49 protein-coding genes, 2 tRNA genes, 1 other RNA gene and 4 pseudogenes (2 of these 56 running past the window's edge) are annotated in these 56914 nt (G+C 67.9%); 33 read left to right on the top strand and 23 right to left on the bottom strand.

Translation table 11 applies throughout. The features are described from left to right. Together yihA and argB are read left to right on the top strand one after the other, a co-directional pair. A protein-coding gene (yihA, locus tag PW843_22525; protein ID MDE1149339.1) for a ribosome biogenesis GTP-binding protein YihA/YsxC crosses the window boundary here: on the top strand, positions 1–485 show its 3' portion. Its footprint begins 181 nt before the window's first position; 485 of the gene's 666 nt are visible here — the last part of the coding sequence; its start codon lies beyond the left edge, outside the window; it ends in the stop codon at positions 483–485. A 143-nt stretch (positions 486–628) separates the two neighbouring features. Then, a pseudogene (gene argB / locus PW843_22520) lies at positions 629–1556 on the top strand (acetylglutamate kinase). An 84-nt stretch (positions 1557–1640) separates the two neighbouring features. Here argB and PW843_22515 read toward each other — a convergent pair. Next, positions 1641–2882, bottom strand: coding sequence for a DUF2336 domain-containing protein (locus PW843_22515; protein ID MDE1149338.1), 1242 nt, complete (start codon positions 2880–2882; stop codon positions 1641–1643). Beyond that, positions 2882–4630 carry a diguanylate cyclase gene (locus tag PW843_22510; protein MDE1149337.1) on the bottom strand — a complete coding sequence of 583 codons (1749 nt, stop codon included), beginning with the start codon at positions 4628–4630 and terminating at the stop codon, positions 2882–2884. The genes PW843_22515 and PW843_22510 overlap by 1 nt, the downstream gene beginning before the upstream one ends. A 196-nt stretch (positions 4631–4826) precedes the next feature. Between PW843_22510 and PW843_22505 the strand changes: the two genes are divergently transcribed. The 5 genes from PW843_22505 to PW843_22485 all read left to right on the top strand — a co-directional run bounded on the left by PW843_22505 (position 4827) and on the right by PW843_22485 (position 9398). Beyond that, complete coding sequence (locus PW843_22505) at positions 4827–5582, top strand: pyrimidine 5'-nucleotidase (GenBank protein MDE1149336.1); 756 nt, start codon at positions 4827–4829, stop codon at positions 5580–5582. 195 nt (positions 5583–5777) lie between these two features. Continuing rightward, positions 5778–6620 carry a 2,3,4,5-tetrahydropyridine-2,6-dicarboxylate N-succinyltransferase gene (dapD, locus tag PW843_22500; protein ID MDE1149335.1) on the top strand — a complete coding sequence of 281 codons (843 nt, stop codon included), beginning with the start codon at positions 5778–5780 and terminating at the stop codon, positions 6618–6620. 5 nt (positions 6621–6625) lie between these two features. Next, entirely contained in the window at positions 6626–7813 is a 1188-nt protein-coding gene (dapE, locus tag PW843_22495) for a succinyl-diaminopimelate desuccinylase (protein MDE1149334.1), read from the top strand. Beyond that, positions 7810–8412: a hypothetical protein gene (locus PW843_22490; protein MDE1149333.1), complete on the top strand. Its 603-nt coding sequence runs from the start codon at positions 7810–7812 to the stop codon at positions 8410–8412. Before dapE ends, PW843_22490 begins: the two co-directional genes overlap by 4 nt. A 149-nt stretch (positions 8413–8561) precedes the next feature. Beyond that, the gene (locus PW843_22485) at positions 8562–9398 is read left to right on the top strand and encodes a hypothetical protein (protein MDE1149332.1); all 837 of its coding nucleotides are present in this window, start codon (positions 8562–8564) and stop codon (positions 9396–9398) included. Positions 9399–9416: 18 nt separating this feature from the next. On the opposite strand, the gene truA is transcribed toward PW843_22485, so the two are convergent. From truA to def, 3 genes are all read right to left on the bottom strand, one after another. Beyond that, a complete protein-coding gene (gene truA, locus PW843_22480; GenBank protein ID MDE1149331.1) occupies positions 9417–10157 on the bottom strand; it encodes a tRNA pseudouridine(38-40) synthase TruA in 741 nt (246 codons plus the stop codon). 1 nt (position 10158) lies between these two features. Then, positions 10159–11085, bottom strand: coding sequence for a methionyl-tRNA formyltransferase (gene fmt / locus PW843_22475; GenBank protein ID MDE1149330.1), 927 nt, complete (start codon positions 11083–11085; stop codon positions 10159–10161). A gap of 127 nt (positions 11086–11212) precedes the next feature. Then, positions 11213–11722, bottom strand: a complete 510-nt coding sequence (def, locus tag PW843_22470; GenBank protein ID MDE1149329.1) for a peptide deformylase — start codon at positions 11720–11722, stop codon at positions 11213–11215. A gap of 253 nt (positions 11723–11975) precedes the next feature. On the opposite strand from def, the gene PW843_22465 reads away from it, so the two are divergent. From PW843_22465 to PW843_22445, 5 genes are all read left to right on the top strand, one after another. Next, the gene (locus tag PW843_22465; protein MDE1149328.1) at positions 11976–13667 is read left to right on the top strand and encodes a TonB family protein; all 1692 of its coding nucleotides are present in this window, start codon (positions 11976–11978) and stop codon (positions 13665–13667) included. Between the two features lie 164 nt (positions 13668–13831). Then, positions 13832–14545: a TonB family protein gene (locus PW843_22460; GenBank protein MDE1149327.1), complete on the top strand. Its 714-nt coding sequence runs from the start codon at positions 13832–13834 to the stop codon at positions 14543–14545. A gap of 23 nt (positions 14546–14568) precedes the next feature. Further along, positions 14569–15585: a TonB family protein gene (locus PW843_22455; GenBank protein MDE1149326.1), complete on the top strand. Its 1017-nt coding sequence runs from the start codon at positions 14569–14571 to the stop codon at positions 15583–15585. Positions 15586–15614: 29 nt separating this feature from the next. After that, positions 15615–15992 (top strand): energy transducer TonB, encoded by a 378-nt coding sequence (locus tag PW843_22450; GenBank protein ID MDE1149325.1) that lies wholly within the window; start codon positions 15615–15617, stop codon positions 15990–15992. A 101-nt stretch (positions 15993–16093) separates the two neighbouring features. Beyond that, entirely contained in the window at positions 16094–16621 is a 528-nt protein-coding gene (locus PW843_22445) for a TonB family protein (GenBank protein MDE1149324.1), read from the top strand. Here the strand turns inward: PW843_22445 and recR are convergent. From recR to ffs, 4 genes are all read right to left on the bottom strand, one after another. Continuing rightward, complete coding sequence (gene recR / locus PW843_22440; protein ID MDE1149323.1) at positions 16595–17203, bottom strand: recombination mediator RecR; 609 nt, start codon at positions 17201–17203, stop codon at positions 16595–16597. The genes PW843_22445 and recR overlap by 27 nt on opposite strands. A 93-nt stretch (positions 17204–17296) precedes the next feature. Further along, the gene (locus tag PW843_22435; protein MDE1149322.1) at positions 17297–17620 is read right to left on the bottom strand and encodes a YbaB/EbfC family nucleoid-associated protein; all 324 of its coding nucleotides are present in this window, start codon (positions 17618–17620) and stop codon (positions 17297–17299) included. 3 nt (positions 17621–17623) lie between these two features. Then, positions 17624–19558 (bottom strand): DNA polymerase III subunit gamma/tau, encoded by a 1935-nt coding sequence (locus PW843_22430; protein MDE1149321.1) that lies wholly within the window; start codon positions 19556–19558, stop codon positions 17624–17626. Positions 19559–19635: 77 nt separating this feature from the next. Continuing rightward, positions 19636–19733, bottom strand: an RNA gene (gene ffs, locus PW843_22425) — signal recognition particle sRNA small type. Between the two features lie 125 nt (positions 19734–19858). Here ffs and nudC point away from each other — a divergent pair. Continuing rightward, entirely contained in the window at positions 19859–20797 is a 939-nt protein-coding gene (gene nudC, locus PW843_22420) for an NAD(+) diphosphatase (protein ID MDE1149320.1), read from the top strand. Between the two features lie 127 nt (positions 20798–20924). Here the strand turns inward: nudC and hisN are convergent, their stop codons facing one another. Both hisN and PW843_22410 read right to left on the bottom strand, forming a co-directional pair. Next, positions 20925–21716 (bottom strand): histidinol-phosphatase, encoded by a 792-nt coding sequence (gene hisN / locus PW843_22415; protein MDE1149319.1) that lies wholly within the window; start codon positions 21714–21716, stop codon positions 20925–20927. An 85-nt stretch (positions 21717–21801) separates the two neighbouring features. After that, entirely contained in the window at positions 21802–22314 is a 513-nt protein-coding gene (locus PW843_22410) for a cytochrome c family protein (protein ID MDE1149318.1), read from the bottom strand. Between the two features lie 299 nt (positions 22315–22613). On the opposite strand from PW843_22410, the gene PW843_22405 reads away from it, so the two are divergent. The 3 genes and pseudogenes from PW843_22405 (at position 22614) to PW843_22395 (ending at position 25362) form a co-directional block, all read left to right on the top strand. Beyond that, positions 22614–23378, top strand: coding sequence for a 3-deoxy-manno-octulosonate cytidylyltransferase (locus PW843_22405; GenBank protein MDE1149317.1), 765 nt, complete (start codon positions 22614–22616; stop codon positions 23376–23378). Between the two features lie 104 nt (positions 23379–23482). After that, positions 23483–24367, top strand: a complete 885-nt coding sequence (locus PW843_22400; protein ID MDE1149316.1) for a prephenate dehydratase — start codon at positions 23483–23485, stop codon at positions 24365–24367. A 61-nt stretch (positions 24368–24428) separates the two neighbouring features. Continuing rightward, a pseudogene (locus PW843_22395) lies at positions 24429–25362 on the top strand (glyoxylate/hydroxypyruvate reductase A). A 138-nt stretch (positions 25363–25500) separates the two neighbouring features. Here PW843_22395 and PW843_22390 read toward each other — a convergent pair. The 5 genes and pseudogenes from PW843_22390 to PW843_22370 all read right to left on the bottom strand — a co-directional run bounded on the left by PW843_22390 (position 25501) and on the right by PW843_22370 (position 30200). Further along, positions 25501–26370 (bottom strand): NlpC/P60 family protein, encoded by an 870-nt coding sequence (locus tag PW843_22390; protein MDE1149315.1) that lies wholly within the window; start codon positions 26368–26370, stop codon positions 25501–25503. 165 nt (positions 26371–26535) lie between these two features. Then, positions 26536–26859 (bottom strand): annotated as a pseudogene (locus PW843_22385) (MarR family transcriptional regulator). A 187-nt stretch (positions 26860–27046) separates the two neighbouring features. Continuing rightward, complete coding sequence (locus PW843_22380) at positions 27047–27982, bottom strand: winged helix-turn-helix domain-containing protein (protein MDE1149314.1); 936 nt, start codon at positions 27980–27982, stop codon at positions 27047–27049. Between the two features lie 89 nt (positions 27983–28071). Further along, positions 28072–28686 carry a YceI family protein gene (locus PW843_22375; protein MDE1149313.1) on the bottom strand — a complete coding sequence of 205 codons (615 nt, stop codon included), beginning with the start codon at positions 28684–28686 and terminating at the stop codon, positions 28072–28074. Between the two features lie 116 nt (positions 28687–28802). Next, complete coding sequence (locus PW843_22370; protein ID MDE1149312.1) at positions 28803–30200, bottom strand: leucyl aminopeptidase family protein; 1398 nt, start codon at positions 30198–30200, stop codon at positions 28803–28805. 142 nt (positions 30201–30342) lie between these two features. Here PW843_22370 and PW843_22365 point away from each other — a divergent pair, with 142 nt between their 5' ends. Then, a complete protein-coding gene (locus PW843_22365; GenBank protein ID MDE1149311.1) occupies positions 30343–31005 on the top strand; it encodes a glutathione S-transferase family protein in 663 nt (220 codons plus the stop codon). 133 nt (positions 31006–31138) lie between these two features. Here PW843_22365 and PW843_22360 read toward each other — a convergent pair whose 3' ends face one another. Continuing rightward, positions 31139–32230 (bottom strand): TAXI family TRAP transporter solute-binding subunit, encoded by a 1092-nt coding sequence (locus PW843_22360; GenBank protein MDE1149310.1) that lies wholly within the window; start codon positions 32228–32230, stop codon positions 31139–31141. Positions 32231–32376: 146 nt separating this feature from the next. Continuing rightward, a complete protein-coding gene (locus tag PW843_22355) occupies positions 32377–32949 on the bottom strand; it encodes a hypothetical protein (protein MDE1149309.1) in 573 nt (190 codons plus the stop codon). Between the two features lie 81 nt (positions 32950–33030). Here PW843_22355 and PW843_22350 point away from each other — a divergent pair, with 81 nt between their 5' ends. Beyond that, positions 33031–33675 carry a glutathione S-transferase family protein gene (locus PW843_22350; protein ID MDE1149308.1) on the top strand — a complete coding sequence of 215 codons (645 nt, stop codon included), beginning with the start codon at positions 33031–33033 and terminating at the stop codon, positions 33673–33675. Here PW843_22350 and PW843_22345 read toward each other — a convergent pair. Continuing rightward, entirely contained in the window at positions 33672–34475 is an 804-nt protein-coding gene (locus PW843_22345) for a SprT family zinc-dependent metalloprotease (protein ID MDE1149307.1), read from the bottom strand. The two genes, PW843_22350 and PW843_22345, sit on opposite strands and share 4 nt — an antisense overlap. 113 nt (positions 34476–34588) lie before the next feature. Here PW843_22345 and PW843_22340 point away from each other — a divergent pair, with 113 nt between their 5' ends. The 7 genes from PW843_22340 to PW843_22310 all read left to right on the top strand — a co-directional run bounded on the left by PW843_22340 (position 34589) and on the right by PW843_22310 (position 42995). Then, complete coding sequence (locus PW843_22340) at positions 34589–35146, top strand: AAA family ATPase (protein ID MDE1149306.1); 558 nt, start codon at positions 34589–34591, stop codon at positions 35144–35146. A gap of 468 nt (positions 35147–35614) precedes the next feature. Then, complete coding sequence (gene glpK, locus PW843_22335) at positions 35615–37102, top strand: glycerol kinase GlpK (GenBank protein ID MDE1149305.1); 1488 nt, start codon at positions 35615–35617, stop codon at positions 37100–37102. 116 nt (positions 37103–37218) lie between these two features. Then, on the top strand, positions 37219–38280 hold the full coding sequence (locus PW843_22330) for an aspartyl protease family protein (GenBank protein MDE1149304.1): 1062 nt from the start codon (positions 37219–37221) through the stop codon (positions 38278–38280). A gap of 137 nt (positions 38281–38417) precedes the next feature. Next, positions 38418–39506: a retroviral-like aspartic protease family protein gene (locus PW843_22325; protein ID MDE1149303.1), complete on the top strand. Its 1089-nt coding sequence runs from the start codon at positions 38418–38420 to the stop codon at positions 39504–39506. Positions 39507–39684: 178 nt separating this feature from the next. After that, positions 39685–40713 (top strand): aspartyl protease family protein, encoded by a 1029-nt coding sequence (locus tag PW843_22320; protein ID MDE1149302.1) that lies wholly within the window; start codon positions 39685–39687, stop codon positions 40711–40713. A 147-nt stretch (positions 40714–40860) separates the two neighbouring features. After that, complete coding sequence (locus PW843_22315) at positions 40861–41931, top strand: retropepsin-like aspartic protease (protein MDE1149301.1); 1071 nt, start codon at positions 40861–40863, stop codon at positions 41929–41931. Positions 41932–41966: 35 nt separating this feature from the next. After that, positions 41967–42995 (top strand): retroviral-like aspartic protease family protein, encoded by a 1029-nt coding sequence (locus tag PW843_22310; GenBank protein MDE1149300.1) that lies wholly within the window; start codon positions 41967–41969, stop codon positions 42993–42995. Here PW843_22310 and PW843_22305 read toward each other — a convergent pair. After that, complete coding sequence (locus PW843_22305) at positions 42992–43201, bottom strand: hypothetical protein (GenBank protein ID MDE1149299.1); 210 nt, start codon at positions 43199–43201, stop codon at positions 42992–42994. The genes PW843_22310 and PW843_22305 overlap by 4 nt on opposite strands. On the opposite strand from PW843_22305, the gene PW843_22300 reads away from it, so the two are divergent. Further along, positions 43200–44204, top strand: coding sequence for a retroviral-like aspartic protease family protein (locus tag PW843_22300; protein ID MDE1149298.1), 1005 nt, complete (start codon positions 43200–43202; stop codon positions 44202–44204). The genes PW843_22305 and PW843_22300 overlap by 2 nt on opposite strands. Positions 44205–44364: 160 nt before the next feature. On the opposite strand, the gene gltB is transcribed toward PW843_22300, so the two are convergent. After that, positions 44365–48927: a glutamate synthase large subunit gene (gene gltB, locus PW843_22295; GenBank protein MDE1149297.1), complete on the bottom strand. Its 4563-nt coding sequence runs from the start codon at positions 48925–48927 to the stop codon at positions 44365–44367. Between the two features lie 15 nt (positions 48928–48942). Next, a pseudogene (locus PW843_22290) lies at positions 48943–50392 on the bottom strand (NAD(P)-dependent oxidoreductase). Between the two features lie 608 nt (positions 50393–51000). Here PW843_22290 and PW843_22285 point away from each other — a divergent pair. Next, positions 51001–51816: an undecaprenyl-diphosphate phosphatase gene (locus PW843_22285; GenBank protein ID MDE1149296.1), complete on the top strand. Its 816-nt coding sequence runs from the start codon at positions 51001–51003 to the stop codon at positions 51814–51816. Between the two features lie 306 nt (positions 51817–52122). Here the strand turns inward: PW843_22285 and PW843_22280 are convergent, their stop codons facing one another. Next, positions 52123–53130, bottom strand: coding sequence for a complex I NDUFA9 subunit family protein (locus tag PW843_22280; protein MDE1149295.1), 1008 nt, complete (start codon positions 53128–53130; stop codon positions 52123–52125). A gap of 320 nt (positions 53131–53450) precedes the next feature. Between PW843_22280 and PW843_22275 the strand changes: the two genes are divergently transcribed. The 6 genes from PW843_22275 to lptB form a co-directional block, all read left to right on the top strand. Beyond that, positions 53451–53537: transfer RNA gene (locus tag PW843_22275), tRNA-Leu, on the top strand. A gap of 274 nt (positions 53538–53811) precedes the next feature. Further along, positions 53812–53898 (top strand) — tRNA-Leu (locus tag PW843_22270). A 110-nt stretch (positions 53899–54008) separates the two neighbouring features. Next, positions 54009–54620 (top strand): ribonuclease D, encoded by a 612-nt coding sequence (locus PW843_22265; protein ID MDE1149294.1) that lies wholly within the window; start codon positions 54009–54011, stop codon positions 54618–54620. 225 nt (positions 54621–54845) lie between these two features. Further along, positions 54846–55715: an LPS export ABC transporter periplasmic protein LptC gene (gene lptC, locus PW843_22260; GenBank protein MDE1149293.1), complete on the top strand. Its 870-nt coding sequence runs from the start codon at positions 54846–54848 to the stop codon at positions 55713–55715. Positions 55716–55931: 216 nt separating this feature from the next. Then, on the top strand, positions 55932–56771 hold the full coding sequence (locus PW843_22255; GenBank protein ID MDE1149292.1) for an LptA/OstA family protein: 840 nt from the start codon (positions 55932–55934) through the stop codon (positions 56769–56771). Further along, positions 56768–56914 carry the start of an LPS export ABC transporter ATP-binding protein gene (gene lptB / locus PW843_22250; GenBank protein ID MDE1149291.1) on the top strand. The gene runs 690 nt beyond the window's last position, so 147 of the gene's 837 nt are visible here — the first part of the coding sequence; its start codon is at positions 56768–56770; its stop codon lies off the right edge, out of view. The genes PW843_22255 and lptB overlap by 4 nt, the downstream gene beginning before the upstream one ends.

The following is a 56914-nucleotide window of genomic DNA, read 5'->3' as shown; positions in this document are numbered from 1 at the left end:
CCAGCCTGGTGAACGCGCTGACGGGGCGCAAGACTTTGGCCCGCACCTCCCACACCCCCGGCCGGACACAGCAGCTGAACTTCTTCGACCTGGGCGACCGGCTGTCGCTGGTGGACATGCCGGGCTACGGCTACGCCAAGGAAAGCAAGGAGAAGGTGGCGGCCTGGAACGACTTCGTCCGATCCTACCTCAAGGGCCGGGTGACGCTCCGCCGCTGCTGCCTGCTGATCGACAGCCGCCATGGGTTCAAGCCCATCGACATGGAGGTCATGGACATGCTGGACAACGCCGCCGTGGTCTATCAGGTGGTGCTGACCAAGACCGACAAGCTGACCCGCCTGGCGCTGAACCACGTCCACGCCGCCACGGCCGGCGCCCTGAAAAAGCATCCTGCCGCCCATCCCGAAGTGCTGTTCACCAGCAGCGAGACGGGCGAGGGCGTGCCGGAACTGCGGGCCTCGCTGGCGGCCCTGGCCAACCCGTAACCTTGGGCCGCCCCGCCCCGTGATGGACGCGTGCCCCCTATCGCCGCACCGCCGGCCACTGGGGATTGCCCTGGGGCCGGGTCGGGTATAGATACGAACCGCCTATCGTTCCCCCCCCCCCCGTGATGACGGACCCGACGCCGATGACCGCTGTTACCGACGCCAAGACCGCCCTGGCCGTTTCCCGCGAAGAGTGGCTGGGCAAGGCCACCACCCTGTCGGAAGCGTTGCCCTACATGCGGCGCTATGCCGGCAAGACCTTCGTCGTGAAGTATGGCGGCCACGCCATGGGCAACGAGCGTCTGGGTGAGATGTTCGCCCGCGACATCGTCCTGCTGAAGCAGGTGGGCATCAACCCGGTGGTGGTGCATGGCGGCGGGCCGCAGATCGGCCAGATGCTGGACCGGCTGAAGATCAAGTGCCGAATTCATCGACGGCCTGCGCGTCACCGACAAGGAGACGGTGGAGATCGTCGAGATGGTGCTGTCCGGCTCCATCAACAAGCAGCTGGTCCAGCTGATCAACGACCAGGGTGGCCGCGCCATCGGCCTGTCCGGCAAGGACGGTGAACTGATCGAGGCCAAGAAGGTCCTGCGCACCAAGCGCGACCCCGACAGCAACATCGAAAAGGTGCTGGACCTGGGCTTCGTCGGCGACCCCTACAAGGTCAACCCCGACATGATCCGCCGCATGCAGGAGGCGGGGCTGATCCCCGTGATCGCCCCCATCGGCTTCGGCCCCAATGGCGAGACTTTCAACATCAACGCCGACACCGCCGCCGGTGCCGTGGCCGCCGCCATCGGCGCCAAGCGCCTGCTGCTGCTGACCGACGTGGCCGGCGTGCTGGACAAGGAAAAGACCCTGATCCCCGAGCTGACGGTGGACCAGGCGAAGGCCTGCATCGCCGACGGCACCGCCAGCGGCGGCATGATCCCCAAGATCGAGACCTGCATCCAGGCGGTGGAGAACGGCGTCGACGCCTCCGTCATCCTGGACGGCCGCGTGCCCCACGCCATCCTGATGGAAATCTTCACCGAGGGCGGCGCCGGCACCCTGATCGGGCATAAGTAAGCCGATCCGCCGACCAGGAAAAGCAAAGCGCCGGGCGGAGCGATCCACCCGGCGCTTTTGTTTTCTGAAGATCGTGGCGCCCGGTCACTCCACGCCAAAGAACTCCAGCTGCCACTTCATCTCATCATCCGTCATGGGGTACTTGGTGCCCTCGCGGGCGTTCAGCACGTTGGACGGCGGGATTTGGGCCAGGCGCATCTGCACCTGGCGGGCGGTGCGCATGCTCAGCGTCGCCTTCCAGCACAGGGCGGTGACGCCGCGCGGGCTTTGGCCGGCGATGATCTTTTCCACGATGGGCTGGGGCAAGCCGGACAGCAGCGCCAGGGCCGCCAGGACGAAGCCGCGATCCCCCTGGCCCAGGGCCGAGGTCACCACATCCTCCGTCAGCTTCTTTTCCTTGTGCAGGCGCCGGGCACGGTCGGCGGGTCGCTCCTTGGATTCCTCTTCCTCCACCAGGGCGTCGCCGTTGCCGTTGGCCTTGGCCGGCAGGCGCTGGTGCACCGCCTGGGTGATGGCCTTGCGGGTTTCCAGCGGCAGGTCGGTGCGGCTTTGCAGCACGGTCACCAGCGTGTCGGTGACGAAGCCGGCGATGCGGGCGGCTGCCGCCGGCGGCAAGTGGGGACGGCGCACCAGGGGGGCGTGCCAGGGCTCATGCTTGGGCGCCATGTCCAGGATGCGGTCCAGCGTCTCTTCCCGAATCTGGGCGCTGGCGTTGCCCAGCAGGCTGGCCACCGCCGATTCGCGTTCCGTCTGCACGATGGCGTCGGACACCGCGACACTGACGTCCGCGCGCTCCGCGATGGCGCACAGGCGGTCATCCTCCGGCGCGCCGGCGATGATCTCCAGCAAATCGTCGTCGGTCAGGATGGGGGAATGGCGCAGCACCGGGCCGGAGATGCTGCTGTCCAGGTCGCGGGCCAACTGCTGGATGACGGACGGGGGCGCGTTGGGCAGGTCCTTCAGCGCCGCCACCATGACGCCCCGCACCGCCACCGCGCGGTCGCGCGCCAGCGTTTCCAGGATCTGCAGGGTCATGCGTTCGATCTGCCCCACCCTGTCGGCCGACAGGGTGGGCACCAGGGCCGCGATCTTGCCGGCCAGGCCGGTGCGCACCCGTTCGTCCACGTCGGTGGACAGCATCATGTCGGCCTGGCGCGGCGTCGCGTCGTTGCGCGCGATCACCACCCGCACGTCGGCACTCTGGTCCGAGGCCAGCAGGTACAGGATTTCCGGCTGCACGTCCGCGCGCGCGGCGACGTAGCGCCGGTCGGACATGTCCGCGCTGGAGGCCAACTTCTTGGCGGTATCGTAATCCAGTCCGCCCATCACGTCTTACCCTCTTCCCCTTCACTTGTTTCCAGCCCGGCCTCATAGGCGGGCGACAGCGTGCGGTGCCCCTTGCCCAGGCGCTTGGCTGCATACATGCCCTGGTCGCCGCGATCCACCAGGCCTTGGACCGGTTCGCCCGCCCCGCCGCGATGCACGGCGACCCCCACCGACACGCCCAGCGGCTTGTCCGGCCCCGACGACAGCGGGCGCAGGAATTCCGCCGCCTCACGCAACAGCCGGTCGGCCACCGACAGGGCCTGGGCTTCGTCCACCCGGTCCACCCACAGCACGAATTCGTCGCCGCCCAGGCGGCCGGCCAGATCGCCGATGCGGGCCATGCGGCGCAGCAGGTCGCCCACGGCGCGCAGCACGTCGTCGCCCGCCGTGTGGCCGCGCAGGTCGTTCACGGCCTTGAAGTTGTCCAGGTCGAAATACAGCAGGGCGGAGGTGCCGCCCGTCTTGGTCGACAGGCGCTGGTCCAGCAAGTCCATGACGGTGCGACGGTTGTACAGGCCCGTCAGGCCGTCGCGTTCCGACAGGGTCTTCAGCCGTTCCTGATAGCGGGCCTGGGCGATGGCGGCACCGACATGGTCGGCGATGGTGCGCGCCATGGACAGGTCATCGTCCGACCAGCCGTGCCCGGAACCCCCTTCTTGCGTCGGGCGCCAGACCAGGACGGCGCCGTTGACCTCATGCCGGAACAGGGTGCGGGCGGCCATGACGTCGAAACCGACCGCGCGGTCGGTCACCGGCGTGGCGCTTTCCGCCGCCCGGCGGGGCAGTTCGGCCAGCGCCTCGGCCAACGCCGGCGGCATGGTCTCGATCAGGCCCAGGGGCACATAGTCGTCCGTACCCTCAACCCGCGCGCGCAGGGCGGAACCGTTGGCGCCGGTGGCGTTCACCGCCACGCCGGCCGCGATTTCCAGCGTGCGGGCGGGATCGACGTCATCGCGGGTGGAGGAGACGATATAGCCCAGATACTGTTCGCGCAGGCGCACCTGGGCCAGTTCCATGGCCCGCAGCCGCGCCTCGGTGATGTCGCGGCAGGCGCCGCGCGCACCCGTCCATTGCCCATCCGGCCCCGTCAGCGGCAAGGCGGAGGAAATCAGGCAGGCGGGCCGGCCATCGGCGGCGCGCAACCAGACCTCCACGCGCTCGATGGGCTGGCGCGTCTCGAACGGCGACAGGCCGTCGTCGAATTCCGGCAGCAGGAAGTCGGTCGGATGGCGGCCGACCAGGTCGTCCGGGCGATAGCCGATGGCACCGGCCGGCGAGACGAAGGCGAACCGCCCGTCGGCACCGGTTTCCCAGGCGAAGTCGCTGGAGATTTCCACCAGGTCCTTATAGCGCTGGCGCGATTCCGTCAGCGCCTGGCGCAGGCGGCGTTCCAGCGTGGCCATGCGGCCCAGCAGGAGATAGTCGCCGGATGGCAGGGCCATGGGGGCCCATTCCACCACCTCATGGTCGAGCAGGGGGCTGGAGTGGGTGCCCGGCAGCAGGGCATTGCCGTCGGCCACCCAGTCGGTCAACTGGCCCACCCAGCCATCGTCGCGCAGCAGCAGGGCGGCACCCGGACCGTTGGCGGCGGCGATCCGCCCCTGGGCATCGACCAGCAACCCGGGCCCCGCCCAGCCGTCCAGCAAGGACTGGACACCCGTGACGCCGGATGCATCCGCCGGCCCCGTCGGGACCGGCCGGGTATCGTCATGATCGAAATCCATGCCGCTGCCGTCCCTTTTCCGCATGCTTGGGCATCCGTGCTGCGGGGCGCTGCAACCCCTTAGCGCAAAAGATACCCGACAAAAGGAGTAGCCTAGTCCCCCGGTGGCGGCAACTGGCCCGGACGGGCAGGCGGCACCGCGTCGGGATAGGGTTGCACCACCGGCGCTGGCATGGCCAAGGGGCCGTCGGCGGCGCTTGCTCATCCGTGCAGACGGGCCCATGTTCAAACCCATGATGAGCGATCCGCAGAAAACCGCCACCGCCGCCGCCCAGGCCGCCGCCACGGACCACCCGTTCGGCCATGTCGATACCTGGATCTTCGACCTGGACAACACGCTGTACCCGGCCGCGTGCAACCTGTTCGCCCAGATCGACGTGCGCATCGGCGCCTACATCGCCCGCGCCCTGGGCCTGGACGCCGACGCCGCGCGGCGGTTGCAGAAGGATTATTTCCGCCAGTACGGCACCAGCCTGCGCGGCCTGATGCTGAACCACGGGGTGGAGCCGGGCGCCTTCCTGGATTACGTCCACGATATCGACGTCACCGCCATCCTGCCCCAGCCGGGCATGGCGGAAAGCCTGGCCGCCCTGCCGGGGCGCAAGATCATCTACACCAACGGGTCGGCCGGCCATGCCGACAACGTCATGCGCCGCCTGGGCGTGTCGGACCATTTCCATGCCGTCTACGACATCGTGGCCGCCGACTACACACCCAAGCCGGAGGCCGCCCCCTACCACACCCTGCTGTCGCTGCACGGCATCGACCCCACACGGGCGGTGATGGTGGAGGATATCGCCCGCAACCTGGAACCGGCGGCGGCCCTGGGCATGGCCACCGTGTTCGTGGACACTGGCAGCCCCTTCTCCCTGCCCAATCCGGCGGCCAAGGGCGAAGTGCCGGCCTATGTGCACCACCGCATCACCGACGTGTCCGCTTGGCTGGCGCAACTGGCGGCGGAACTGCGCGGGGCTTGAGCGCGGACAATCCGCGCGCCGAACAGTTGCCCACTGGACCAAAGTCGGGTCTGGCCTGACACCGCGGGGCGTTGACAGGGGGCGAATCGGCCCGCCATTGTCCCCCCGCCCGGGTGCGTCTGCGCCAGGACATCCAGCCCATCCGCAGCCCCGCCTGCCAAGCCGCTTTCAAGCGCCATCCGGACGACGCCCACGATGACCGCCACCGATCTGCAGTCCCAAATCGAACAGGCCTGGGAGGCCCGCGACACCCTGAACGCCAGCACCAAGGGTGCGGTGCGCGACGCGGTGGAGGCCGCCCTGTCCGCGCTGGACGCCGGTGAGTTGCGCGTGGCGGAGAAGGTGGACGGCGCCTGGGTGGTGAACCAGTGGCTGAAGAAGGCCGTGCTGCTGTCCTTCCGCCTGACCGACAGCGCGCCTGTGCCCGGCGCGCCGGGCGGCAGCACCTGGTTCGACAAGGTGCCCACCAAGTTCGAGGGCTGGGACGACACCCGCTTCAAGGCCGCCGGCTTCCGCGCCGTGCCCGGCGCCATCGTGCGCCGCAGCGCCTACATCGCCCCCGGCGTGGTGCTGATGCCCAGCTTCGTCAACATCGGCGCCCGCGTCGGTAAGGGCACCATGGTGGACACCTGGGCCACCGTCGGTTCCTGCGCCCAGATCGGCGCCAACGTCCACCTGTCCGGTGGCGTCGGTATCGGTGGCGTGCTGGAGCCTTTGCAGGCCGGCCCGGTGATCATCGAGGACAACTGCTTCATCGGCGCCCGGTCCGAGGTGGTCGAGGGCGTGGTGATCGAGGAAGGTGCCGTCCTGTCCATGGGCGTCTACATCGGCGCCAGCACCAAGATCGTCGACCGCGCCACGGGCGAGGTGTTCGTGGGCCGCGTGCCGGCATATTCCGTCGTCGTGCCCGGCAGCCTGCCCGGCAAGCCCTTCCCCGACGGCACCCCCGGCCCCAGCCTCTACTGCGCCGTCATCGTCAAGCGCGTGGATGAGCAGACCCGGGCCAAGACCTCGATCAACGACCTGCTGCGGGACTGATCCTGATGGGTGCCGCCTCTCCGGCCGTCGATGCCGCCGACCCCGTGGCCCTGGCGCAGGCGTTGATCCGCTGCGCCAGCGTCACGCCCGCCGACGCCGGCGCGCTGGGGATATTGCAGGGGGTGCTGGAGGATCTGGGCTTCACCTGCCACCGCCTGACCTTCACGGAGGAGGGTACCGCACCGGTGGAGAACCTGTACGCCCGCCTCGGCACCGACGGCCCCAACTTCTGCTTCGCCGGCCACACCGACGTGGTGCCGGCGGGGGATGAGGCGGCGTGGAGCGTGGGGCCCTTCGCCGGCGACATCATCGACGGCCGGCTGTTCGGCCGGGGCGCTTCGGACATGAAGGGCGCCATCGCCGCCTTTATCGCCGCTTTCGCCCGGCATCAGGCCGCAGGATTGCCCACGACCGGCAGCGTCAGCCTGCTGATCACCGGAGATGAGGAAGGACCGTCCATCAACGGTACCCGCAAGGTGCTGGGCTGGTTGCAGGAGAGGGGGGAGGCGTTGGACGCCTGCCTGGTGGGGGAGCCCACCAACCCGCAGACGCTGGGCCAGATGATGAAGATCGGCCGGCGCGGCAGCGTCACCTTCACCCTCACCAGCCTGGGCGCCCAGGGCCACGTGGCCTATCCCCACCTGGCTGACAACCCCCTGCCCCGCCTGGCCCAGGCGCTGGCCCGCCTGTCGGGCGAACCGCTGGACGAGGGCACGCCCCATTTCCAGCCCAGCAGCCTGCAAATCACCACCATCGACGTGGGCAACCCCACCACCAACATCATCCCGGCCAAGGGCACCGCCGTCCTCAACATCCGCTTCAACGACCTGCACACCCCCACCAGCCTGGAGGCCCGGGTGCGCGGCGTCCTGGCGGACGTGGGCGGTACCTGGGATGTGAAGGTGGCGGTCAGCGGCGATGCCTTCCTGACCCCGCCGGGGCAATTGAGCGGGATCGTTTCGCAGGCGGTTCAATCGGTGACGGGCCTGGCCCCGGAACTCAGCACCAGCGGCGGCACGTCGGACGCCCGCTTCATCAAGAACCATTGCCCGGTGGTGGAGTTCGGCGGCGTGGGCGCCAGCATGCACAAGGTGGACGAACACATCGTGGTCGATGACCTGGTGCGGCTGACCGACATCTACGGCCGCGTGCTGGCCGACTGGTTCGCGGCAACCGGGACGAAGGCCGCATGATGCGGGATTGGGGACGCGGCCTGGCCGGCGCCATCCGCCTGGCCTTCCTGGACCGGACGGCAGCCAGCCTGTTCCCGACGGATCGTGCCGGCGCGCTGCGCAGTTTCTGGACCATGGTCCTGCTGCTGCCGGGTGCCGTGGCGCTGGACACGGTTGAGCGATGGATGGGCCATCCCCTGCCGCCGCTGGACGGTTCCCCCGCCCTGCCCTCGGCCCCCCTGATCCAGGCGGTGCCGGCCGCCTTGCTGAATTTCGTCATCGCCACGCTGGCCTATCTGCTGATGGCGGACCGCATCCTGGCCGTGCGCGGCAGCCGCGCCCAGTTCCCACAATTCGTGGCCGCGTCCAACTGGGCCAGTGTCACCATCCTGGCGGTGATGCTGCCCGTCATGGCCTTCGCCCACAGCGGCGTGCTGTCCACGCCGGCCGCGGCGGCCGTGCAGGTCACGGCCTTCCTGTGGAGCCTGTTCTATGAGGCCTACGTGTTCCGGGCGGTGCTGGGCAGCGGCTGGCTGACGGCTACCGGCTTCGTCTTCCTGGACATCATCACCAGCGACCTGGTGAGCACCCTGGTGCGCGGGCCGCTGGTGGCGGGCTGAGTCCGATTTTCCCCCATTACGCGTAATTACGGATGGTATATCGTCCTTGGACCACGGACTGTGGACGAGGATGATCCATGCACGCTGATCGTCAGCATAGGGTGGAGGCACGCGCCGTGTCCCCCCGCCAGGATGGCGCGGCGGCGTCAATGGCGGGACATGCCCCGGCGTTGCAGCGGCTGGCCACCCAGCTCAACGATGGCGCCCACGTGCGTGATCTGCGCGACCTGTCCCAGCGGCTGAACGCGCGAACGGGCGATGGAATGGCGCTGCAACGGATGGCCGCGCCGGCGCGGCCCGTCGTGCAGCGGGCGGATCGGACGACCTCAATCTATGACCGGGACAACGCCAACAACATCTTCTTCAACAAAAGCATGGAGATCATCGACTCCACCGATCCCAGCACCTATGTCCACCTCTCCAGGGACGCGGCCAACAATGAGCCGCAGGGCCGGATCAACATCCAGGCACGTCCCGATTATTTCGGCGATGAGGATGGCGGGGGTCGCCCCTCACACGTCCATGTGGCCGATGAGGACCAGGAAGAGGAAGCCGATTTCCAGCGCTACACCCTGGACAACAACACCCACGTCACCCTGGAAGGGCGGTACGCCCAGGTGATGTCGGAATTGGCGAACGGGTACGCCGACCTGGATGGCATCAAGCGTGGACCGCCGGTGGCGGAGCACTTCACCAACCTGAATTTCGGTTCATACGCCCGCCACGACAACACGATGGCGTCCCACAAGGATATCTTCGGGTACATCAGCGATTATGCCGAGGACGCCGAGGACCTGGCCCGGACCCACGAGGAAACGCCCCCCGACGCCAAGGAGGAGCAGGCGGCCACCATTCGCGATGTCGAACAGAAGACCCACGACTTCGCCGAACGCCTGATCGAAAACAGCACGCTGCGCAATCTGCCGGACGCGGATTTCGTGCATTACGGAGGGGCGCCATGGCCCCCCCTCCGATCCGGGGAGTGAGGTGGCCGGATCCGGTGGCTACTCGTACCACGCCTCAGTGAAATAGAGCCCGTCGGGTGGCGCCGTCTGGCCGGCGGCGGCGCGGTTGCGCGCCTCCAGCGCCTGGGTGACATCATCCGGCGTCCACTTGCCCTCACCCACCTGGCGCAGGGTGCCGATCATGTTGCGGATCTGGTGGTGCAGGAAGGAGCGGGCGCGGGCCACCATGTGGATCTCCTCGCCCACGCGGGTGACGGTCAACAGGTTCAGCGTCTTCACCGGGCTTTTGGCCTGGCAGAGGCTGGCGCGGAAGCTGGTGAAATCGTGATGGCCTACCAGGCGCTGGGCACCTTCGTTCATGGCCTCGGCATCCAGCGGGACCAGCACATGCCAGGCGCGGCCGATATCCAGCGCCAGCGGTGCCCGACGGTTGACGATGCGGTAGAGATAGGCGCGGCCCTTGCAGGACAGGCGGGCGTGGAAGTCGTCGTCCACCGCCTCCACCCTCACCACGGCGATGGGTTCGGGCCGCAGGTGGAAGTTCAGGGCGTCGCGCACGGTGTCGGCCTTGGTGGGCTTCTCCAGGTCGAAATGGCAGACCTGGCCCAGGGCGTGGACACCGGCGTCGGTGCGGCCGGCGGCATGCACCCGCACCACCTCACCCGAGAAGCGGCGGATGGCTTCCTCCAGGCAGGCCTGGACGGAGGGGCCGTGCGGCTGCAACTGCCAGCCCTGGTAGGGCCGGCCGTCATATTCGACGGTAAGTTTCCAGCGGGCCATGTCAGTCGGCGATCCGGCCGCCCACGGCGTGCGGGAAGCCGCGCAGGAAGGCGGCCCCCTCAACGGGGCCCTTGCCCGGCCGCTGCACGGTGATGAGGCGCAGGGCGCCCTCGCCACAGGCCACGGTCAGGTCGGCATCCAGCAAGGTGCCGGGCGCACCGGTGCCGGCCACAGGCTCCGCCGCCAGCACCTTGATCTTCTCAGCACCCGCCTCGAACCAGGTGCCGGGCCAGGGGGTCAGCGCCCGCACCTGGCGGTCCAGCTCGGTGGCGGGCTTGGTGAAATCCAGGCGCCCTTCCTCCTTGGCCAGCTTGGCGGCGTAGGTCACGCCCGCCTCCGGCTGCACCGTGGCGGGCAGGTCACCGGCGTTCAGCCGGTCCAGCGCCGTGACGATCAGCCGGGCGCCCATGGGCGACAGGGTGTCGTGCAACTGGCTGGCGGTCATGTGCGGGGTGATGGCGACACGCTCCTCCAGCAGCATGGGGCCGGTGTCCAGCCCGGCCTCCATCTGCATGATGGTGACGCCGCTTTCCGCATCGCCGGCCAGGACGGCGCGCTGGATGGGGGCCGCCCCGCGCCAGCGCGGCAGCAGGGAGGCATGGATGTTCAGGCAGCCCAGGCGCGGCGCGTCCAGCACCGGCTGCGGCAGGATCAGGCCATAGGCCACCACCACGGCGGCATCCAGGCCCAGGTCGCGGAACTCACCCTGCGCCTGCTCATTACGCAGGGTGCGGGGCGTGCGCACCGGCAGGCCCAGGGCCTGGGCGCGGGCATGCACCGGCGTCAGCTGTTCCTTGTGCCCCCGGCCGGCGGGGCGCGGCGGCTGGCTATAGACGCAGGCGATCTCATGCCCGGCATCCACCAGGGCGTCTAGCACCGGAACGGAAAAGTCGGGCGTGCCCATGAAGGCAAGGCGCAGGCGGGTCATGGCGGCCTCAGAAGTGCAACCGAGTTTTCAGGCCAGCGACCGCGGGCCCCGGAGTGAGCACCGCAGGGCGGAGCGAGGACAAGCCCAAGCGGCCGGACGGCCGCGCCCGGCGCTTGAGGGAACGGGATTAACCCTTCGCCGCCTTGGTCATCTTGCGCATGATCATGTTGCGCTTCAGCGAGGACAGATGGTCGATGAACAGCACGCCGTTCAGGTGATCGACCTCATGCTGGATGCAGCGGGCCAGCAGGTCGTCGCAGTCGCGTTCCTGCACGCTGCCGGCGCGGTCGACGTAGCGCACGCGGATCTGCGTCGGCCGCACCACGTCGGCGTAGACCTCGGGAATGGACAGGCAGCCCTCATTATGGACGCAGGTTTCGTCCGACAGCCACAGCAGCTCCGGATTCGCCATGGCGATGGGCTCCTTCGCCCCTTCCTTATGCTCCGACACGTCCACGACGATGATGCGTTCCAGCAGACCGATCTGCGGGGCAGCCAGGCCGATGCCGGGGGCCTTGTACATGGTCTCCAGCATGTCATCCATCAGCTTCACGACGCGGCCGTCGACATTGGCGATGGGGGCGGCCTTCTTCTTCAGGCGGGCGTCGGGAACGGTCAGGATGGGCAATAAGGCCATGGGGTCGTGTCCAGATAGGGCGGCGAACAGATGCGGGCGCCAAGTATAAACGCTTGTCGCCTTGCGAGATAGGGGATGCCGACCGCTGGGGCAAGGGCCGGGTTGCGGCGGGGCGGTATGCGGTGGACCAGGGCCGGAACGTCAAACCAGTGATTGGTGCGCGACAGCGCAAGCAATTTTTGCAACCATCGCGAACACCTTCCCTTCCGCCGTTGGCTCCATGCGTCTCCCCAGTCGTCGTCGCCTTCCGACCTTGCCCACCCTGCTCCTGCTGGCCGGTTGTGCCCAGCATGCCGGACCGCCGACCACGGCACCGCCGTCGCATGTCGATCACAACGCCCCCCTGGCCGCCGACGGCCCCAAGCTGGACCCGGCGTCGCTGATGCGGGCGGTTCCGTCGTTTCCCTGGGTGGCGGCACACCAGGGGGAAACGGGCACGGTCACCGTGGCACTGCTGTGCATGCCGGATGGACGGGTCACGGATGCCGAGATGATGGACGGCAGCGGTTCGGACCGGCTGGACGCGGCCGCCTTGGCGGCGGCGGAAAGCGGAAAATGGCGCTGCATGCCCGGTGCCGTTCCCCAGACCAGACCCGCCTGGATCACGGTGCGTTACTCCTTCAAGCTGCGGGACCGGAAGGACGGGGCGGCGCCCCCGCCCGATGTCGCGCCCGGCGGCCCCCTGGGCGCCCCCTCCGCTGTGCCAGGGCCCACACCCCCGCCGCGACCGGCGCTGGGTGCCCGCATCGACGACGACACCGTCATCCCGCCCCCCTACCCCGCCGACGCCCTGCCGACGCGGGAGCGCGGCAACGTGCCCTTCAAGTTCCTGTGCGGTACCGACGGCCGCGTGCTGGACGCGCAACTGACCCAGCCGGCCGCCACCTCCGTGCACCCCCACCTTGACGCCGCGGTCCTGGCGGCGGCGCAGGCGGGCGCCTGGCGCTGCTCTCCCTCCAAGCGGCCCGACGACCACCAGCCTATGGAATCCTGGGGCTTCGACCGGCTTTCCTTCACCGCCCCTGACGCGGACGCTCCTGACGTGGATACCGCCGAAATCGACCCCAGCACCCTCCGCCGTGCCGACTACACCATCGATGCCGCCCAGGCCGGCGAAGAGGGCCGGGTGATCGTCAGTTTCCTCTGCGGCGTGAACGAGCGGCTGGGTGATTTCAAGATCACCCAATCCTCCGGCCACCCCCGCCTGGACGCGGCGGTGCTGGCCACCCTGCGGTCCGCCGAGGCGCGATGCGTGCCCGCGGCGTCACGCGCCACCAGCCGCATCCAGGTGGCGCCCGGTTTCCACGAGGTCAATTTCCAGCTGGGGCCGACGCCGCCGCAGCCGGGGGATGCACCCCTGATCGATTTCCGATCCGCGCTGGCCGCCCCACCGGCCTTCCCAACCAAGGGATGGCCGAAGGACACCACGGCCAGTCTGACCGTCGCCAGCCTGTGCGGCCCCGAGGGGACCTTGCTGGACAACGTGCTGTTGGAAGGCAGCGGCCATCCGGATCTGGACGCGGCGTTCCTGGCCGCCACCAACTCGGGCCTATGGCGCTGCTATCCGGCACGCCTGCGTTCCACGGGTGTGGCCGTCGCCACCTGGATCGCGGTGAAGCAACGCTTCGGCGGCCCGGAAACGGAGCCCCGGCTGGAGCCCGTGCCCATGGGGGCCGTCCTGGACCCGCAGTCCGTCCTGCCGCCGCCCGACGCGCCGGGCCCCCAGCGCAGCCGGCCCAAGGCCTGGCTGCGCTTCCGCTGCGGCGCCAGCGGCCGCATCCTGGACGCCGACCTATTCCGCAGTTCCGGCGACCCGCGCCTGGACGCCGATCTGATGGCCCAGGCACGCTCCGGCAAATGGCACTGCTTGCCCTACCACAACCCCGAGAGCGGGGCGCCCATGGAGTCCTGGGGCTTCTTCCCCTATGCCGGTCCAACGCCATGACGGTCGGGGGCGGTCGCCATCGCCCGCCGCCAACCGATCAAGGGGAACGCTATCGCCGCCTGGGGGAGTCCGCGCGGTGATTATCGCGGAGATGCCGCTTAGGGCGCGACAAGCCAATCTGCTTTTGCAACTATCAGCGCTTCCTTCGCTTTGCAGATGCCCCGATGCGGCCCAACCTTCTTCCCTTTCCTATCCTGTTGCTGACCGCCGCCTGCGCCGCCGGTGGCCCGCCACCGGCACCGGACCCCAAGACACCGCCGAAGCTGGACGCCGTCAGTTTTACCAAATGGCAGCCCATCTACCCGAGCGCCTCGGTCAGGCAGGGGGAACAGGGCGCGGTCGCCGTCGCCATGCTGTGTGATGAGGATGGCCATATCACGGACGGCCAAGTCATGGTGTCCAGCGGTTTTCCACGCCTGGATGCGTCGGTGGAACAGGGGGCCAAGGCGAACCGGTGGCGGTGCACGCCCGGACTGAACCTGGCGACCCAGAAGCCGTTCGCCGCCTGGGGGGCATTCCGTTATCACTTCAGATTGGGGCGGCCGGACACATCCACCCCATCCGCCCCGGAAGATGGATCCGCCCCCTACGCCCATATCGGCGCGGTACTGGACCCACAAAGCTTCACGCCCCCACCCTATCCCGGGCAGGCCGCGGCCCCCCATGAGCCGGGGCAGGCGGCCATCCGTTTCCTGTGCGGCGTGGACGGGAAGATCATACGGGCCGAACCCCTGTCCTCCCCCGGCACCGCGCCCGCGTTGACGGACGCCCTGGTGGCGGCCGCGCAAGGGGGAGGTTGGCGATGCCTTCCCGGGACGGACAGCACGACCAAGGCGCCGATGGAGGCCTGGGGCTTCTATCGCTACACCTTCAAATAATGACCGATTGACCGCCGGGATCCATGCGCACCGATCATTTCAGGGTCTGTATCGCCGCCCTCTGCCTCGTGGCCGTAATCGCCGCCCCCGCTTGGGCCGATGCCGGTGCGGCGAACGATCCCGCCAAGGGCCGGATCGATGCCGCCACCTTCACACCGCCGGACTATCCCGCCGCCTCCCGTGACCAGGGGGAGGAGGGGCGGGTCACCATCACCGTGCAGTGCCAAGCTGACGGACGGACAAGCGATCCCAAGGTGACCGAAAGCAGCGGCTTTGAGCACCTGGACAACGCGGTGCTGGCCTCCAGCGCCACCCTGCGCTGCATCCCCGGCCAGGATCCGGCCACGCACGCCCCGGTCGCCGGCGAGATCAGCTTCCGTTACCGGTTCAAGCTGGATGCCGGCAAGGTGCTGCCGGCGCTGGATTGGGCTTCCATATTGAAGTATTCGCCCCGCTATCCCGTTCACGAGTTTCACGGCGATCACAGCAACACCATTGTCGCCTCCGCCCTGCTGTGCGGGGAAAACGGCCAGATCACGGATGCGGAAATCATGCTGCCCAGCGGGGCACCGGCCTTCGACGAGGCGGTGGTGCAGGCCGCCAGGGCCGGCCAGTGGCATTGCACGCCGGGCCAGGATCGGGGCACCCAGGCCCCATTCGCCACCTGGGTGCCCATGCGCTGGCGCTTCGGCGTCTTTTCCCCGACGGAACACACCGCCAGCGCCCAGGCGGACGGACCGCCCACCTCAGCCTCATTAAAGCTGGGCGCGATACTGGATCCGGAAAGCTTCACCCCGCCGGCCTACCCCGAGGCGGCACTGGCGGCCAAGGAGGAGGGCCCCGTCACCGTCCGGTTCCTGTGCGGCCTGGACGGCAAGGTGACGGATGTCCAGCTGACGCGCCCATCCACCCGGCCCAACCTGGAGGCCGCGATGCTGGCCGCCGCCGGCAGTGGCACGTGGCGCTGCATGCTGACGCGGGAGTATCGGGGCGTCGTGCCCGCCTGGGGGCTCTACCGTTATGTTTTCACCCGCCCCTGAGCCACCACAGCGCGAAACCAGCCAGAACCATGAAAACCCGACCCGAAAAAGCCGCCACCCTCTGCCTGCTTCTGCTGGCGGCCGCGTGTGCGGCACCGGCCAAGCCCATCACGGCCCCCGCCGACAGGACCGTCGCCCAATTCGACCTGAAGTCGACATTCATCCGTGAATATCCCAACGAATCCATTCGGCTGGGAGAGGAAGGGGATGTAAAGGCAAGCGCGTTGTGCAACGCCGACGGCCATATCACGGACAGCAAGATCCTGGTAAGCACCGGCTACAAGCGCCTGGACAACGCCACCCTGGCCATGGTGGCGCCCTCCCGCTGTTTTCCCGCCCTTGATCCCGCGACAGGGCAGCCCATCGCGTCATGGATCCCCTTTGCGTATCACTACGCGCTCAAGTAGAGGCCGGCGCAGTAATCAGGCGCCCCGGCGTGCCAAACCATCCGCGACAAGCCGATAAAATTCTGCAACCATCGGATCGTCATGCATGGCGGGGGGACATCATGCGCACCAGCACCGGACACGCGGTCGTCAGTGGCCTGCTGATGGTGGCCATCTGCTGGCCGGCGACCAAGCCCAAACCCACGTGGGCGGGCGAAGCGGTGTTTGCGCCTGTCCGGCCAATCGAACGGCTCGTGATCAAGCCCAGTATATCCCCTGGCGTCTATCTTCCTCCTCCAGACGCTGACGCCGGCCCGCCACCGACGGCACGTATTGACGTTTCTTCCTTCGGGAAGGCGCCACCCCGCTATCCCCGGCGATCAATCGCGCTGAAGGAGGAAGGCCGCGTGGTTTTTTCCGCGCGCTGCGATGCGGATGGCTGGATATCGGAGGCGATGATCCGCAAAAGCAGCGGTCACGAGCGGTTGGAGGAGGCGATCCTGGTGGCCGCCCGATCCCACCATTGGCGATGCCTGCCGCTCAAGCCCGGAAGCGGCACCTTGGAGACCCGGGTAGAATTGGCCTATCGATTCAAGCTTGCCGACGTGGCCAAGACGAAGGCCTCACCCCAGCGTCCGGCGCGCCCGTAACGCGGCGGTGAGGGTGCCGTCGTCCAGGTAATCCAACTCCCCCCCCACCGGCACGCCGTGGGCCAGGCGGGTGATGGTCAGGTTCAGGCCGGACAGGCGGTCGGTCAGGTAGTGGGCGGTGGTCTGGCCGCCGGCGGTGGCGTTCAGCGCCAGGATGACCTCGCGCACGGGCGCGCCGTCCGCCCCTTGCGCGGCGCGGGCCAGCAATCCTGGGACCGCCAGGTCGTCGGGGCCGATGCCATCCAGGGCCGACAGGGTGCCGCCCAGCACGTGGTAGAGGCCACGATAGGCGCCCGTACGTTCCAGGGCCCAGAGGTCGCCCACCTCCTCCACCACGCACAGCGTCGTGCGGTCGCGCGCCAGGTCGCGGCAGACGCCGCAGGGGGCGGCCGTGTCCAGGTTGCCGCAGACGGGACAGGTGACGATGCGGGCGGCGGCGGCGGCCAACGCCTCCGCCAGCGGTTCCATCAGCTGGTCGCGCTTCTTGATCAGGTGCAGGGCGGCGCGGCGGGCCGAGCGCGGGCCCAGGCCCGGCAGGCGCGACAACAGCTGTATCAGGCGGTCGATTTCAGGGCCGATCATGGGCCCCAAGATAGGGACTATGGGCTCATAAAGAAAGGCCGGCCCCGATGACCGGGCCGGCCTTTCAAAACGTCAACAGGATGTCGCCGCCGATCAGAACGGCAGCTTCATGCCCGGGGGCAGCTTCAGGCCGCCCATCAGCTTGTTGGTCTCTTCGGCGATATGCGCCTCGACCTTGGCCTTGGCGTCGTTGAAGGCGGCGATCAGCAGATCCTCCAGCACCTCGATCTCCTCGGGGTCGACGACGGACTTGTCGAGCTTCACCTTCTTCAGCTCGCCCTTGCCGTTGACCACGACGCTGACCATGCCGGCGCCCGCCTGGCCGCCGGCCTCGATCTCGCCCAGCTTGCCCTGCATTTCCTGCATCTTGGCCTGCATCTGCTGGGCCTGCTTCATCATCTGGCCGATGTTTTTCATCGCCTAAAAATCTCCTTCCCAGTCGCCTTCGCCCATGTCGGGCGGCGCGTCGAAAAACGGGTTGTCGGGGGCATCCATACCGCCATCGCCGTAAGAAGGGAAGGCGGGTGCGAGGGCGGCCTCTTCCGCCGCCTTCGCGGCGACGGCGGCGGCCACCTGGTCCAGGTCGCGCACGGTGCCCATCTTGGCGCCGGGGAAGGCCGCCAGCAGGGCCTGCACCACCGGGCTGTTCGCCGCCTGGTCACGGGCGCGGTTCTCCGCCGCGCGGTCCTGGTCGCTGAGCGTCGCCTCGCCCGGCGCGCCGGAAACGGTGACCATCCAGCGCCGGCCGGTCCATTCCGTCAGCATCTTGCCCACCTGGCCCGCCAGGTTGGGCATGGCCATGTTGGTGGGCCGCAACTCGATCAAGCCCGGTTCGAACTTCACCAGGTGGACCATGCTCAGCAGGTTGCCCTGGATCATGCCCTCGCGCCGGGCGCCGAACAGCTCCGCCACCTCACGGAAGTTTTGCGGGTTGGCCGGCGGCAGGGCCGGCTCGACCACCGGGGCGGGGGTGGGTGCCGGCGCCATCTGCACCGCACCCGCCAGGCCACCGCGCAGCACCGCCATGGGGGCGCCACCGCCGTTGGACGTGCCGCCGGCCATCATGGAGCCGCGCGCCGTGGCGCCACCGCCATTGCCGCCCGTAGGCGCGCCACCGCCGCCATTGGGGGCACCGCCGCGGCCGATCTCCCCGCCTTCCATCACCTTGCGCACCAGGTCGCCGGGGTTGGGCAGGTCGGCGGCGTAAGCCAGGCGGATCAGCACCATTTCCAGGGCCTGCATGGGCACCGGCGCCTGCTGCACCTCCGCCAAGCCCTTCAGCAGGATTTGCCAGGCGCGGGCCAGCGCCGGCATGCCCAGCTTGGACGCCAGGTCGCCGCCGCGCACCCGCTCCATCTCCGGGATGCCCTGATCCTGGGCGGTGCCGGGCACCACGCGGGCGCGGGTCAGGAAATGGGTGAAGTCCAGCAGGTCCTGCGCGATCACCACCGGGTCGGCGCCACGCTTATGCAGGTCGTCCAGGATGGCCAGCGCGTCGGCCGGCCGGCCCGAGAGGGTCGATTCGAACAGGTCGACCACCAGGGTGCGGTCGGCCAGGCCCAGCATGTCGCGGACCTGCTGGCCCGTCACATTGCCGCCGCCCAAGGCGATGGCCTGGTCCAGCAGCGACAGGCCGTCACGCACGGAACCATCGGCGGCGCGGGCGATCAGGCTCAAGGCCTCCGCCTCCACCGGCACCGATTCCTGCTGGGCGATCCGGTCGAAATGGGCCTGCAAGGTGCCCTGGTCCACCCGGCGCAAATCGAAACGCTGGCAGCGCGACAGCACCGTCACCGGCACCTTGCGGATCTCGGTGGTGGCGAAGACGAACTTCACGTGCGGCGGCGGTTCCTCCAGCGTCTTCAGCAGCGCGTTGAACGCGCTGCGCGACAGCATGTGGACCTCGTCGATCACATAGACTTTATAGCGGGCGCCGGCCGGGGCATAGCGCACGCCCTCGATGATCTCACGGATGTTGTCGACCGAGGTGTTGCTGGCGGCGTCCATCTCGATGACATCGACGTTGCGGTCCTGGGCGATGGACACGCACTGCTCACACACGCCGCAGGGGCTGACGGTGGGGCCGCCCTTGCCGTCCGGCCCGACGCAGTTCAGGGCGCGGGCGATGATGCGGGCGGTGGTGGTCTTGCCCACGCCGCGCACGCCGGTCAGCATGTAGGCCTGGTGGATGCGCCCCGACTGGATGGCGTTGCGCAGGGTGCGCACCAGGGCATCCTGGCCGATCAGCTCATCGAAATTGCGGGGACGGTACTTGCGCGCCAACACGCGATAGACGGCGCCCCCGGAGGACGGGGACAGCTCGGCGGCGGGGGAAAGCGTGATTTGATCGGTCACGGGATCGCTTGACCCTTCCGGCGCTGACGGGCGACCGGCGGATCAGGCGCCGGGCGCGCGGCTTTCGATTTTTTGAGGTGGGAGGCTGGACATGCGACCCGCGCCGAAACTCGTTACGGCTGCTTCCTTCCGGACCTGACCGGGTTGGCGAGGGACACGTCCGCCGCCAACCTCCCGCCGCCATATATCGGCATGGGCCCACCCCATGGCAAGTGAAAAGGCGGCAAGGCCGCACCGTCGCCCATGCGCGGGCCCGCGACCGGCCGCCCCCTTGTCGCCCCGGCGTCCTTCATGAGACCAATGGTGATCATGACGAACCGGTCCCAGAAAAACTTCTACACCGGCGCCGGCCTGGACCGCGCCACGGTCTTCCGCAAGCAGGCCGATTGGCTGGCCCAGCGCCTGGCGGCACCCGACAGCCGCTTCGTCGGCGTCTGGCGCGGCCAGTTCCTGGTCAGCCAGGGCGATGCCGGCCCCCTGCCGGCCTTCCTGGACCCGGCCACGCCCTGGTGGCGCGAGGGCGCCGCCCCGGCCTTCCTGGGCGTCGAGGGCGAGATCGCCTATTTCGCGGTCGACCTGTCGGGGCTGGAGGAAGGCCATCCCGACCTTCTGGGCCTGGGCACGCCCACGGAACTGCGCACCCTGGCGCACCTGGTGGACCGCCCCACGGCCAGCCTGTTCGCCTATGCCCGCGGCCTGCTGTTCTGGCACCAGCGCCACCGTTTCTGCGGCGTCTGCGGCTCCGTCACCGAGGTGGTGGAGGGCGGGCATGTCCGCCGCTGCACCAACCCGGCCTGCGCCACCATGCACTTCCCCCGCACCGACCCGGCCGTGATCATGCTGGTGCATGACGGCGACCGCGTCCTGCTGGGCCGGCAGTCGCGTTTCGCGGCCGGCATGTATTCCACCCTGGCCGGCTTCGTTGAGCCGGGCGAAAGCCTGGAAGAGGCGGTGGCCCGCGAGGTGATGGAGGAGGCTGGCGTGTCGGTCACCGACGTGCGTTATCAGTCGTCCCAGCCCTGGCCCTTCCCGTCGTCCCTCATGCTGGGTTTCCACGCGCGGGCCCTAAGCACCGAGGTCAAGGTGGACCTGGATGAGTTGGAGGACGCGCGCTGGTTCACGCGGGATGAAGTGGCAGCAGCCGCCGCCAAGCGCAGCCCGCCGGACGGCAGCTTCCGCCTGCCCGGCCCCGACAGCATCGCCCGCCGCCTGATCGAGGATTGGCTGGAAGAGGGCTGATCGCCGCCAGTTTTTTTGTTCCTAGGCCGCGACTGCGGCCGCCGGAGGTTCTGGGGAGCCGAAGGCGGACTGGAAACCGAGGATGAGGCAAGCGGCCGGATGGCCGCGCCCGCCGCCTGAGGGCGAACTAAAAACCACCCATGATGGCGAGGGCCTCGGCGTGCGCACGCGCGTCGCCGGAGGCCACCACCTCGCCCACCGCGCCCAGCACCAGGTCGCGGCCCTGCCAGTCGGTCATGCGGCCACCGGCGCCCTCGACCACCGGCACCAGGGCGACCCAGTCCCAGGGCGCCAGATCGCGTTCCACCGACATGTCCAGCCAGCCGTTGGCCACCTGGGCGTAACCGTAGCAATCGCTGCCGTAGACGACGTAGCGCGACGCGGCCTTCAACCGGGCGAAACGCTCCGCCTCCTCCCCCTTGAACATGTCGGGGCTGGTGGTGGTCAGCGTCGATTCGGCCAGGGTGGGACAGGCGCGGGTGCGCACCGGTTTCCCGTTGAAGCGGGTGGGATGGCCGACACCGCCGATCCAGCGTTCGCCCAGGATGGGTTGGTCGATGACACCCAGCACCGGGCGGCCGTGGCGCAGCAGGCCAATCAGGGTGCCGAAGATGGGCCGGCCGGTCATGAAACTCTTGGTGCCGTCGATGGGGTCCAGCACCCAGACGTATTCGCGGTCCAGGCCGTGGGTCCCTAATTCCTCACCCAGGATGCCGTCATCGGGGCGCTCAGCGGCCAGGATGGCGCGCAGGGCCTCTTCCGCCTGGCGGTCGGCGATGGTGACCGGCGTCAGGTTGGACTTGGCGTCGATTTCCACGTCCGCCCGGAAATAGCGGCGGATGACAGCGCCTGCCGACTCGGCCATGCGGTGGGCGAGGGCAATCAGGTCTTCCGGCACGGGCGGCGGCTGCGTGGTCATGGGAGCTTCCTGCATGGAAAAAGGGCGGCCCCGGATGGGACCGCCCCTTGTCTATACCTCAAACCCGAGGTCTTACCCTATGCCCTCAGGGCAGCGGGGCCGGGCTGTCGGCCTGGCTGCGCAGGAAAGCGATGACGTCGGCGCGGTCCTTCACGGCCTTGAAGCCGGCGAAGGTCATCTTGGTGCCGGGCGCGTAAGCCTTGGGGCTGGTCAGGAACTCGTTCAGCTTTTCATAGTCCCAGGTGCCGCCCAGCTTCTTGATGGCGTCGGAATAGGCGAAGCCTTCCATGTGGCCCTGCTTGTTGCCGATGATGCCCCACAGGTTGGGCCCCACCTTGGCCGGGCCGCCCTTGTCGAAGGTGTGGCAGGCCTGGCAGACCTTGGTCAGCTTGGCGCCATTGGCGGCGTCGGCGCTGGCCAGCAGGGGCGACACCGGGTCGGGCTTGGCGGGTGCCGCCGGCTCGCCGCCACCGGCGGGGGCGGCAGCCTCCGCCCCTTCGATCTTGTAGACGTTTTCGGCCAACATGGTCGGATGCACGACCTTCTGGGCGATGAACCCCGCCAATAGGGCGACCAGCACCCCCAGCAGAACGGCCATGACTATCTTATTGAGTAAGCTACCCGCCATCAGATCAAGCCCTCATGTCCCACGCTGCGTGCGGTTCGCGTGATGGTTATGGTGCCTGGCGTTAGGTTAACGTCAGGTGGTGACGCTTGTCGATGCCCGGGGCCGCGTTGGTCCGGCCATCATTCTCCCAGTTACGGGCGACGATAAGCGGCCTGTTCAACCAGGGCAAGATAGATCCCATGCCCCGGCTGGAAACCGGCTTGACCACGGGAGGTAAATGTCGCACGCCTGCCCCCGCCATGAGCCAGATCAAATCGTAGGGCCCACGAATGTCTTCCGCCCCCATCGGTGCCGCCCCCAAATCGCCCATCGTCATCATCCCGGCGCGCCTGGCGTCCACCCGCCTGCCCAACAAGCCGCTGGCCGACATCGCTGGCGCGCCCATGATCGTGCAGGTGTGGCGGCGCGCGGCAGAGGCGGACATCGGCCCGGTGCTGGTGGCGGCGGCCGAGAAGGAAATCGTGGAAGCGGTGCGGGACGCGGGCGGCCAGGCGGTGCTGACCGACCCGGACCACCCCTCCGGCTCCGACCGGATTTATGAGGCGCTGCGCCAGGTGGACCCGGACGGCAAGTATGATGCCGTGGTCAACGTTCAGGGCGACCTGCCGACGGTGGAGCCGGCCACGGTGCGCGCCGTCTTCGGTCCCCTGGCCAACGCGCAGGTCGATATCGCCACCCTGGCGGTGGAGATCACGGTGGAGGAGGAGCGACACAACCCCAACGTGGTGAAGGCGGTGGTGGAACTGGCGCCGGGCGCCCGCGTGGGCCGCGCCCTGTATTTCACCCGCACCACCGCACCCTCGGGTGCCGGCCCGCACTATCACCACATCGGCCTGTACGCCTATCGCCGCGACGCGCTGGCCCGCTTCGTGGCCCTGCCGCCGGCGGCGTTGGAACAGCGCGAAAAGCTGGAGCAGTTGCGGGCGCTGGCCAACGGCATGCGCATCGAGGTGGCGGTGGTCGATGCCGTGCCGCTGGGCGTGGACACGGCCGAGGATCTGGAGCGGGCGCGGGCGCTGCTGGGCCACGGCTGAGGCGACACATCCGACCCTTGCGAATCCGCCCGGTTCTAAAACCGGCGCCGTCGTGGTCCGATCAGGCGGAATCAACGACGCCAAGCCTGGGGAAGCAGCCGCGCATGTCGAGTAATGGGCAGGACGCCAACAACACCATCGCCTATCAGGGGGCGCCCGGCGCCAATTCCGACCTGGCCTGCCGCCAGGTCTTTCCCGATATGGCGCCCCTGCCCTGCCATTCGTTCGAGGATGCCTTCGCCGCCGTGACCGGGGGCCAGGCCCGCCTGGCCATGATCCCCATCGAGAACTCGGTGGCCGGCCGCGTCGCCGACATGCACCATCTGCTGCCCCAGGGCGGCCTGCATATCATTGGGGAACATTTCCAACGCGTGGTCCATTGCCTGGTGGCGCCCAAGGGGGCGACCATCCAGGGCTTGCGCAAGGTGCATTCCCATATCCAGGCGCTGTCGCAATGCCGGGGCTATCTGCGCGACCATGGGCTGGCCCCCGTGGCCCATGCCGACACCGCCGGCGCCGCCGCCGACGTGGCGACCTGGAACGACCCCACCCAAGCGGCCATCGCGTCCGACCTGGCGGCCCAGATCTACGGCCTGGAGATCCTGGCGCGCGGCATCGAGGACGCGGCCCACAACACCACGCGCTTCCTGGTGCTGTCGCGGGAGCCCAAGCCGGCGCCGCGCGGCAACGGCCCCACCATCACCAGCTTCGTCTTCCGGGTGCGCAGCGTGCCGGCGGCCCTGTACAAGGCCATGGGCGGCTTCGCCACCAACGGCGTCAACATGACCAAGCTGGAAAGCTACATGGTGGGCGGCCGTTTCACCTCCACCCAGTTCTATGCCGACGTGGAGGGCCATCCCGAGGACCGGCCCCTGCGCCTGGCGCTGGAGGAGCTGGATTTCTTCGCCCGCGAACTGAAGATCCTGGGCGTCTACCCCGCCCACCCCTTCCGTTCAGAAAGCAGCCAGCGCGACGACGGGCAGGACTAAGGGTCCCGCCCCACCACCTTCTTCACGGAAATACGCCTGATCATAAAACGGGATCAAAACCATGGCCTTGCTGTTCGTCTCCGCCCATGACCACGCCGCCGATTGGGTGGCCGAGTTGAAAGCGCAGTTGCCGGACATGGCGGTCAGGGTGTGGCCGCATGAGACGGGCGACCCGGCGGAGATCGACTATGCCTTGGTGTGGAAGCCGCCGGCCGGCCTGCTGGCCACCCTGCCCAATCTGAAGGTCATCTTCTCGCTGGGGGCCGGCGTCGACGCCCTGCTGGCGGACGACACCCTGCCCGACCTGCCGCTGGTGCGCATGGTGGAACCGGGCCTGACCGAGGGCATGACGGAATACATCTGCCTGCACGTCCTGCGCTGGCACCGCGACGCCCCCCTGTTCGAGGCGCAGCAGCGCGACGGCGTGTGGAAGCAGCTGACCCACCAACACCTGGCGCGGGAACGCAAGGTGGGCATCCTGGGCTTAGGAGCGCTGGGCAGCGACGCGGCCAACGCCCTGAAGGCCTTGCGCTTCGACGTGGGCCGGGTGGAGCCGGTCGCCCAAGACCCTGGACGGCATCCAGACCTTCCACGGGACCGACGGCCTGGCGCCCTTCCTGGCGCGCACCGAAATCCTGGTCTGCCTGCTGCCCCTGACGCCGGACACGGAGAACATCCTGGACGCCCGGCTGTTCGCCCAGTTGCCCAAGGGTGCCGTGGTCATCAACGCCGCCCGCGGCCGGCACATGGTGGAGGAGGATCTGCTGGCGGCCCTGGACGACGGCCATCTGGCCGGCGCCACCCTGGACGTGTTCCGCACCGAGCCGCTGCCGGACGACCACCCGTTCTGGACGCATCCCAAGGTGACCATCACCCCCCACGTCGCCGCCATCACCCAGGCGCGCACGGCGGTGGAACAGGTGGTGGGCGGCCTGAAGCGGCTGGCCGCCGGCCAGCCGCTGGTCAACCTGGTGGACCGGACGCGGGGATATTGAGGGGTTTCGTATGCCCTGCGGGCGGGCGCATCCGCGCCCTTGCCATCCTCGCTTTCCAGTTCGCTGACGCTCCCCGGAAAGCTGCGGCGCCCGCCGTCGCGGGCTACCAGCGGCATCAATCATGCCGCTGGCTTAAGATCACCCCAGCCGCTTCACGGCAGTGACGCCCTTGCCCGCACCGGCGCGGGCCAGCACGTCGGCCAGGGGTTCGCTGACCGTGGCCATGTGGTGGGCGTTGGCGTGGATCAGGTCGGTCGCGTCGGCCATGATGCCGACATGGCCGGGGAAGAACACCAGGTCGCCGCGTTGGTAGGCATGGCCCACGCCGTCGGCCGAAACCAGGGTGCCCAGGGCCGCCTGCTGTTGGTCGCTGTCACGCGGGCAGGGCAGGCCGGCGGCGTCCAGCGCCAGCTGGATCAGGCCGGAACAGTCGATGCCGATACTGGTGCGGCCGCCCCAGAGATAAGGTGTGCCGAGAAAGCGCAGGGCCGTGTCCACCGGGTCAGCCGTCACCGACCCGATTTCCGCCACATGCACCAGGGGGACCCAGCCGCCACCGGCCACGCCGGCAAAGCCGTTCTCCACCTCCACCACGCACAGGGGCGTGCCCAGGCTGATCATGTCCAGCGGCGGGGTCTTCAGGTCGGGCTCGGGATGGAAGAAGCTGCGCAGCGCCGTCAGCTTGTGCGTCGGCTCCGCCAACTCATCATCCAGGGCCTCCAGCTGCAGATAGCCGACATACCCGTCGGTGGCGTTCTGGCCCCAGACCCAGCCGTCCTTTTCCTCCAGCACCGTGAACACCTCGCCGAACAGCAGCTGGCTGGACTGGCGGGCGGTGACGGTCGGTTCCTCCTTCAGGCTGACGTAGCCGGCGCGCACCTGGCAGGGCACGCCATCGACGTACCGTTCCGCCGTCACCTTGCCGTAGAGGTGGGCGGACGCCAGATCGGAACGGTAAGGATTCACGCGCGGGTCGAGGGCCGGCGTGGTCTTGGACTTGCTGGACATGGGCTCAAATCATACCGGTGCGGACACCGGCTCCGCAGTTGATGGACCGGGGCCGGCAGCGGTCCCCGGGGGCACGGGCGCCGTCCCGGCCGACGCCGGACGGGCCGCCGCCCCGACGGACTTTGCCCCAAGCGCCTTCGCCCCGTCCAGGGCGCCCTGCACGGCACCGGCATCGATCACCATCTGCCCGAACTCATGCAGGAAGACGGAACCCTTGACCGTGCGCTGGACCAGGACGTTGCGCCGATCCTCGGCATCGCGCTTGCGCTTGGTGAAGCCCAGGCGACCCAGCCGGTCGAGCGCGCGGGTGATGGCGGGCTTGGAAACGTTCAGCGTCGCGGCCAGGCCGCGCACGGTATGAGGCGGCGGGGTCATGTAGACGGTCAGCAGCAAGGCCAGCTGGCGCGCAGAGAGATCCGGGCTGGCCGCCCGCACGCTGGCCACCAGCGCCCCGCGCCAAAGCTCCAGGGCTTCAAGGTTACGCGACATGATGCCCCCCGCATCCCGGAAATGCCGTTCCGGCCGTCCCGTTGTTCCGGCAGCGTATCGGCCACCCACAACTGCGGGGGCAGTGTGCCGAAGATCAAGGACAGCGGCAAGAGCCTGACACCTCTTTTGGGGTAGCTGTGGCGCCAAGCGCGCAGTTTATGCCGCCGATGCCGCCACAATGGCACGCTTAACTCCGGCAACAGCCCGCGAGCGCCTTCGCGATCTCTTCGGCGACATCATCCTGGATTTTCAGCACATCATCCGATGACCGGTCATAGGTGCCAGACCAAACGACGAAGCCATCCCGTGCCCGCACCAGCCGCGCGGCAACGCGCAGCTTGGGGCCAGCCCGGCGCACGCTACCGTCCAAGAGATAGGCGACGTTCAGGGTCTGGGCGATAGCGCCCAATGGCATCTTGCTACCCTTGAAAGAGAAGGATGCCGTAGGTGGCGGCACCTGGAAGCCGGCGACCTTGCTCAGCTTGTCGATCAGTTCCTCAGTCATGCCGTCGGCGAAATACTCCTCCGCCATCGCCTGACTCGTCAGGTCGAGAAAGGGCAGAACGGCTAGCGAGGCCGGTGCCGCCACGGCCGACGGCCCGGTGCGGGGAATCAGGAAGGCCAGGCCCAAGCCCACCAGCAGTGCCAAACCGATCGCCCCCCAAAGCGCGTGCCGCCGGCCTTCACGTGGGCGGCTCAGCGGCGGGCCGGATTGGTGATCCGGCGGCACGCTCACGGAGGTGGCATGCACCTGTGCGACCATCGCCACCAGCCGATAGCCCCGGCGGGGAACCGTCGCGATGTAGCTGGGATTGCGCGGATCATCGCCCAACAGCCGGCGTAGCGCAGCGATGGCCTGATAGACCGAGTCCTGCGTGACGATGGTCCCGGACCAAGCCTGCTCCAGCAGGTCATCACTGGTCACGGTTTCGCCGGGACGTGCCGCCAACGCCAGCAGAACCCGTAAAATGCGCTCCTCCACCCGCACCGTCTCCCCCTGCCGGCTGAGTTGGCAGGCGGCGGGATCGACAGTCCAGGCGCCGATACGCACCGTTTTGGCCGTGATAGGGGCCGCTGGGGTGTCTTGAGCGTTCGCCATGGCGCCGGCACTCTTGATGCCCAAGATGTCTTGGGACGGGCCCATCGGCCCACCCGGACACCCTATCGCATCTATCATCCCCTGCGCCATGACCGCACCATGAAATGCGGCGCCTATTTCTTCACAAAGGCGACGCTGATGGTGATGCTGGTGGCATCGCTGACGATGGGTACCCACTTGCCCAGACCGAAGTCCGACCGGTTGACCATGCCCACCGCCTTGAAGCCGGCGGTCAACAGTTTGGCATCAAAGGCGTTGGGACCCGCCGCGTTGAATGTAACGTCGAGCACCACTGGCCTTGTCACCCCATGCATCGTCAAATTACCCGTCACCTTGGCCGTCGCGGCCCCGGTGCGCATGACTTCAGTCGAAACGAAGTGCATGGATGGGTAGTTCTTGGCGTCGAAGAACGTGTCGGATACCAGGGCGCCGTTCAGTTCCTGGTTGGTCGTCTCGACCATGGCCACCGGCACCATGACGTCCAGCTTGGCGGCGTCGACCATTTTTGGATTGATGGTGAGCGTTCCGGTGGCGCCGGGGAAGGTGCCCCAGAATTCATTGAAACCCATGTGAACGGTGCCGTAGCGGACCAGCGTTTCCTTGCTGTCGATCTCATAGACGCCAGCGGGCAAACTGTCCGGCCCCTGCATCCCGGACTGCCGCTCCTGCCCGAAGGCGGGGACCGCCAGAACCATCATGGCGGCGGCGAGGTTTCTTATGGTCTTCATGGCTTTCCCCGTCAGTCTGCCGGGCGAAGCGCCAGCAATGTCCCTCTATGACCGACGGCACGCAGGAAAGTCCTGAAACGCTCCCTGAAAAATCCTGAATGGCGCTGAAAACCGCATCACAACTGGGTCGGATAGCGCCGACTGAGCATGGCGAAGCAGGCGCGCAGGCCCATCGCCTCCCCCCCTTCGGGGCGGCCGGGGCGGCTGGCGGTGTTCCAGGCCATCAGGTCGATGTGCGCCCAGGGGGTGCCCTTGGACACGAACCGTTCCAGGTAGAGGGCCGCCGTGATGGCGCCACCATAACCGCCGCCGGGCGCGTTGTTCAGGTCGGCGATCTTGCTGTCCAACTGCTTGGCGTAACCCTGCCACAGCGGCAGGCGCCACAATGGGTCGCCGGTTTCCTTGGCGCCTGCCAGGATGTCGTCGGCCAATTGGTCGTCATTGGCGAACAGGGCCGGCAGGTCGGTGCCCAGCGCGATGCGGGCCGCCCCGGTCAGGGTGGCGAAGTCCAGGATCAGCGCCGGCTTGGCGCTGTCGGCCTCCGCCAGCGCATCGCACAGGATCAGCCGGCCCTCGGCATCGGTGTTGCCGATCTCCACCGTCAGGCCCTTGCGGGTGGTGATGATGTCCATGGGGCGGAAGGCGTTGCCCGCGATGGCGTTTTCCACCGCCGGCACCAGCACGCGCAGCCGCACCGGCAGCTTGGCCGCCATCACCAGCCGCGCCAGGCCCAGCACGTGGGCGGCACCGCCCATGTCCTTCTTCATCAGCAGCATGCCGGCCGCCGGCTTGATGTCCAGGCCGCCGCTGTCGAAGCACACACCCTTGCCCACCAGGCAGACCAGCGGATGGGTGGCATCGCCCCAGGTGAGGTCGATCAGGCAGGGCGCCTTGGCCGCCGCCCGGCCCACGGCATGCACGGTGGGATAGTTGGCGGCCAGCAGGTCGTCACCGGCGATCACCGACACGGCGGCACCAAACTCGGCGCCCAAATCCTGCGCCGCCTTGGCCAGATCCGACGGGCCCAGATCCTCCGCCGGGGTGTTGATCAGGTCGCGCACCAGGTAGACGGCGCGGGCCAGGCTGTCGATGGCCGCCGCATCGGCGCCGGCCGGCAGCACAAGGCGCGGCAGTTCCTTGGTGGGCTTGCGATAGCGGGTGAAACGATAGCTGGCCAGCGCCCAGCCGGATGCTGCCGCCGTCGCCTGTTCAGGACTCAGGCTGTCATCCAGGGCGTAGCTGGCATTGCCCTTGTCCGAGGGCAAAGTGGTGGGCAGGCCGGCGAAGCTCCACAAATCCAGGCTTTCACCCACGCCCACCAGCACGCGATCCAACCGGCCCTCAGGTGACGGCAGCAGGGACGTCGTGCCCGGCTCGGCGGTGAAACCCACGCTGCGCACCCAGGCGGCCGTGGCGGCACCGGCCTTTTCCAACCAGGCGTCCAACCCGTCTTTGCGCACGGGGATCAGGGTGACGGTATCGGCGGCCTTCTCGGCCAGGAAACAGGACAGCACGGGAGGAACCCTTTCGGCCTCGGAAGAATGTTGGAGCGCAGGGTTCCACATCCGGCGGACGGTTTCAAACCCCGCCGACGTTTCCTTATGGCTAAGGCCACGCTACCTTGGCGCCCGACCATCTTCCGGGAGCCCACCAACCATGTCCGCCGACCTGACCCTGATCCTGGGCAGCAAGACCTATTCATCCTGGTCGCTGCGGCCCTATCTGGCGATACGCCATGCCGGGTTGGCGTTCGAGGAGGTGGTCATCCCCCTGCGCCAGCCGGACAGCAAGGCGCGCATGCTGGAACACAGCCCCGCCGGCAAGGTGCCGTCCCTGATCCACCGCGCGCAAGGCGGCGATGTCACGGTGTGGGACAGCCTGGCCATCTGCGAATATGTGGCCGAGTTGGCCCCCGACGCCCATCTTTGGCCCCAGGAGCGCCCCGTCCGTGCGCACGCGCGGTCCGTCGCGGCCGAGATGCATTCCGGCTTCATGGACGTGCGTCGCAACCTGTTCATGGATTTGGGCCGCACCATCGACCGGCCGGAGCGGGTGGCCAAGGCCGCCGGCGACATCGCCCGCATCCAGGCCATCTGGGCCGACTGCCTGGGCCGTTACGGCGGCCCCTTCCTGTTCGGCACCTTCACCATCGCCGACGCCATGTACGCCCCGGTCGCCACCCGCTTCCAGACCTGGGGCGTCGCCTTGACAGATACGTCCAAGGCCTACGTCGCGGCGCTGGAGGCCCTGCCCGCCATGAAGGACTGGCGCGCGGACGCGGCCAAGGAGACCTTGGTTCTGGATATGTTGTTGGACTAAGTACTTTCGTTTCCCCTCAGGCGCCGGGCGCGGCCATCCGGCCGCTGGGCTATCCTCGGTTTCCAGTCAGCCTGCGGCTCCCCGGAAACCTCCGGCGGCCTAGGGGAGGGGCCTAAAGCATCGTAACCGATGCTTACCCCGACGTGGCCAGGGTCACGTCGAAGCCCTGCTCGCGGTAGTACCGCGCCGCGCCGGGGTGCAGGGGCACGGACAGGCCGGTCAGCGCCGCCTCTTTGCGGATGGCATCACCACGCGAATAGCCCGCCACCAGCAGGCGGTGGGTGGCGGGATGCCACAGCGCCTTGACGATGCCGTAGGCCAACTCATCCGTCAGGGCGGTGGTGGTCAGCCATTGGGCGCCCACGCCCAAGGTCTTGGTCTCCGGCACGCCGACATAGGCGCCATCGCCGCCGATCAGGGTTTCGGTGAACAGCGGCAGGCCGGGGCTGAGCCGGGGCAGGCGCGCGTCGATGATGGAGATCAGGCGCACCGGCAGGCGCGCCGCCAGGTCGGCCACCGCCGGCAGGGGATAACCGCCGATGATGAAAAAGGCGTCCAGTTCCCCCGTGGCCAGGCGGTCGCCCGCCGTGCCGGGGTTGAGGTAGAAGGGCTGCACCGTCTTTTCCGACAGATCGTGCGCCTGCAGGATCAGCAGGGCGGTGGGCAGGGTGCCGGACCCCTTCTCGCCCAGGGCCACGCGGCGGCCCTTCAGGTCGTTCACCGTCTTGATGGGGCTGTCACCGCGCACCATCAGGTGCACCGTCTCGCTGTACAAATTGGCCAGCGCCCGCAGTTCGGTGAAGGGCGGCTTGCTGGCGTAGGGGCCCTTGGCCTTGTACGCCAGGAAGCCGATGTCGGCCTGCACCAGCCCCGTCTCATACCGCGCGGCCCGCAGCGCCTCGATATTCTCCACCGCACCGGAGGTGGTCTGCGCCACCGCAATCACGCCCGGCACGCCGCAACTGCCGCCCCGGTCACAGCCGGGGGAGCCCGGCGGGTTGCTGATGGCGTTGGCCAGGATGCCGCCGATGGGGAAATAGGTGCCGCCGGTGGTGCCGGTGCCGATGGTCAGGAAACGGATGGATTCGGCCCGGGGCCGCCCGACACCGCCGCCCAGGCCCAGCCCGGCGGCGGCCAGCGCCCCCAGCGATCCGGCCAGCACGCGCCGCCGGCCGGGCCCGCGTGAAGACGGGTCGTTAAGCCGGGTGGTGCGGGCCTCGGACACGGGCTTGATCCTTGGGTGAAGGGCGCTGCGGGACCCGGGGCGGCGGGTCCGGACGGCAGTGCCCCTGGGTTCAATCATTGCGCCAATGGTACGGCACCCGCAACGCTTGAATGCCGCAGTTGCACAATTGACACCGAGGGCCCCTCTCAGGGCACCACCAGCCACAGCTCACGGCGCAGCAAGCGGGACCGGTCCTGCAGGGTGCGCAGGCGCACCTTGAAGTTCTGCGGCGTCGGTTGGTAATGCATGATGATCGCCACCCGATCCAGGGCGCCGTCCGGCCCCTGGAAGGGCAGGCCCAGGCGGGGAACGTGGTACATCACGCCCTCATCCGTGCCCAGTTGGTCGCGGCAGAAGACGGGCTGGCCATCGCGCGCGACCGCCGCCTGGAAACCCAGCGCCGCCTCCAGCATCTCCGGCGGATAGAACTCATTGAAATAACGGCCGGTGGGGTCGCTGCCGGCGGCCAGCGCGGACAGCGAGCCGCAGAACACCACCTGGATCCGGCCGTCGGGCCGGTAGGCGGTGGTCAGGGCGAAGTAGGGCAGGAAGCTGTCGGGCACCGACGCCAGGTCCAGGCCGGCCGAGGATGGCGCGTCGATGCCGCCCCCCAGCCCCCGCCACCACGCGTAGGCATGGGCGATCGGCCCGTCGGGCAGATCGGCCGACGGGATGGGCCCCGTGATGTCCGGCAGAGGCAGGGTGGCGTTCAGCGACATAATGACCGACCATAGTCGCAAAGGCCGGCCCATCGCCACCGGCAAGACCAGGTGCCAGGCCCGTCCTATGGTCGCAGGAGGATGCCCTTGAAGCTTTACGGCAGCGCGCTGTCGCCCTACGTCGCCCGGGTCGTCCTGGCCATCCGCGCCAAGGGCCTGCCGATTTCCCTTGAGGATCCGCCGGGCGGCCAGAAATCGGCGGCCTTCCTGGCCATCAATCCCCTGGGCAAGACACCCGTGCTGGAGATCGACGGCGGCTATATCCTGGAATCCGCCGTCATTTGTGAATTTTTGGAGGATGCGTTCCCCGCGCCCGCCCTGATGCCGGCCGCACCCGGCCCCCGGGCCGTGCAACGCACGGTGTCGCGCCTGCTGGATCTGTACGTGCTGCCGCCACTGCTGGCCGTCATGGCGCAGCCGACCGACAACGGCGCCCCCGCCCGCCTGGCGGAACTGACCCGCGGGCTGGACGCGCTGGAGGTGGTGGCCGGACGGGGCCCGCTGCACCCGCCGCGCGGGGCCAGCCTGACCTTCGCCGACTGCGCCCTGGTGCCGACGCTGATCTTCCTGGAACGGTTCCTGCCGCTGTACAGCGCGGTGGACATGCTGGAGAAGCGTCCCCTGCTGGCCGGCCTGTGGGCCGCCTACAGCGGCCATCCGCTGGTCGCCCCCATCGCGAAGGAGATGGAACAGGCGCTGGAGGCCTTTCGCCGTCGGCGGAATTAGCCGTAGCGGTGCAGGCGGGTGCCGTGGCTTTTCAGCCAGGCGCGCGGGCGGTCAACGTCGCCGGCCAGTCTTTCACACAGCACCCAGAACTTGGGCCCGTGGTTCATTTCCTGAAGGTGTGCCACCTCATGCGCCACGACATAGGCGACGATGGGCGGCGGCGCCAGGATCAGGCGCCAGGAATAACTGATGCGGCCGGTGGCGGAACAGCTGCCCCAGCGGCTGCGGGTGTCGCGCACCGTGACCGCGCTGGCGCGCAAGCCCGCCCGTGCCGCCGTCTCCGCCGTCAGCGCCGACAGGTGGCGACGCGCCTCCGCCTTCAGGAAATCGGTGACGCGGCGGTTCAGGAAGTCCAAATCGCCGCCCACGCGCAGTTCCAGTCCCCCTTCGCCCGCGACCAGGCGGGCGCCGGTGCGGCGGCTGGGGTCATGGATGATCACCGGCGACCGGCCCAGCAGGGGTAGCACCATGCCGTCGGTGAACGGCTGGCGCGGTGGCAGGGCGGCCAGCCGGGCATGAACCCAGTCCAGGTGCCGGCCGACGAAACCCGCGATCTCCGCATCCGCCACCCGGGGCGGTACCGTCACCCGCACCGTGTCGGTGGCGGTGTCGACCTTCAGCGACAGGCGCCGGGCGCGCGGGCTGCGCCGCACCTCCACCGGCTCATCAATGCCGGTGATGCGCAACAGGCTGACCTTGACCGGTGCCGCCGGACGGGCCGTGACCCTGGTTCTGGTCTTGGGCGCCGGTTTCTTCGGGGCCGGCAGCCCCATTCCGCGCAACAGGCCCATCAACCCCATGGTCCGGCCCCTCGAAACCCTCATCTGGCCGGCCGCAAACCGGCCGATCCCTTACCCACCTATATAAGGGGTCCGGCCATCCAACGCACCCCCATATGCATGAGGACACTCTTATGGACGGCAACCGTTTCGTTCTGATCACGGGCTGTTCCGGCGGTGGCAAGTCCACCCTCCTGGCGGAACTCCAGGCCCGGGGTCATGCGGTGGTGGAAGAACCCGGCCGCCGCATCGTGCGCCAGGAACTGGCCGGCGGCGAACGGGCCCTGCCCTGGGTGGACCCGGCGGCCTTCGCCCGGCGCGCCATCGACATGGCCCTGGCGGACAGGGCCGCCGCCGCGACGGCACCGGCCGGATGGGTGTTTTTCGACCGCGGATTGATCGACGCGGCCGCCGCCCTGGAAAGCCTGACGGGACAGGTGGTGTTGGCGCCGCTGGCGCGGGCACACCCCTATCACCGCACGGTGTTCCTGGCACCGCCCTGGCCGGAGATCCATACCCCGGATGCGGAGCGCCGGCATGGACTGGACGCGGCGGTGGCCGAATATGAACGGCTGGAACGCGCCCTGCCCGCGTTGGGCTACACCGTGGCCATCCTGCCCAAGGTACCGGTGGCGGCCCGGGCCGATTTCGTGCTGGCGGAACTGGGCCGGGAAGATGTCATCCGGCCTTGAGCCAATCCCCAAAAAGCGAACCCCCGCGCCGGTCAGGGCTACGGGGGTTCTGTTCGGCTTCAGCGAAGCTCAGATAGTCCATCGAGCGATACACCGATTAAAGTCGGCGCTCACAATCGCTATAAGTGCAGGAGCTGTCACACAGCTCAGACAATATGCGTCGGTGGAGTCATGATTTGACACACCCTCCTGGTTACGGGCAACACATCGAATACTGATTGCATTCGAAGATTTACCTGAGGTGGTGGGTTTATCTGGGTTCTGAACCCTCCTGAGTGCTTCGGTAAGACAAAGCGTGCACCTGTTACAGTTCCGCGTCAACCCCGTTTCTCAGGCGTTTTTTCCCCCCTTCTGGATAGCTTTTTTACCGGCACGGCCGACAGGGTGCGGTTGACAGGGGTAGCCCGTGCGACGCACCGTCGCCGGCGAAACCTTGGCATAACAAGACCCTTGCGGGAGGGGCCGTTCATGACCGCCGACCTGATTCTGGCCATCGACCAGGGCACCACCTCGACCCGCGCCATCCTGTTTGACGCGCAGGGCCGCCCCCTGGCCACGGCGCAACGCGAACTGCCCCAGCACTACCCCGGCGACGGCCAGGTGGAGCATGACCCGGAGGACATCTGGCGCGACACCGTGGCCGTCTGCCGAGGGGCGGTGGAAAAGGCGCGCGTGGACGTGACCCGCGTGGCCGCCATCGGCATCACCAACCAGCGTGAGACCACCTTGGTGTGGGACAGGGCGACGGGTGAGGCCCTGCACCCCGCCATCGTCTGGCAGGACCGGCGCACGTCCGGCCTGTGCCAGACCCTGCGGCGCGAGGGGGCGGAGAACCTGGTGCGGGCCCGCACCGGCCTGCTGCTGGACCCCTATTTCTCCGCCACCAAGCTGGCCTGGATCCTGGACACGGTGCCGGGCGCGCGGACGAAGGCCGAGGCCGGACAGCTGTGCTTCGGCACCATCGACTGTTTCCTGCTGTGGCGGCTGACCGGCGGGGCGGTGCACGCCACCGACGCCACCAACGCCGCCCGCACCCTGCTGTACGACCTGCACACCCAGGATTGGAACCCGGAGCTGCTGCGCCTGTTCGGCATCCCGGCGGCCATCCTGCCCCAGGTGCGCGACAATGCCGGAATCTTCGGCGTGGCGGAGGCATCGCTGCTGGGCCGGCCCATCCCCATCGCCGGCATGGCGGGCGACCAGCAGGCGGCCGCCATCGGCCAGGCCTGCCTGGCGCCCGGCATGATCAAGAGCACCTATGGCACCGGCTGCTTCGCCCTGATGAACATCGGCGACCGGCCGCGCCCTTCCACCCACCGCCTGCTGACCACCCTGGCCTATCGCCTGGACGGCCGCGCCAGCTTCGCGCTGGAAGGGTCGATCTTCGTGGCGGGTGCGGCCGTGCAGTGGCTGCGCGACGGCCTGGGCCTGATCCCCGACGCCGCCAGCAGCCAGGCCCACGCCCAGGCGCTGGCCGACACCGGCGGCGTCTATCTGGTGCCGGCCTTCACCGGCCTGGGCGCCCCCTATTGGGACCCCGACGCCCGGGGCGCCATCCTGGGCCTGACCCGCGACAGCGGCGTCAGCCACATCGTGCGCGCGGCGCTGGAGTCGGTCTGCTACCAGACCCGCGATCTGATGACCGCCATGGCCGCCGACAGCGGCTGTGAGCTGACGGCCCTGCGCGTCGACGGCGGCATGGTCGCCAACGATTGGCTGATGCAGTTCCTGGCCGACCAGCTGGACCTGACGGTGGAGCGCCCCCTGGTGACCGAGACCACCGCCTTGGGGGCCGCGTTCCTGGCCGGACTGGCCGTCGGCCTGTTCCCCTCGCTGGACGCCATCTCCGGCCTGTGGCGGGAGGAGCGGCGGTTCGAAGCGGCCGCCGACCCGGCCGCGCGGGAGCGCCTGTACGACGGCTGGCAGCGCGCCGTGGCGCGGGTGCGCAGCGCTTAAGTGCGAATCTCCTATTACAGGCAATTCAGCGAACAATTTCTGCAAATAGGCCGTTGCGAGACTTACCTCTTTATGGCTATCCCTCCTGGCGGGGACGTTAGAGGGGGATGAGTTCCGTGATCGCTTTTGCCTATCGGAGTCGGCGTCTTGTTGCCGCAGCACTGCTGTCTATCGTCGGCCTTGGCCTCTCATTTCCCGCCCTTGCCGACGCCCCTGCGGCGACCGGCGGCTGCAAGCTGCTCAAAGTCGGCACGCTTCCCCTGGAATTGGACGGCAATTCCCTGCTGGTGAAGGCGCAGGTCAACGGCAAGCCGGCCTATTTCCGCGTTGTCACTGGCAGCAACGTCTCAGTCATCAGCGTGCAGGCACTGGCCCAACTGGGCCAGCCCTCCCGGACCAAGGTATTGCCGCCCGAATATTTCAGCCTGGACTGGATGACCCTGGACACCCTGGACCTGGGGGACTGGTCCGCCAAGGACGTGCGCATCCTCTCAGGCCTGTATGGCACCCTGTCCGACCAATACGACGTGGTCGGCCTACTGGGCATGGATATCCTGGGCAAGTTCGACGTGGAGTTCGACGTCGGGCACAAACAGATCGTGCTGTACCAGCCGCAGGGGTGCGAGACGGCGGAACTGGCCTATTGGTCCAACAACTACAGCCTGGCGGAAATGGACGCCGACAACGCGCCGCGCGCCCATATCCGCCTGCTGGCCACCCTGAACGGCCAGCAAGTGCGGGCGCAATTGGCCAGCGGCGTGTCGATCAGCCACCTGGACCAGGGGCTGGCCCGGCAATTGGGGGCAGAGGTGGTGCAACCCGCCGCCGAAAGCTTGGCCGACGACCAGGCCAAGGCCACGCACGGCCCGGTCGCTATGCTGGACACGTTGGCGATCGGCGACGAGGCGGTCCGCCACGCCAAGCTTCGCGTTTCCGACCTGTACAAGCAGTCATCGGTCTGGGCGGGTCAGTTGCAGAAGGTCTCGTACGGTCGCGACCATGTCCCGCTGTCCCTGGGTGTGGATTTCCTGAAATCCCACCGCCTGTACGTCGCTTTCAGCCAGCGCAAAATCTACTTCACCTACGAAGGCGGCCCCATCTTCCAGACCGTCGGGCCGGAGTTGACCAGCGGCCGCGAGATCGATGCGGTGTCGGAAACGGGCGTATCCCGTAAATAAGGCCAATCACCGGACAGGGCCCGGCCCCTGAACGAACACCAATACGCGTGTGGTGAACAGACTTCCCCACCACACTGGTTGCAATAGTATGAACTCGCCGTGAGAGTTGTGACAGGCCCCTGGGGGTGAAGATGGTGATGGATTCTGGAATTGGACGCCTGGCCAGCGCGCTGGGCACGTGCGCGCTGATACTGCTGGCGGCGCCCGCCGCGGCGGAAACAAAATGCCAGTTCGTCAAGGTGGCCAGCCTGCCGGTCAAGATGGAGGGCAACCGCCCCCTGGTGGACGGCAGCATCAACGGCCAGCCGGTGCAGTTCCTGATCGATTCCGGCGCCTTCGCCAGCATGCTGTTCCGCAGCGCGGCGGAGAAGCTGGGTTTACCGTTGGGCATCGTCCAGGGTGCCACCGCCTACGGTGTCGGTGGTGAAAGCAAGATCATGTCGACCACGCTGGAAACGCTGACCCTGGATCAGGCGACCCTTCATGATCTGCGCCTGAACGTGGTCGGCGCCCCCGGCAACGATGGCACCCCCGTCAAGGTCGCCGGCCTTCTGGGCGAGGATTTCCTGCGCCATTTCGACGTGGAGATGGACCTGTCGCATGGGCAGATGTTTTTCTACCAGGCCCACGACTGCGACGGCGTGGATCTGCTGCCCTGGACCGGGGCCTACACGGTCGCGGATTTTCCCACGGTCGGTATCAACAACCCCCACATCCGCCCCAAGGTCCTGATCAACGGCGAGCCGATCCTGGCCGAACTGGATTCCGGCGCCTATTATTCCATCCTGACCAAGGACGACGCGGGCCGCCTGGGCGTCACGCCGGAAAGCGCGGGCGTGACGGCAGCCGGCCACACCACAGGCATCGGCGCGGCCCGGGAAGCGGTATGGATCGGCCGGTTCGACAGTTTCACCATCGGCGATGAAACCATCCGCCATCCCAAGATGCGCTTCGGCGACATCTTCAAGCACGACACCATAACGTGGAGCGGGTCGCGCCTCGCCAGCCAGGTGATCGATACGGAGATGCTGCTGGGCGCCGATTTCCTGCGCGCCCACCACGTGCTGATCGCACACAGCCAGGGCAAGCTCTATCTCAGCTACATTGGCGGCCCCGTCTTCCAGACGGACACCCCACGGCCCGAGGCACCGGCCGCCACGGGCGCGGAGCCGGCGGGGGACGCGATACCGGCCGGCCCGCCACCGGACAAGGATGGTGGATCATGAATTCCCCGACGGCCCCAAGCGATCCCAACCCGGGCCTCGGCCGCGCCACCGCGCCATTAATTGCATTTTTCCTAATATAAATCGGCGATTGGCGCGCAGAAAATATGTGCACGCCCGCAATTCACGCGCGTATCATGCCGCCCAAAGCCCGATAAACGGGTGATGCGGGGATTTAGCGATGCGTATCGGGAACGGGCCGTTGGCCCGGGTGATGGGGCTTGCGGTTTGTCTGTCATCAATGGTTCTGGGGCTGCCCTCCCGGGCGGAGGAGGCCCCCACCGCCAAACAGGGTTGCCAGTTGCTGAAAGCCGGCGTCATGCCGTTGGAGATCGTCGGCAACGCGTTGCTGGTCCAGGCCAAGATCAACGGCAAGGCGGCCCGTTTCGTCATCGGCACGTCCAGCAATGCGACCGTCGTCAGCAGCCACGCCCTGGAGCGGCTGATGGACGGAACGGATCTCAAATATGCCGCGCCGCGGAATGGCTCGGTTGAGATACGCAAGACCACCTTCGACAGCTTGGAAATCGGCAGTTGGAAAGCCACGAACGTCGAATTGTGGATCGGTCCCATCGGTGAAATTGGGGGCGGTGATGATGTCGTCGGCGTCTTGGGCATGAACGTGCTGGGCCAGTACGACATGGAATTCGACCTGGCGCACAATCTGCTGACGCTGTACCAGCCGCTGGGCTGCGAGAAGAGCGAACTGGCTTATTGGTCCGACACCTACAGTCTGGCCGAAATGGATGACGATCCGGCGCCGCGCGCCCGCATCCGCCTGCCGGTCATGGTGAACGGCCAGGTCGTGCACGCGCAGATCAACACATCCAACGCCATCTCTCTCTTGGATGAAGGCTTGACCCAAAATCTGGGCCTGGCGGTCCAAGCCCTGGACAATCCACCTTCCGATGGCGCCACGTTCCATCATTTTGCCGTGCTGGACACGATCGCCATCGGTGATGAAAACGTCAAACACCCCAAGATACGGGTGGTTGACCTGTTCAAGGGCGGCGAAGCGTATGTGGGCAGCCGGCTGAAAACCACCTACAACGACGGCGTTCGGCTGAACTTGGGTGTGGACTTCCTGAAGGCCCACCGGGTCCTGGTCGCCTTCAGCCAGCGCAAAATCTACTTCACCTATGGGGGCGGCCCCCTGTTCCAGCTTCGGGGCTCGGGCACGTCACAAGCGGTGATCGCAAGCCCCCCTTGACGGGATCCCCCCCCCCAAGACACCCGATGCGGAGTCCGCAAAACTGCAATAAGATTTCATTGGGGACCGCAGACAGGGGGAAAGGGCGCCATGAATCCTCAGCGGGCACGGCCATATCCGATAAAAGCGCGTCTGGCGAAAATCCGAATGGCGGTCGCGGGCGTGGCCCTGGCCGCCGTCTATTCAACCGCGTCCGCCCCCACCCAGGCCGCCACCGGCTGCAAGCTGGCCAAGGTCGCCACCATTCCCCTGGTGCAGGACGGCAACCGCCTGCTGGCTGAGGTGGTCATCAACGGGAAGCCCGCGCACATGCTGGTCGATACCGGCGCCTGGATGTCCATTATCAACCGACCGGCGCTGGGCCGGCTGGGCCTGCGCGCGGTGGACGGCGGCGGGGAGATGATCGGCGTGGACGGCACCAGCCGGCTGCTGCAGACCACCATGGACACGCTGGAACTGGGCACCTGGCACGGCAAGGATGTGCGGGTCTATGTCGGCGGCTATGGCAATGATAATGACGGCGACATGGTGGGCATGCTCGGCATGGACCTGCTGGAACGCTATGACATGGAATTCAATGTCCACGACAACCTGCTGAGCCTGTACAAGCCCGAGGGATGCGACGGCAAGGTCTTGGCCTACTGGTCCGACAGCTACAACGTGGTGGAAATGGAGGAGATGCAGGGCTCCCGCTCCCACATCCGTCTGGTCGTCTCGGTCAATGGCCAGCCCGTGCATGCGGAACTGGACAGCGGCGCCAGCATCACCCTGATGGACGAGGGCGTGGCCCGGCGCCTGGGCGTGGACGTCAACAACGGCGATGCGGAAAAAGCCGGTTCCATCCGCGGGGCCAACGGCTATCTGGTGCCCGCCCACATCGGCGTCTTCGACACCTTCGCCATCGGCGATGAGAACATCCGCCATGCCAAGCTGCGCCTGACCGATCTGTATGGCGCGGTGGGCGAGGCCTATGTCGGCAGCCGGCTGCAGACGTCCTACCGCGACACCGACCTGTACCTGGGGGCCGACTTCCTGCGGTCCCACCGCGTCTACATCGCGTCCAGCCAGCGCAAGATATATTTCACCTATGCCGGCGGACCGGTGTTCCAGGTCATCGGCCCTGCATTGGTGCAGGGGCCCGACGGCACCACCGCGGCCAGCGGCAGCCCTCACGCCAAGCCGCCCATGGCCGACCCGCCGCCGCAGCCCAAGCAATGACCCCCTGCCCCGCGCGCCCGCGCATGGAGAAGACGATGTCGATGTTGTCCCTGGTGAAACGATGGTTCACGGCCACGGCGGCCGCCGGCGTCATGGCCCTCATCGGCGCCAGCGGCGCACAGGCGGACTGCGTGTTCGCCAAGTCCGGGACCATGCCATTGAGCCTGGAAGGCGGCCGCCTGGTGACCAGCGCCACCATCAATGGCAAGCCCGTCCGTTTCCTGGTGGATACCGGCGCCTTCGCCAGCCTGGTCAGCCGGCCGGCCGCCGCCCGTCTGGGCCTGGGCGCCCGGGACGCGAATACCCTGATGTACGGCCTGGACGGCGGCGACCGAATTAAGCAGGCGACATTGGCCAGCCTGGACCTGGGCACCTGGCACCGCCAGGGGGTGGCCGTCTACGTCAGCGGCCAGCATGACTTCGTTCCCGCCAACCCTGACATCGTCGGCGTCCTGGGCATGGATTTCCTGCAAGGCTACGACATCGAATTCGACCTGTCCCACAAGGCGCTGAGCCTGTACCGGCCCGAAGGCTGCGACGCGGTGGAACTGGCCTATTGGACCAAGACCTACAGCGCCATCGCCCTGGACGACAGCCACGCCAACTGGCGCGACGCCATCCGCCTGCAGATCGCGATCAACGGCCGGCCGGTCGCGGCACAACTGGACAGCGGCGCCGCCGTCTCGGTGCTGGACGCGGCGGTGGCCCGCGCGTCGGGCGTCCATTATGGCCAGGCCCCCACCGGCACCACGTATGACCACGGGCCCGTCGAAAGCCATGTCGGCGTCTTCGACACGCTGACCCTCGGTGACGAGGCCATCCGCAACGCCAAGCTGCGCATCTCGGACATCTACGGCGACTTCAGCGGCGGCTGGTCGGGAAGCCAGTTGAAGGCGCCGCTTGGGGACGTGAACCTGTTGCTGGGCGCGGACTTCCTGCGCGCCCACCACGTCTACGTCGCCTTCAGCCAACGCAAGGTCTACTTCACCTACGAAGGCGGCCCCGCCTTCTCCCTGCAAAAGCCGATGCGCACCTGCGATTGCGGCCAGGGGGGCGGGGCTTAGGCCTGGAGCCCGACAACAAAGCGCCTGGGCAAGCCTATCGGCACCGTTGAAGAGGAAGCGACCACCTGAAACGCGCGTATCGCGCGCGGGCGGTCGCGTTCTGTAACAAGCGGGGCCTGAAGCGTGACAACGAGAACGATGGTGTGGGCGATGGCGATCGCCTCGGCCATGCCGGCAATGGCGGCCTTGACAGTGAGCAGCACCATGGTGGCGACAACCGCCAACGCCGCAGAGGCGTGCAAGGTCGCCAAGATCAACACCCTGCCGGTGGTTATGGACGGCTTCCAACCGCTGGTCCGGGCGGAGGTCAACGACACCCCGGTCTATTTCCTGCTGGATACCGGCGCCTTCGCCACCACCCTGTTCGTTGACCAGGCGTCGAAGCTGGCCTTGCCGTCGGTGGACATGGTCAGCATCAACACCGCGCGCCTGGTGGGTGTGGACGGTGTCACCGGCATGCGGGGCGCCAATATCGCCAAGTTCACCCTGGGCGACCAGACCATCCAGGAATGGCACGTCGCCGTTGGGGCCGCCGATATGGGCGGTGCCGGCAAGGACGGCATTCCCGTGGTGGGCCTGTTGGGCGAGGACGTGCTGGGTCCCTATGACCTGGACATCGACCTGGCCCATGGCGCGCTGACTCTCTACCGCGCCCAAGGCTGCGAGAAGACCTATCTGGCGCAATGGAGCAAGGACGCCCTGCTGGCGGAGGTAGAGCCCGCCACCGCCGGCAATGCCTACATCAACATCCACGTGGCGGTGAACGGCCAACGGGTGCACGCCATCGTGGACAGCGGCGCCTCACACTCGCTGCTGTCGCTGAAGGCCGCGGCGCGGGCCGGCATCACCCCGGACAGCCCCGGCGTGACGGAGGCGGACAAGGCCGTGGGCGTGGCCGGCCGGTCCTTCCAGGAATGGCTGGCGGTGTTCGACAGCGTGGCGGTGGGGGATGAGACGGTGCAGCACGCCAAGCTGCGCGTCGGCCGCATGTACACGCCGACGGAACACCTCAACACCGGCACCCGCCTGTCCGACCATCCGGACAACCGGATCGAGATGTTGCTGGGTGCCGATTTCCTGCGGGCCCACCATGTGCTGGTCGCCCGCAGCCAGAACCTGATGTACTTCACCCACCAGGGCGGCGCCATTTTCCAGACCACCGGCCCGGCGCTTAACCGCCCCCAGACCGGCGAACCGCCGGCCCAATAAAAAACCGCCGCCGGAGCGATCCGGCGGCGGTCCCGTTTGCGGGGGGCGGGGGCTCGCGATCCTGACGGACCCGGCCCTTGTCCCCTCTTCTTCGTCCCTCTTTGTGGGGCTCCCTTCACCCGGGCGCCGCCATCCGGCGACGCCCGATTGGGAAAGGACGTTACTCCGCGCTGAGCGCCTGCGGCGGAATCACGGGAACCGCCAGGCGGTGCAGCATCTCCTTCGGGACCACCTGCCAGAAGTGACCGCGCACCAGCGGCCAATCGTTCAGCAGGGTCATGGCCCAGCGGCTCTGCGTGCGCGCCACGTGTTCCTCGATCAGGCCGACCAGCATGTCCTCGTAATGCTGCACCTGGATGCGCTGGTAGATGACGCTTTCCGGGTTCAGGTGCAGCGGCAGGCTGCCCCCCTGGTCGTAGACGAAGGCCATGCCGCCGGTCATGCCGGCGCCGAAGTTGTCGCCCACGCCACCCAGGACGACCACCATGCCGCCGGTCATGTACTCACAGCCGTTGGAGCCGCAGCCCTCCACCACCACGGTGGCGCCGGAGTTGCGGACGGCGAAACGCTCACCCGCCTGGCCGGCGGCGAACAGCTTGCCGGCCGTGGCACCGTACAGCACCGTGTTGCCGATGATGGTGTTCTCGTTCGACTTCAGCGGCGTGGCCGTCAACGGCCGGACGATGATGGTGCCGCCCGACAGGCCCTTGCCGACATAGTCGTTGGCATCGCCGAACACCTCCAGGGTCAGGCCCTGGACGGCGAAGGCGCCCAGCGACTGGCCGGCGGAACCGCGCAGGCGCACGGTGCAATGGCCGGGCTGCAGGCCGCTCATCCCGAACTTGCGGGTGATCATCGCCGACATGCGGGTGCCGATGGCGCGGTGCGTGTTCTGCACGTTGTAGGCCAACTGCATCTTCTCCCCATCCTCGAACAGGGAACGGGCGTCGCGGATCATCTGGGCGTCCAGGGTGTCCGGCACCTCATTGCGGCCGGCCTGGGTGCAGTAGCGGGCACTGTCGCCCGCCGGGTCCGCCTGGGCCAGCAGCGGGTTCAAGTCCAGATCATCCAGGTGCACGGCGCCGCGGCTGACCTGATGCAGCAGGTCGGTGCGGCCGATGACTTCCTGCAAGGACCGGAAGCCCAGGCCGGCCAGGATCTCGCGCACCTCTTCCGCCATGAAGCTGAACAGGTTGACGACCTTTTCCGGCGTGCCCACGAACTTCTGCCGCAGCGCCTCATCCTGCACGCACACGCCCACCGGACAGGTGTTGCTGTGGCACTGGCGGACCATGATGCAGCCCATGGCGATCAGGCTGGCGGTGCCCACGCCGAACTCCTCCGCCCCCAGCATCGCCGCCATGACGATGTCGCGGCCGGTCTTCAGGCCGCCGTCGGTGCGCAGGGTCACGCGGTGGCGCAGGCGGTTCAGGGTCAGGACCTGCTGCACCTCGCTGAGGCCCATTTCCCACGGGAGCCCCGCGAACTTCACGCTGGTGACGGGCGAGGCGCCGGTGCCGCCGACATTGCCCGACACCAGGATGACGTCGGCGCCGGCCTTGGCCACGCCGGCGGCGATGGTGCCGATGCCGGACCGGCTGACCAGCTTCACGCACACCTTGGCATCGGGGTTGATCTGCTTCAGGTCATAGATCAGCTGCGCCAGATCTTCGATCGAGTAGATGTCATGGTGCGGCGGCGGGCTGATCAGCATGACGCCGGGCGTGCTGTGACGCAGGCGGGCGATCAGTTCCGTCACCTTGAAGCCGGGCAACTGCCCGCCCTCGCCGGGCTTGGCGCCCTGGGCCACCTTGATCTCGATCTCACGGCACTGGTTCAGGTACTCGGCGGTGACGCCGAAGCGGCCCGAGGCCACCTGCTTGATGGCGGAGTTCCAGTTGTCGCCGTTGGCGTCCGGCTTGAAACGCGCCGGATCCTCGCCACCCTCGCCCGAGTCGGACTTGGCGCCGATGCGGTTCATGGCGACGTTCAGCGTGCCGTGCGCCTCGGGGCTCAAGGCGCCCAGCGACATGGCCGGGGTGATGAAGCGCTTGCGGATGGCGGTGATGCTTTCCACCTCATCCACCGGCACCTTGCCCTTGGAGGGGCGGAAGTCCAGCAGGTCGCGCAGCTGCATGGGCGGCCGCTTGTGGATGCCGTCGGAGTAGCGCTTGAAGGTGGAATAGCTGTCGTTGGACACCGCCTGCTGCAGCAGGTGGATCAGCCCGCCCTCCCAGGCGTGGCGATCACCGCCCTTGCGGAACTTGTAGAAGCCGCCGATGGGCAGGGCCACCACGTCCTCGTTCCAGGCCAGGGCGTGCTGGTCCAGCACGTCCTTCTGGATGCCGACCAGACCCAGGCCGGAGATGCGGCTGATCATGCCGGGGAAATGCTCGGCCACCAGCGAGCGGGACAGGCCCACCGCCTCGAAATTCAGGCCGCCGCGGTAGCTGGAGATGATGGAGATGCCCATCTTGGACATGATCTTCAGCAGGCCGTCGTTCACGGCCTTCTTGTACCGCTCCAGGCACTTGTCCAGGGCCAGGTCGCCGAACAGGCCGCGCCGCTGGCGGTCGGCGATAGCCTCCTGCGCCAGGTAAGCGTTGACCGTGGTGGCGCCCACGCCGATCAGCACGGCGCAGTAATGCACGTCGATGCATTCGCCCGACCGCACGTTCAGCGAGGTGAAGGTGCGCAGTTGCTGGCGGATCAGGTGGGTGTGGACGGCGCCCGTCACCAGGATCATGGGCAGGGGCGCCCGGTCGGGGCCCATGCCCTCATCCGTCAGGATGACGTGGGTGGCGCCGCCGCGCACCGCGTCCTCCGCCTCCTGCCGCACGCGGCGCAGCGCGTCGGTCATGGCGAACTCACCGGCCGCCGGGTCGAAGGTGCAGTCGATCTCCGCCGCCGTGTCGCCCATGTAGCGGCGCATGGCGCTGAATTCCGCCGTCGTCAGGACCGGCGTTTCCAGCTGAAGCAGGCGGGTCTGGCTGTCGTCCTCGTCCAGGATGTTGCCCAGGTTGCCCAGGCGCGTGCGCAGGCTCATCACCCGATGCTCGCGCAGGCTGTCGATGGGCGGGTTGGTCACCTGGCTGAAGTTCTGGCGGAAATAGTGGTGCAGGCCGCGGTAGCGGTCCGACAGCACGGCCATGGGGCTGTCGTCACCCATGGAGCCGATGGCCTCCTTCGCGTCCTCCACCATGGGATGCAGGATGGTTTCCACATCCTCCATGGTGACGCCGTAGGCCACCTGGCGGCGGCGCAACTGGTCACGGCTGAGTTCGGCGGTGGCGGCGGGCGCCCCCTTCACCAGATCGTCCAGCACGGTGATGTGGCGCACCCAGCTGCCGTAGGGCTTGCCGGCGGCCAGGTTGTCCTTGATCTCCCGGTCGCGGTAGAGGCGGCCTTCCTGCAGGTCCAGGGCGATCATCTGCCCGGGCCCCAGGCGGCCCTTCTCCCGCACGGCGTATTCCTCGACCTTGACCATGCCGCTTTCGGAGCCGGCGATCAGCAGGCCGTCGCCGGTGACGACATAACGCATGGGACGCAGGCCGTTGCGGTCCATGCCGCCCACGATCCAGCGGCCGTCGTACATGGCCAAGGCGGCCGGGCCGTCCCACGGCTCCATCACCGCGTTGGCGTAGCTGTACAGGTCACGGTGGTTCTGGGGCATGGTCTCACGATCGGACCAAGCCTCCGGCACCAGCATGGTCTTGACCATGGGCGCGGAACGGCCGGCGCGCACCAGCACCTCGAACACCGCGTCCAGGCAGGCGCTGTCGGAACCGCCGGCCGGGATGATGGGCTTCACGTCCTCGATCAGCTGACCGAAGATTTCGTGTTCCATGCGCGTCTCGTGCGCCTTCATCCAGTTCACGTTGCCGCGCAGCGTGTTGACCTCGCCGTTGTGCGCCAGCATGCGGAAGGGCTGGGCCAGCCACCAGGTGGGGAAGGTATTGGTGGAATAGCGCTGGTGGTAGATGGCGAAGTTGGACTCGAAACGCTCGTCCAGCAGGTCCGGGTAGAAGGATGTCAGCTGTTCGGCCAGGAACATGCCTTTGTAGATGATGGACCGGCAGGACAGCGTGCAGATGTAGAAGTCGCTGATCGACTCCGCCTTCACCGCCTTTTCGATGCGGCGGCGGATGACGTACAGGTCCCGTTCCAGCTGGTCTTCCGGGATGCTGCGCGGGTTGCCCACCATGATCTGCTCGATCTCGGGGCGGGTGGCGTTGGCCTTCTCGCCGATGATCTCGATGTTGATGGGGACCTGGCGCCAGCCATAGATGGTGTAGCCGAACTTCAGGATCTCGGTCTCGACGATGCAGCGGCAGCGTTCCTGCGCCTCCATGTCGGTGCGCGGCAGGAAGACCTGGCCGACGGAGATCAGGCCCTCGGGCGGCAGATGGCCGCTGCGGGCCACGTGCTCGCGAAAGAAGCTCTGCGGAATCTGGACATGGATGCCCGCACCGTCGCCGGTCTTGCCGTCGGCATCGACGGCGCCGCGGTGCCACAGGGCGCGCAGGGCCTCCACCGCCTTTTCCACCACGGCGCGGCGGGGCTTGCCGTCCAGCGACGCGACGATGCCGACGCCGCAGGCGTCGTGTTCCATCTCCGGCGACCAGACGTGCGCGTCCTCCAGCCGGCGGGCGCTTTCGCGGTAGCGCTCGACGAACTGGGCGCCGGATTCCATCTGGGGGCTGTTCTCAATCATCTCGGTCATCTCTGGAACTCCCCCTTACTCTGCGGCCATGGCGCCGGCGGCGGCGCGGGCGGTGATGTAGTTATGGATGCCGACGGCGGCGTCGCGGCCGTCGCGGATGCCCCAGACCACCAGGGACGCGCCGCGCACGATGTCGCCGGCGGCAAACACGCCCTCCAGGTTGGTCATCAGGCTGCGCGGGTCGGCCATCACGGTGCCCCAGCGGCTGACCTTCAGGCCCGGTTCCCCGAACAGGGTGGGCAGGTCCTCCGGATCGAAACCCAGGGCTTTGATCACCAGTTCGGCCTCCAGGGTGAAGGCGGACCCCTCGATGGCCTGCGGCGTCTGGCGGCCGGAGGCGTCGGCCACGCCCATGTGCATGCGGTGGGCGCGCACGCCCGTCACCTGCCGGTCGCCCAGGAAGGCGTCGGGGGCGGCCTGCCACACGAACTCCACGCCCTCTTCCTCGGCATGCGCCACCTCGCGCTGGCTGCCCGGCATGTTGGCGCGGTTGCGGCGGTACAGGCACTTCACCGACTTCGCCCCCTGGCGGATGGCGGTGCGCACGCAATCCATGGCGGTGTCGCCGCCGCCGATGACGACGACGTTCTTGTCCTTGGCGTTCAGGCGGCCGGTCTGATAGTCGACCACGGTGTCGCCCAGGCCGGTGCGGTTGCTGGCGGTCAGGTAGTCCAGGGCGGGGACGATGCCGTCAGCACCACTGCCCGGCGCCTCAAGCTCACGCGCCTTATAGACGCCGGTGGCGATCAGGATGGCGTCGTGCCGGGCGCGCAGCGAGGTCAGGGTGGCGTGGCGGCCAACCTCGAAGCCTAAGTGGAAGACGACGCCGGCATCGGCCAGCAGCTTGGCCCGGCGCTCCACCACTTCCTTTTCCAGCTTGAAGCCGGGGATACCGTAGATCAGCAGGCCGCCGACGCGGTCATAGCGGTCGTAGACATGCACCTGGTAGCCGCGGCGGCGCAGCTGGTCGGCGGCGGCCAGGCCCGGCCGGGCCGGCGCCGATGATGCCCACGCTTTGCGTCCGTTCCCGCACCGGCACGGCGGGCTTCACCCAGCCGCGTTCCCAGGCGGTATCGGTGATGTACTTCTCCACCGCCCCGATGGTGACCGTGCCGTGGGTCGACTGCTCGATGGTGCAGTTGCCTTCGCACAGGCGGTCCTGCGGGCAGATGCGGCCGCAGATTTCCGGGAAGTTGTTGGTGGCCTGCGACACCTCGTAGGCCTCTTCCAGGCGGCCTTCGGCCGTCAGCTTCAGCCAGTCGGGGATGTTGTTGGAGACGGGGCAGTGCACCTGGCAGAAAGGCACCCCGCATTGGGAGCAGCGCGAAGCCTGGGTGGTCGCCTGGTCATCGGCGAAACGCGCATAAATCTCATCGAAGTCCTGCCGGCGCAGTGCGGGTTCCCGTTTGTCGGGCATCTGTTGGTCCGTGTGGACGAACTGGAGCATCTGCTGCTTCTGCGCCATGGCCTTGATCCTCGTGTCTATCCGGCCGGGGTGTGACAACCCGGGGCCGGCAATCCCATTCCTGAACAATCCCCCGGGCACCTCTCAGGGGGCACGTTTTCGGGGCGCCCCCCCCCCGTATGCACCCGGCCGATGCGGCGGCCGGATGCCCGGGGCAGTCCCCTCCCGCCCGGCGCCGGCCCGATGGAACGGGCGGCGATGCCGGATCATGACGCCTCAGGTCCGCCGTTGGGAACCGGACCCAGGGTCACGCCCTTACGCGCAAGCGGGTGTGCCGTGTTCATATAAGTCGATTCAGCCTATGCCTCCAGTACTTTTTTCTCATTGAGTCAGTATAGCTGACCTTTATGTCCCCACCCCATGGACTCCCGTGTGGAAAAGCGGTGACGGAGGGACTCAAACGCCACTCTCATTGGTACCGTTTGTGTACTAGTATCATTCATCATATTGAAATAAAAAGAATATCTAATTAAGAGACGCTATCACTCCACGGCACTGCCGGCGCCAGCCGGCTGTCGCCGGCTTCGCGCCCCGCTGCTATAAGCAGGCTGCCGCCCTTTGGGTGCGGCCCCATCCGACCGCCAACCGCCCCTAGACGTTGAGGCGCCATGTCTTTTTTGCAGACCCTGATCTTCGCGATCATCCAGGGCATCACCGAGCTCTTCCCCATCAGCAGCGTGGCGCACGGGGTGTTGACCCCCTTCCTGCTGGGCTGGGACCTGGACCAGGCCTTCCTTAAGGAGCACTTCCTGCCCTATCTGGTGATGCTGCACCTGGGCACGGCCGCGGCCCTGCTGGTGTTCTTCTGGCGGGATTGGGTCAACCTGCTGGTCGGCGTGATCAAGGGCGGCGAGGATCGCCGCGTGCTGGCCTTGCTTATCGTCGGCACCATCCCCGCCGCCGTGCTTGGCCTGGCGTTCGAGAAGGTGCTGCGCGCCGTCTTCAGCGACCCGGCCAGCGCCGCCTTTTTCCTGATCGTCAACGGCGTCCTGCTGTTCTTTGGCGAGCGGCTGCGGGGACGGGGCGACCGCACCCTGGCGGAGCTGGGCTTCGGCCAGGCGCTGATGATCGGCCTGGCCCAGTCGCTGGCCCTGATCCCCGGCTTCTCCCGCTCCGGCGCCAGCATGGTGGCGGGCTTCTGGGCCGGCCTGAAACATGAAGAGGCGGCGCGCTTCTCCATGCTGCTGGCCACCCCCATCATCCTGGGCGCCAGCCTGCTGGTGGTGCCCAAGATGCTGCGCCAGGCCGACCCGGACGTGATCCAGAGCGGCCTGATCGGCGGTGCCGTGGCCGGCGTCTGCGCCCTGATCGCCGTCTGGGCCCTGATGCGCTGGTTCAAGCGCAACGAAGTCGACGCCATGCGCCCCTTCGCCTTCTATTGCTGGGCCCTGGGCGCCGTCGTGCTGGGCATGGTGTACCTTTAAGTATTCCTCAGGCGCCGGCGGGCCATCCGGCCCTTGGCTGTCCTCCCTTTCCAGTCCGCCTGCGGCTCCCCGGAAAGGTCCGGCGGCCGCAGTCGCGGCCTACAGCGGCGTGAGGGTCACGCCGCTGGCAAAGTATTCCTCAGGCGCCGGCGGGCCATCCGGCCCTCGGGCGTCCTCCCTTTCCAGTCCGCCTGCGGCTCCCCGGAAAGCTCCGGCGGCCGCAGTCGCGGCCTATAGCGGCGTGAGGATAAAAAAAGGCGCCATCCCGCGAGGGAGGCGCCCTTTTTATTGGAAACGCGGGCTGGCTCAGTGGTGCTGGCCGTGGGCGTCGATGCGGGTCAGTTGCGGCAGGGACGGGCCCTGGCGGTAGGTGTCGAAACGGCCGTTGACCTGGAAACGGTCCAGGTAGGTGGGCAGGATCACCTCGGCCGCAGTGGGCGTGACACCCAGGTCGGCCAGGCCCGGCAGCTTGCCGGACAGCACGTTGTCGGACTTCAGCAGGGTGACCTGGTCGCGGGTCAGCGGCTTGCCGGGCACCAGTTCCAGGAAGGTGGCCTGCAGGCTGGCCAACCCCCAGGGCAGGGACACCAGGCGCGTCTTGCGGCCGGTCAGGTCCAGGGTCAGTTGCACCAGTTCACGGAAGCTGTAGGCGCGCGGGCCGCCCAGCTCGAACGTCTTGCCCTCGGCACCGGTGTTCAGCGCGGCATTGATGATGGCATCGGCCACGTCACCGACATAGACCGGCTGGAAGCGGGTGGAACCGCCGCCGATCAGCGGCACGAACGGCAGGCGGGCCGCCATGCCGGCGAAGCGGTTGAAGAAGTTGTCCTCGGGCCCGAAGATCACGCTGGGGCGCAGGATCGTCGCCTCGGGGAACACGGCGCGCACCGCCTGCTCACCCGCCGCCTTGCTGCGGGCGTAGGCGGAACGGGAGCCGGCGTCGGCGCCCAAGGCCGACACATGGATCAGGCGGGCGACATCGGCGCCCTTGGCCAGGCGGGCGATGCGGCCGGGGCCCTCGCCATGCACCAGGTCGAAACGCTGGCGGCGGCCGGACTCGGCCAGGATGCCCATCAGGTTGATGACCAGGTCGGCGCCCTCGATGGCGCGGGCGACGGAGGCATCGTCGGCGATGTCCACGGCCATGGGGACGATCTGGCCCACGGCGCCGTTGGTCTTCAGGAAGGCGGCCTCGCCCGGGTGGCGGGCGGGCACGCGGATGATGCAGCCCGTCCTGGCCAGGCGGCGGATGACATGGCGGCCGATGAAGCCGGCCCCGCCGAACACGGTGGCGATACGAATGCTAGTGCCCATCCTATTAGACCCTCTGCCCACGATCAAAACCGGCCCCGGGGTTACCCACCGGGAGATAGCATTCGGCGATATGCCGGACAGCGGCGCATGCGGGCGCCCGTCCGAAGCCGAATGCGGCTGATGCCACAAGCTTATAACGAAGCCGGCGGGCCAGGGCTAGGCGCTTGGAACGCCACCCGCGACGCCCCTGGGCTGCGCGCCCGCGGGCGCATACATGCGAAGAGAAGAGCGTGGCGAGGGGCGCCTGAAAAATTTTGCACGAACCCAAAAGAAGAACGTTGACAGGGCAAGTCCGGAATCGTACTTAAGCGGCCCGCGCTGCCCAGGTGGCGGAATTGGTAGACGCGCAGGTTTCAGGTACCTGTGGCAGAAATGTCGTGGAAGTTCGAGTCTTCTCCTGGGCACCAATTGCAGCGCGGGTTTAAGGTCGCAGGGCCGCTGATGTTCCGATGGAACACAGCGGCCCGCGGCGTTTCTGGGCCCTGCTTGGACCGGCCCCTCCCCGCCGCATTTTATTCTTGCACGCACCGGATGCCGAACCGGGACGCCCGACCGGGCGGACAATCCGCATGATCGCGCGCGCCCTTTCCGCCTTCGTGGTCGCCCTTAAGAAAAATGGAAAAAGCCAAAAGAAGGGTGTTGACAGCCCCCGCCGGCAATCGTATCTAGGCGGCCCGCGCTGCCCAGGTGGCGGAATTGGTAGACGCGCAGGTTTCAGGTACCTGTGGCAGAAATGTCGTGGAAGTTCGAGTCTTCTCCTGGGCACCAATACAGCGTGGGTTTAAGGTCGCAGGGCCGCCGTTGTTCCGATGGAACGCCGGCGGCCCGCGGCGTTTCTGGGCCCCGCTTTCTTCAGCCTCAGCAAAAGGACCGGTATGATGCCCATCGATCTTTATGACGGCGATTTGCCCGACGGCCTGGACCTGGGCCCGGTGGTGGCCATCGATACCGAAACCATGGGCCTGAACCCGCACCGCGACCGGCTGTGCCTGGTGCAGCTGTCGTCCGGCGACGGCCGCTGCCATCTGGTGCAACTGCGCCAGGGCCAATATGACGCACCCAACCTGAAGCGCCTGCTGACCAACCCGGCCCAGCTGAAGCTGTTCCATTTCGCGCGCTTCGACATCGCCGTGCTGAACAAGTACCTGGGCGTGGTGACCGCGCCGGTCTACTGCACCAAGATCGCGTCCAAGCTGGTACGCACCTACACCGACCGCCACGGCCTGAAGGATCTGTGCCGCGACGTGCTGGGCGTGGAACTGTCCAAACAGCAGCAGTCGTCCGACTGGGGTGCTGAGGAACTGACGGCCGAACAGCTGAAGTACGCCGCCTCCGACGTGCTGTACCTGCATGAGATCAAGGCCAAGTTCGACGCCGTGCTGGCGCGCGAAGGCCGGACGGAACTGGCCGACGCCTGCTTCCGCTTCCTGCCGCACCGCGCCCTGCTGGACCTGGCCGGTTGGGACGAACCCGACATTTTCGCCCACTGATTTACCCCCGGGGCGACACCTTCCCGGCCCGCCCATGCCGACCGCATGGGTGGGTCGCGGACGTGCCCCCTGGAAAACGGGACGGTGCATGACGATTTGACCGTGGAATCGCGGCTCAGTTAGATTGCATCAAACCGGCGGTGGTGTCGGGGCGGCCGGATCGCCGTCCCAGACCACCGCCCGGACATGCCCACGCCACAATTGGCGGCCAGACCCCGTGGAACCATGACCCTGCCCCCCACCCCAGAAAGCCCCGGCGCCCAGAACGGCGACGCGGGCGGGATTCGGCAGCCGGCGACGCCGGCCGGTTCCGCTTCCCCCGACAAGGCCGCGTCCGCGCCGCCGGCGGCCACCACCCGCGGCGGCTGGGCCAGCGCCCGCCACACTCGGCGGGTAAACCAGGCCAAGGTGGTGCTGCCCACCCTGGCGGGCCTGACCATCGCCGCCATCGCGCTGTGGCCCCTGATCAAGGAGACCACGCAGCCCCGGCAGGCCGACCCCGGCAATGGCCAGCTGGAGATGCTGGACGCCCATTTCCTGGGCACGGACAAGACCGATCGCCCCGTGGAGGTGCGCGCCGACCGCGCCATGCAGGAGAGCAATCAGGAAAACCTGATCGATCTTGTTTCGCCGGAAGCCGAGATCACGTTAAAGAGTGGACAGTGGGTGACCCTGAACGGGGACACCGGGCGGTACGACAAGCAGTCCGGCCACCTGACGCTGGAAGGAAGGGTCACGCTGTTCCACGACCATGGTTATGAGTTCACGACCGACAAGGCGGAAGTGGACACCAACAAGAACCTCGCCTGGAGCAACGCGCGCGTGGCCGGCCAGGGCCCGTTCGGCGACATCGACGCCGGCGGCTTCCGCATGACCGACAAGGGCGACACCATCGTCTTCACCGGCAAGGCGCGCCTGCGCCTGATGGAGAAGGAACGCAAGCCGGTGGACGGCGCCCAGCCGCCCCAGGCGCCCCCCCCGCAAAAGACGCCCCAGCCGGCGACGGCGCGCAAGGCGCCCACCGTCCAACCCCCAACCACATCCACCAGCAAGGCCCCGGCCGGGACCGCGCGGACCGGAGGCATGCAACCGTGAAGTTCCGGTCCAGGACAGTTGGTTTGAGGAAAGCCGGTTTCAGGACGGCGGCCTTGGTGACGGGAACGCTGGTCCTGGGCGCATCCGCCCTGGTGGCGACCGCCCTGCCCTCCCGCGCGCAAGAGGCGGCGGCTTCTGCTGCCACCCCCGCGAAGCCGGCGGCGCCCAAGCCCAAGAAGGCGGCGCCGGCCCAGCCCCCCGGCCGTCAATCCCCTGGTGGCGGGGGAACCCGGCCTGCTGCCCTTCAACCCGCCCGCGGTGACGCCATCGCCCACCGGCGCCATCGACATCACCTCGGATGAGACGATGGAATGGCACGACGACCAGTTGGCCGCCGTGGCGCGCGGCCATGTCATCGTGATCCGGGGGGAAGACACCCTGCATTGCGACACCCTGGTCGTGTATTATCGCAAGACCAAGGACGGCTCGACCGAGATGTACCGCATGGCCGCCGACGGCCAGGTGCACATGGCCTCGCCCAGCCAGGAGGCGTTCGGCGACCACGGCGTCTATGACGTGGACCAGGACGTGACCGTCCTGACCGGCGACCACCTGCACATGGTCACGCGCGCCGACACCGTCTACGCCAAGGACACCCTGGAATATTGGAAGCAGCAGCAGCTGATGGTGGCGCGCGGCAACGCCGTCGCCATCAACGACAAGGGCGACCGTATCCGCGCCGACGTGCTGGTGGGCATCCTGGAACAGAACGCCGCCAAGCAGCTGGAAATGACGCGCATGGACGCCAAGGGCAACGTGCTGATCGTCACGCCCAAGGACATCGCCCGCGGCAGCGAAGGCACCTATAACGTGAAGACGCGCATCGCCATCCTGACGGGCGATGTGAAGCTGACTCAGGGCCAGAACCAGGTGAACGGCCACCGGGCCGAGGTCAACAACGCCACGGGCGTCAGCCGCATGCTGCCCGACGACACGGTGAAGGGTGGGCGCGTGCACAGCGTGCTGGTGCCCAAGAAATCCAACAACCCGCCCCCCGCCGCCCCCGGCACCCCCCCCACCAGCACGCCCGGTCCCGGCGGCGGAGCACAGCCATGAGCACGGCCAAGACCCCCGATACCGCCAAGGCGCCCGAAGGCAAGGTGCCTGCGGCACCCAAGGCCAAGGACGATGCCAAGGGCGGTCCGCGCCTAGTGTCGGACAACCCCAACAACGGGCTGACCGCGACCAAGCTGGGCAAG

Source organism: Azospirillaceae bacterium, assembly GCA_028283825.1.
In the GTDB taxonomy this organism is placed as follows: Bacteria; Pseudomonadota; Alphaproteobacteria; order Azospirillales; family Azospirillaceae; genus Nitrospirillum.
This window is presented reverse-complemented; position numbering and strand designations above follow the sequence as displayed.

Excerpts from the sequence above, each read along its gene's own strand:
- PW843_22515 (MDE1149338.1), bottom strand. The coding sequence starts at position 2,882 with ATGGGCGGACTGGATTACGATACCGCCAAGAAGTTGGCCTCCAGCGCG.
- PW843_22510 (MDE1149337.1), bottom strand. The coding sequence starts at position 4,630 with ATGCGGAAAAGGGACGGCAGCGGCATGGATTTCGATCATGACGATACC.
- PW843_22505 (MDE1149336.1), top strand. The coding sequence starts at position 4,827 with ATGTTCAAACCCATGATGAGCGATCCGCAGAAAACCGCCACCGCCGCC.
- dapD (MDE1149335.1), top strand. The coding sequence starts at position 5,778 with ATGACCGCCACCGATCTGCAGTCCCAAATCGAACAGGCCTGGGAGGCC.
- dapE (MDE1149334.1), top strand. The coding sequence starts at position 6,626 with ATGGGTGCCGCCTCTCCGGCCGTCGATGCCGCCGACCCCGTGGCCCTG.
- PW843_22490 (MDE1149333.1), top strand. The coding sequence starts at position 7,810 with ATGATGCGGGATTGGGGACGCGGCCTGGCCGGCGCCATCCGCCTGGCC.
- PW843_22485 (MDE1149332.1), top strand. The coding sequence starts at position 8,562 with ATGGCGGGACATGCCCCGGCGTTGCAGCGGCTGGCCACCCAGCTCAAC.
- truA (MDE1149331.1), bottom strand. The coding sequence starts at position 10,157 with ATGGCCCGCTGGAAACTTACCGTCGAATATGACGGCCGGCCCTACCAG.
- fmt (MDE1149330.1), bottom strand. The coding sequence starts at position 11,085 with ATGACCCGCCTGCGCCTTGCCTTCATGGGCACGCCCGACTTTTCCGTT.
- def (MDE1149329.1), bottom strand. The coding sequence starts at position 11,722 with ATGGCCTTATTGCCCATCCTGACCGTTCCCGACGCCCGCCTGAAGAAG.
- PW843_22460 (MDE1149327.1), top strand. The coding sequence starts at position 13,832 with ATGCGGCCCAACCTTCTTCCCTTTCCTATCCTGTTGCTGACCGCCGCC.
- PW843_22455 (MDE1149326.1), top strand. The coding sequence starts at position 14,569 with ATGCGCACCGATCATTTCAGGGTCTGTATCGCCGCCCTCTGCCTCGTG.
- PW843_22450 (MDE1149325.1), top strand. The coding sequence starts at position 15,615 with ATGAAAACCCGACCCGAAAAAGCCGCCACCCTCTGCCTGCTTCTGCTG.
- PW843_22445 (MDE1149324.1), top strand. The coding sequence starts at position 16,094 with ATGCGCACCAGCACCGGACACGCGGTCGTCAGTGGCCTGCTGATGGTG.
- recR (MDE1149323.1), bottom strand. The coding sequence starts at position 17,203 with ATGATCGGCCCTGAAATCGACCGCCTGATACAGCTGTTGTCGCGCCTG.
- PW843_22435 (MDE1149322.1), bottom strand. The coding sequence starts at position 17,620 with ATGAAAAACATCGGCCAGATGATGAAGCAGGCCCAGCAGATGCAGGCC.
- nudC (MDE1149320.1), top strand. The coding sequence starts at position 19,859 with ATGGTGATCATGACGAACCGGTCCCAGAAAAACTTCTACACCGGCGCC.
- hisN (MDE1149319.1), bottom strand. The coding sequence starts at position 21,716 with ATGACCACGCAGCCGCCGCCCGTGCCGGAAGACCTGATTGCCCTCGCC.
- PW843_22410 (MDE1149318.1), bottom strand. The coding sequence starts at position 22,314 with ATGGCCGTTCTGCTGGGGGTGCTGGTCGCCCTATTGGCGGGGTTCATC.
- PW843_22405 (MDE1149317.1), top strand. The coding sequence starts at position 22,614 with ATGTCTTCCGCCCCCATCGGTGCCGCCCCCAAATCGCCCATCGTCATC.
- PW843_22400 (MDE1149316.1), top strand. The coding sequence starts at position 23,483 with ATGTCGAGTAATGGGCAGGACGCCAACAACACCATCGCCTATCAGGGG.
- PW843_22390 (MDE1149315.1), bottom strand. The coding sequence starts at position 26,370 with ATGTCCAGCAAGTCCAAGACCACGCCGGCCCTCGACCCGCGCGTGAAT.
- PW843_22375 (MDE1149313.1), bottom strand. The coding sequence starts at position 28,686 with ATGAAGACCATAAGAAACCTCGCCGCCGCCATGATGGTTCTGGCGGTC.
- PW843_22365 (MDE1149311.1), top strand. The coding sequence starts at position 30,343 with ATGTCCGCCGACCTGACCCTGATCCTGGGCAGCAAGACCTATTCATCC.
- PW843_22355 (MDE1149309.1), bottom strand. The coding sequence starts at position 32,949 with ATGTCGCTGAACGCCACCCTGCCTCTGCCGGACATCACGGGGCCCATC.
- PW843_22350 (MDE1149308.1), top strand. The coding sequence starts at position 33,031 with ATGCCCTTGAAGCTTTACGGCAGCGCGCTGTCGCCCTACGTCGCCCGG.
- PW843_22345 (MDE1149307.1), bottom strand. The coding sequence starts at position 34,475 with ATGGGGTTGATGGGCCTGTTGCGCGGAATGGGGCTGCCGGCCCCGAAG.
- PW843_22340 (MDE1149306.1), top strand. The coding sequence starts at position 34,589 with ATGGACGGCAACCGTTTCGTTCTGATCACGGGCTGTTCCGGCGGTGGC.
- glpK (MDE1149305.1), top strand. The coding sequence starts at position 35,615 with ATGACCGCCGACCTGATTCTGGCCATCGACCAGGGCACCACCTCGACC.
- PW843_22325 (MDE1149303.1), top strand. The coding sequence starts at position 38,418 with ATGGATTCTGGAATTGGACGCCTGGCCAGCGCGCTGGGCACGTGCGCG.
- PW843_22320 (MDE1149302.1), top strand. The coding sequence starts at position 39,685 with ATGCGTATCGGGAACGGGCCGTTGGCCCGGGTGATGGGGCTTGCGGTT.
- PW843_22315 (MDE1149301.1), top strand. The coding sequence starts at position 40,861 with ATGGCGGTCGCGGGCGTGGCCCTGGCCGCCGTCTATTCAACCGCGTCC.
- PW843_22310 (MDE1149300.1), top strand. The coding sequence starts at position 41,967 with ATGTCGATGTTGTCCCTGGTGAAACGATGGTTCACGGCCACGGCGGCC.
- PW843_22300 (MDE1149298.1), top strand. The coding sequence starts at position 43,200 with ATGGTGGCGACAACCGCCAACGCCGCAGAGGCGTGCAAGGTCGCCAAG.
- PW843_22305 (MDE1149299.1), bottom strand. The coding sequence starts at position 43,201 with ATGGTGCTGCTCACTGTCAAGGCCGCCATTGCCGGCATGGCCGAGGCG.
- gltB (MDE1149297.1), bottom strand. The coding sequence starts at position 48,927 with ATGACCGAGATGATTGAGAACAGCCCCCAGATGGAATCCGGCGCCCAG.
- PW843_22285 (MDE1149296.1), top strand. The coding sequence starts at position 51,001 with ATGTCTTTTTTGCAGACCCTGATCTTCGCGATCATCCAGGGCATCACC.
- PW843_22280 (MDE1149295.1), bottom strand. The coding sequence starts at position 53,130 with ATGGGCACTAGCATTCGTATCGCCACCGTGTTCGGCGGGGCCGGCTTC.
- PW843_22265 (MDE1149294.1), top strand. The coding sequence starts at position 54,009 with ATGCCCATCGATCTTTATGACGGCGATTTGCCCGACGGCCTGGACCTG.
- lptC (MDE1149293.1), top strand. The coding sequence starts at position 54,846 with ATGACCCTGCCCCCCACCCCAGAAAGCCCCGGCGCCCAGAACGGCGAC.